This window comes from Thiohalorhabdus sp. (genome assembly GCF_046545655.1).
In the GTDB taxonomy this organism is placed as follows: domain Bacteria; phylum Pseudomonadota; class Gammaproteobacteria; order Thiohalorhabdales; family Thiohalorhabdaceae; genus Thiohalorhabdus.
Genome location: NZ_JBKGZG010000014.1, coordinates 1 through 45078, shown reverse-complemented (window position 1 = coordinate 45078; position 45078 = coordinate 1). Strand labels below are relative to the sequence as shown.

The 45078-nt window shown below is 66.7% G+C and carries 46 protein-coding genes; 30 read left to right on the top strand and 16 right to left on the bottom strand.

All coding sequences use genetic code 11. The features are described from left to right. Positions 1-36 precede the first annotated feature (36 nt). Entirely contained in the window at positions 37-618 is a 582-nt protein-coding gene (locus tag ACLFRB_RS05055) for an NYN domain-containing protein (RefSeq protein WP_411067917.1), read from the bottom strand. Positions 619-762: 144 nt separating this feature from the next. Between ACLFRB_RS05055 and ACLFRB_RS05050 the strand changes: the two genes are divergently transcribed. Then, positions 763-2364, top strand: coding sequence for an endonuclease MutS2 (locus tag ACLFRB_RS05050; RefSeq protein ID WP_411067916.1), 1602 nt, complete (start codon positions 763-765; stop codon positions 2362-2364). A 228-nt stretch (positions 2365-2592) separates the two neighbouring features. Here the strand turns inward: ACLFRB_RS05050 and ACLFRB_RS05045 are convergent, their stop codons facing one another. Genes ACLFRB_RS05045 through ACLFRB_RS05035 form a run of 3 tightly spaced genes read right to left on the bottom strand, consistent with a single transcriptional unit; the run spans position 2593 to position 5389 of the window. After that, entirely contained in the window at positions 2593-3774 is a 1182-nt protein-coding gene (locus tag ACLFRB_RS05045; RefSeq protein ID WP_411067915.1) for an aldo/keto reductase, read from the bottom strand. Positions 3775-3788: 14 nt separating this feature from the next. Continuing rightward, a complete protein-coding gene (locus tag ACLFRB_RS05040) occupies positions 3789-4979 on the bottom strand; it encodes an acetoin utilization protein AcuC (RefSeq protein ID WP_411067914.1) in 1191 nt (396 codons plus the stop codon). Continuing rightward, a complete protein-coding gene (locus ACLFRB_RS05035) occupies positions 4976-5389 on the bottom strand; it encodes a hypothetical protein (protein WP_411067913.1) in 414 nt (137 codons plus the stop codon). Before ACLFRB_RS05035 ends, ACLFRB_RS05040 begins: the two co-directional genes overlap by 4 nt. Positions 5390-5545: 156 nt before the next feature. Between ACLFRB_RS05035 and ACLFRB_RS05030 the strand changes: the two genes are divergently transcribed. The 4 genes from ACLFRB_RS05030 to ACLFRB_RS05015 all read left to right on the top strand — a co-directional run bounded on the left by ACLFRB_RS05030 (position 5546) and on the right by ACLFRB_RS05015 (position 9051). Beyond that, on the top strand, positions 5546-6490 hold the full coding sequence (locus ACLFRB_RS05030; RefSeq protein WP_411067912.1) for a selenium metabolism-associated LysR family transcriptional regulator: 945 nt from the start codon (positions 5546-5548) through the stop codon (positions 6488-6490). A gap of 76 nt (positions 6491-6566) precedes the next feature. Continuing rightward, positions 6567-7316 (top strand): type 1 glutamine amidotransferase, encoded by a 750-nt coding sequence (locus ACLFRB_RS05025; RefSeq protein ID WP_411067911.1) that lies wholly within the window; start codon positions 6567-6569, stop codon positions 7314-7316. 17 nt (positions 7317-7333) lie between these two features. After that, positions 7334-7735 carry a hypothetical protein gene (locus tag ACLFRB_RS05020; protein ID WP_411067910.1) on the top strand — a complete coding sequence of 134 codons (402 nt, stop codon included), beginning with the start codon at positions 7334-7336 and terminating at the stop codon, positions 7733-7735. A 206-nt stretch (positions 7736-7941) separates the two neighbouring features. Continuing rightward, positions 7942-9051 carry an AI-2E family transporter gene (locus tag ACLFRB_RS05015; RefSeq protein WP_411067909.1) on the top strand — a complete coding sequence of 370 codons (1110 nt, stop codon included), beginning with the start codon at positions 7942-7944 and terminating at the stop codon, positions 9049-9051. A 97-nt stretch (positions 9052-9148) separates the two neighbouring features. Here ACLFRB_RS05015 and soxB read toward each other — a convergent pair whose 3' ends face one another. The 12 genes from soxB to ACLFRB_RS04955 all read right to left on the bottom strand — a co-directional run bounded on the left by soxB (position 9149) and on the right by ACLFRB_RS04955 (position 20654). Next, the gene (gene soxB, locus ACLFRB_RS05010; protein WP_411067908.1) at positions 9149-10918 is read right to left on the bottom strand and encodes a thiosulfohydrolase SoxB; all 1770 of its coding nucleotides are present in this window, start codon (positions 10916-10918) and stop codon (positions 9149-9151) included. 73 nt (positions 10919-10991) lie between these two features. Beyond that, positions 10992-11516: a DUF302 domain-containing protein gene (locus tag ACLFRB_RS05005; protein ID WP_411067907.1), complete on the bottom strand. Its 525-nt coding sequence runs from the start codon at positions 11514-11516 to the stop codon at positions 10992-10994. A gap of 131 nt (positions 11517-11647) precedes the next feature. Then, the gene (gene soxA, locus ACLFRB_RS05000; protein ID WP_411067906.1) at positions 11648-12529 is read right to left on the bottom strand and encodes a sulfur oxidation c-type cytochrome SoxA; all 882 of its coding nucleotides are present in this window, start codon (positions 12527-12529) and stop codon (positions 11648-11650) included. 39 nt (positions 12530-12568) lie between these two features. After that, entirely contained in the window at positions 12569-12898 is a 330-nt protein-coding gene (gene soxZ / locus ACLFRB_RS04995; protein ID WP_411067905.1) for a thiosulfate oxidation carrier complex protein SoxZ, read from the bottom strand. A gap of 55 nt (positions 12899-12953) precedes the next feature. Continuing rightward, entirely contained in the window at positions 12954-13457 is a 504-nt protein-coding gene (soxY, locus tag ACLFRB_RS04990; protein WP_411067904.1) for a thiosulfate oxidation carrier protein SoxY, read from the bottom strand. Positions 13458-13506: 49 nt separating this feature from the next. After that, the gene (gene soxX / locus ACLFRB_RS04985; protein WP_411067903.1) at positions 13507-13905 is read right to left on the bottom strand and encodes a sulfur oxidation c-type cytochrome SoxX; all 399 of its coding nucleotides are present in this window, start codon (positions 13903-13905) and stop codon (positions 13507-13509) included. Positions 13906-14398: 493 nt separating this feature from the next. Further along, a complete protein-coding gene (locus ACLFRB_RS04980; RefSeq protein WP_411067902.1) occupies positions 14399-15781 on the bottom strand; it encodes a sigma-54-dependent transcriptional regulator in 1383 nt (460 codons plus the stop codon). A 4-nt stretch (positions 15782-15785) separates the two neighbouring features. Beyond that, entirely contained in the window at positions 15786-17240 is a 1455-nt protein-coding gene (locus ACLFRB_RS04975) for a sensor histidine kinase (protein WP_411067901.1), read from the bottom strand. Positions 17241-17245: 5 nt separating this feature from the next. Then, positions 17246-18178: a phosphate/phosphite/phosphonate ABC transporter substrate-binding protein gene (locus ACLFRB_RS04970; protein WP_411067900.1), complete on the bottom strand. Its 933-nt coding sequence runs from the start codon at positions 18176-18178 to the stop codon at positions 17246-17248. 13 nt (positions 18179-18191) lie between these two features. Beyond that, positions 18192-19598: a M48 family metalloprotease gene (locus ACLFRB_RS04965; protein ID WP_411067899.1), complete on the bottom strand. Its 1407-nt coding sequence runs from the start codon at positions 19596-19598 to the stop codon at positions 18192-18194. Between the two features lie 122 nt (positions 19599-19720). Then, positions 19721-20221: a cyclic pyranopterin monophosphate synthase MoaC gene (gene moaC / locus ACLFRB_RS04960; protein ID WP_411067898.1), complete on the bottom strand. Its 501-nt coding sequence runs from the start codon at positions 20219-20221 to the stop codon at positions 19721-19723. A 127-nt stretch (positions 20222-20348) separates the two neighbouring features. Continuing rightward, complete coding sequence (locus ACLFRB_RS04955) at positions 20349-20654, bottom strand: hypothetical protein (RefSeq protein WP_411067897.1); 306 nt, start codon at positions 20652-20654, stop codon at positions 20349-20351. Between the two features lie 301 nt (positions 20655-20955). On the opposite strand from ACLFRB_RS04955, the gene glp reads away from it, so the two are divergent. The 25 genes from glp (at position 20956) to ACLFRB_RS04830 (ending at position 45039) form a co-directional block, all read left to right on the top strand. Next, the gene (glp, locus tag ACLFRB_RS04950; protein WP_411067896.1) at positions 20956-22188 is read left to right on the top strand and encodes a gephyrin-like molybdotransferase Glp; all 1233 of its coding nucleotides are present in this window, start codon (positions 20956-20958) and stop codon (positions 22186-22188) included. Beyond that, complete coding sequence (locus ACLFRB_RS04945; protein ID WP_411067895.1) at positions 22185-25070, top strand: molybdopterin oxidoreductase family protein; 2886 nt, start codon at positions 22185-22187, stop codon at positions 25068-25070. Before glp ends, ACLFRB_RS04945 begins: the two co-directional genes overlap by 4 nt. Positions 25071-25105: 35 nt before the next feature. Next, entirely contained in the window at positions 25106-25801 is a 696-nt protein-coding gene (locus ACLFRB_RS04940; RefSeq protein ID WP_411067894.1) for a 4Fe-4S dicluster domain-containing protein, read from the top strand. 62 nt (positions 25802-25863) lie between these two features. After that, entirely contained in the window at positions 25864-26802 is a 939-nt protein-coding gene (locus ACLFRB_RS04935; protein WP_411067893.1) for a dimethyl sulfoxide reductase anchor subunit family protein, read from the top strand. A 92-nt stretch (positions 26803-26894) separates the two neighbouring features. Beyond that, complete coding sequence (locus ACLFRB_RS04930) at positions 26895-27218, top strand: rhodanese-like domain-containing protein (RefSeq protein ID WP_411067892.1); 324 nt, start codon at positions 26895-26897, stop codon at positions 27216-27218. A 129-nt stretch (positions 27219-27347) separates the two neighbouring features. Then, positions 27348-27578 (top strand): sulfurtransferase TusA family protein, encoded by a 231-nt coding sequence (locus tag ACLFRB_RS04925; RefSeq protein WP_054965378.1) that lies wholly within the window; start codon positions 27348-27350, stop codon positions 27576-27578. 63 nt (positions 27579-27641) lie between these two features. Then, the gene (gene dsrE2 / locus ACLFRB_RS04920; RefSeq protein WP_054965379.1) at positions 27642-28115 is read left to right on the top strand and encodes a sulfur carrier protein DsrE2; all 474 of its coding nucleotides are present in this window, start codon (positions 27642-27644) and stop codon (positions 28113-28115) included. Between the two features lie 173 nt (positions 28116-28288). Further along, positions 28289-28954 carry a 4Fe-4S dicluster domain-containing protein gene (locus tag ACLFRB_RS04915; protein ID WP_054965527.1) on the top strand — a complete coding sequence of 222 codons (666 nt, stop codon included), beginning with the start codon at positions 28289-28291 and terminating at the stop codon, positions 28952-28954. Between the two features lie 54 nt (positions 28955-29008). Then, positions 29009-30352 carry a heterodisulfide reductase-related iron-sulfur binding cluster gene (locus ACLFRB_RS04910; protein WP_411067891.1) on the top strand — a complete coding sequence of 448 codons (1344 nt, stop codon included), beginning with the start codon at positions 29009-29011 and terminating at the stop codon, positions 30350-30352. Further along, positions 30353-31405: an FAD-dependent oxidoreductase gene (locus tag ACLFRB_RS04905; protein WP_411067890.1), complete on the top strand. Its 1053-nt coding sequence runs from the start codon at positions 30353-30355 to the stop codon at positions 31403-31405. It begins immediately after the preceding gene. Beyond that, entirely contained in the window at positions 31377-32207 is an 831-nt protein-coding gene (locus tag ACLFRB_RS04900) for a hypothetical protein (RefSeq protein WP_411067889.1), read from the top strand. The genes ACLFRB_RS04905 and ACLFRB_RS04900 overlap by 29 nt, the downstream gene beginning before the upstream one ends. A 67-nt stretch (positions 32208-32274) precedes the next feature. Further along, positions 32275-32994, top strand: a complete 720-nt coding sequence (locus ACLFRB_RS04895; RefSeq protein WP_411067888.1) for a 4Fe-4S dicluster domain-containing protein — start codon at positions 32275-32277, stop codon at positions 32992-32994. Further along, positions 32987-33901, top strand: a complete 915-nt coding sequence (locus ACLFRB_RS04890) for a CoB--CoM heterodisulfide reductase iron-sulfur subunit B family protein (protein ID WP_411067887.1) — start codon at positions 32987-32989, stop codon at positions 33899-33901. Before ACLFRB_RS04895 ends, ACLFRB_RS04890 begins: the two co-directional genes overlap by 8 nt. 67 nt (positions 33902-33968) lie before the next feature. After that, the gene (locus tag ACLFRB_RS04885; RefSeq protein ID WP_411067886.1) at positions 33969-34415 is read left to right on the top strand and encodes a glycine cleavage system protein H; all 447 of its coding nucleotides are present in this window, start codon (positions 33969-33971) and stop codon (positions 34413-34415) included. Positions 34416-34449: 34 nt separating this feature from the next. Beyond that, complete coding sequence (locus ACLFRB_RS04880) at positions 34450-34836, top strand: DsrE family protein (RefSeq protein ID WP_054965386.1); 387 nt, start codon at positions 34450-34452, stop codon at positions 34834-34836. Between the two features lie 133 nt (positions 34837-34969). Beyond that, positions 34970-35407, top strand: a complete 438-nt coding sequence (gene gcvH, locus ACLFRB_RS04875; RefSeq protein WP_411067885.1) for a glycine cleavage system protein GcvH — start codon at positions 34970-34972, stop codon at positions 35405-35407. A gap of 164 nt (positions 35408-35571) precedes the next feature. Beyond that, entirely contained in the window at positions 35572-36618 is a 1047-nt protein-coding gene (locus ACLFRB_RS04870) for a radical SAM protein (RefSeq protein ID WP_411067884.1), read from the top strand. A gap of 9 nt (positions 36619-36627) precedes the next feature. Continuing rightward, the gene (locus tag ACLFRB_RS04865; protein WP_411067883.1) at positions 36628-37743 is read left to right on the top strand and encodes a biotin/lipoate A/B protein ligase family protein; all 1116 of its coding nucleotides are present in this window, start codon (positions 36628-36630) and stop codon (positions 37741-37743) included. Then, positions 37740-38843 carry an NAD(P)/FAD-dependent oxidoreductase gene (locus tag ACLFRB_RS04860; RefSeq protein WP_411067882.1) on the top strand — a complete coding sequence of 368 codons (1104 nt, stop codon included), beginning with the start codon at positions 37740-37742 and terminating at the stop codon, positions 38841-38843. Before ACLFRB_RS04865 ends, ACLFRB_RS04860 begins: the two co-directional genes overlap by 4 nt. Positions 38844-39157: 314 nt before the next feature. Continuing rightward, positions 39158-40309, top strand: a complete 1152-nt coding sequence (locus ACLFRB_RS04855) for a radical SAM protein (protein WP_411067881.1) — start codon at positions 39158-39160, stop codon at positions 40307-40309. A 359-nt stretch (positions 40310-40668) separates the two neighbouring features. After that, positions 40669-41988 (top strand): OmpP1/FadL family transporter, encoded by a 1320-nt coding sequence (locus tag ACLFRB_RS04850; protein ID WP_411067880.1) that lies wholly within the window; start codon positions 40669-40671, stop codon positions 41986-41988. 97 nt (positions 41989-42085) lie between these two features. After that, entirely contained in the window at positions 42086-43000 is a 915-nt protein-coding gene (locus ACLFRB_RS04845; RefSeq protein ID WP_411067879.1) for a hypothetical protein, read from the top strand. Positions 43001-43134: 134 nt separating this feature from the next. Continuing rightward, on the top strand, positions 43135-43554 hold the full coding sequence (locus ACLFRB_RS04840) for a hypothetical protein (RefSeq protein ID WP_411067878.1): 420 nt from the start codon (positions 43135-43137) through the stop codon (positions 43552-43554). A gap of 16 nt (positions 43555-43570) precedes the next feature. Beyond that, complete coding sequence (locus ACLFRB_RS04835) at positions 43571-44626, top strand: biotin/lipoate A/B protein ligase family protein (RefSeq protein WP_411067877.1); 1056 nt, start codon at positions 43571-43573, stop codon at positions 44624-44626. A gap of 32 nt (positions 44627-44658) precedes the next feature. Further along, positions 44659-45039: a hypothetical protein gene (locus ACLFRB_RS04830; protein WP_411067876.1), complete on the top strand. Its 381-nt coding sequence runs from the start codon at positions 44659-44661 to the stop codon at positions 45037-45039. Positions 45040-45078 lie beyond the last annotated feature (39 nt).

Here is a 45078-nt window from a genome sequence, read left to right as displayed (position 1 = left end):
GCACCGGCGCGGGCCGGGCCCGCGCCGAAGCGCCTTCTAGGTGCCCTGGGAATCGGTCGCGCCGGCGCGGCCCCGGGCGCCCTCGCCGAAGCGCTCGATGTGGGGCCGGAAGTCCGCCAGCTCCACGAACTGGTCCGCCTGGCGGCGCAGCTCGTCGGCGGTGACGTCCGAGGAGGCCAGGACGGTCACCTTGACGCCCCGCTGCTGTACGGCATCCACCAGCCGCCGGAAATCCCCGTCGCCCGAGAACAAGATGGCATGGTCCAGGTACTGGGCAAGGTTTAACATGTCGATGGCCAGCTCGATGTCCATGTTGCCCTTGACCCGGCGGTTGCCGTTGCCGTTCTTGAACTCCTTGGTGGGCTTGGTAACGACGATGTAGCCGTTGTAGGAGAGCCAGTCCACCAGGGGCTTCAGGGGCGTGTGATCCCCGGAGACATCGAGGGCGGTGTAGTAGAAGGCCCGGGTCAGCTTGGCCCGCTGGCGGAAGAAGTCGAGGAGCGCCTGGTAGTCCACGTCGAAGCCCATGTCCCGGGAGCTGCCGTGGAAGTTGGGCCCATCTATGAACAGACCGAGCCGGTCGTTCGCATCCAGCCAAATCGCGTCCTGGTTCTGCATTGAAGTAACCTCAAATATGCGTTTTTCGTGGGCGCCAGCGAATAGCGATCCCGTTGTGTATGGCCCGGGCCCGCTTCCGGGCGGGCAAACCCGGCACTATAGCAGCTGTATGCCCCGTCGGGCAGCGCGTAAGGGAGCCTCCGCATGCAGAGCGATCTCAATACATTGGAGTTCGAATCCATCCGTCGCACCCTGGACGCCGAGTGCGCCACGCCGTACGGGAAGGAGGCGGCGCGCAATCTGGAGCCGGCCCCCAGCCTGGAGGTGGCGCGGGCCTTCCAACAGGCGGTCACCACCGCCCGCGAGGGCCTGGAGGAGGGCGACGGCCCCAAGCTGGACGAGCTGCCCGACGTGCGGGCGGCCCTCCGCCAGTGCCGCCAAGAGGGCGCCTCGCCCCTGAACGGCCTGGCCCTGCGCAACCTGATCACCCTGCTGCAGGCGGGGGACTACCTGGGCCGGGCCCTGGAGAAGCGGCCCGGCCTGTACGTGGGCGACCCCTCGGACCTGACCGCCGCCAGCCCCCTCATTGACCGGCTGGACGCGCTGGTGGACACCATGGGCAAGGTGCGGGAGTCGGCCTCCGACTCCCTGGGCGCGCTGCACGAGGAGGTGCGGCAGGTCCGAGCCGACCTCAACAAGCAGGTGGACAAGAAGCTCAAGGACAAAAAGCTCGCCCCCAGCCTGGTGGAGCCCAAGACCGAGCACTTCAGCGGCCCGCGCCGGGTGCTCGCCGTCAAGACGGAGGCCGCCGGGGCCATCAAGGGGGTCCGCCGGGAGGCCCTGTCCCGGGGCCGGGGCGTCATGGTGGAGCCCATGGAGTGGATCCCCCTGAACAACCGCCTGGAGCAGCTCGCCCGCGAGATCGACGCCGAGGAGCGGCGGGTGCTCCGCGAGGCCACCGGCACGGCGCGGGAGCACATCGCCCCGCTGCAGCGGCTGCTCGACGCCATCACCTGGATCGATCTGGCGCTGGGCGCAGGCCGCCTGTCCCTAAAGATCGACGGCCATCCCCCGGAGCTCACCGAGGAGCCCCGCCTGGACCTGCGCTCCGCCCGGCATCCGGCCCTGGTGGCCGGGCACAAGAACGGCGGCCCCGCGCCGGTGCCGCTGACCGTGCGCCTGGGCCCGGACCAGCCCATGGTCCTCATCACCGGTCCCAACACGGGCGGCAAGACGGTGGCCATCAAGACCATCGGCCTGCTCGCCACCATGGCCTTCTGCGGCCTGCACATCCCGGCGGCGGAGGGCACCGTAGTGGGGGCCTACCGCCGCATCCTGGTAGACATCGGCGACCACCAGAATATCCTGCACCACGTCTCCACCTTCGCCGGCCACGTGGAGGTGCTCAAGCAGATCCTCGCCGAGGCGGACGAGCACACCCTGGTGCTCATGGACGAGATGGGCACCGGGACCGACCCGGAGGAGGGGGCGGCGCTCGCCATGTCGGTGCTGGAGGAGCTGGCGGAGCGCGGCGTGCAGGGGGTCTTCACCACCCATCTGTCGCCCCTGAAGGGCTTCGCGGCCGAGCACCCCAAGGTGGCCAATGCCAACATGCGCTTCGACTTCGACCGGCTGCAGCCCACCTACCAGCTGGAAGTGGGGGCGCCGGGGGCCTCCCTCGGCCTGGTGGTGGCGGAGCGCAACGGCCTGGAAGGGCCGCTGCTGGAGCGGGCCCGGGGGCACCTGGAAGAGCTGCGCCCGGGGGCGACCACCGAGGCGGCAAGGCAGGAGACGAACGGCGGGTAACCGCCAAGGCCGCCCACCAGGCCAAGAAAAAACAGGATAAAAGGCGGAGAAGCAGGCTCGATTCCCGTAGCAGCGGCCATTGGCCGCGACAGAAAGGAATCCCGCTCCGGCTCGGGGCTGCTAGCCCCCTTACAAGCACTTTCTCTGATTGAGGCGGATCGCCGGTTTGCTTTTTGCTTCGCGGTTCTTGGTGTACGTGGCGGTTCGCCGTCTTTGCCGCTTTTCCCTTTAGCCCTCCGCTTCCTCGGCCTCGTCCTCCGCCTGCTCGAACATCTTCAGGAACGCTTTGCGGGACATGGGCGGGAGGCGGCCCAGCTCCAGCGCCTCGTCCATGTGGTCCTTGCGTGCCATGGAGACCATGGCGGTGCCCACGCCCGGAGTGGAGCGGGCGAACTGCAGGGCGCGCTGGGCGTTGGTGCGCAGGTCGCCCATGGCTTGGCGGAGGATGGGGGGCTGCTCGCCAACGAGCTGGCCGCCCATGAGGGCATGGGTGGCGATGAAATAGAGCCCGAGCTGGTAGGCGGCCTGGACGGTGGAGGCCACGTTGCCCTGGCCGGTGGCCTGGTTGAAGCGGGTGAAGCCCTCCAGCATGTTCACGTTGTAGGGCATGGTCACCAGGCGCAGATGGTGGCCCTGCGGGTCGCCGGCCGCCTTCTCCGCCACGCCCACCTGGCTGGTGAGGGACTGGAACAGGCCGTCGTTGGTGGGCACCCGGCAGGACTTCCAGGTGGCCAGTCCGTAGCTGCGCAGCTTGCCTGCCTGCACCATCATCTCCAGCACCGCATAGACCTTCTGCAGCTTGCCGTTCAGGTCCTCCTTGGTCTGGAGCTCGGGGATGTGCACCTCGGACTGGTCGATGAGGAAGGCGTCCAGGGTCTCCACGCCGAGGGTCTGGCGGGTCTGCTCCACCTGCCAGGCGATGTAGGCGGGGGTGAGCAGATGCACACCCTGGGCCAGCTCGTCGGGGGTGCCCATCCCCTTCTTGAGGATCTCCTCCTTGAACCAGGCGGCCAGGTCGTCGGGCGGGCCGTCGGGAAAGGCCAGGAAGCCGCCCTTGCCCACCACGAACAGGGCCTCGCGGGGCACGCCCGACGCCACCGCCTCCCGGATGGCCGCGCCCGCGGCGCGCGCCGAGCGCCCGTAGCGGTAGCTGAGCCCCGCCTCGATGACGTTCAGGCCGCCCTGCAGGCCGTGGGCCAGGGCCTCGCGGTAGCCCGCGTCCACGTCGTCGGTGGGCTCGCCGTGGTCGGTCCCCAGACCGATGGAGGAGAGCTTGAGGGCTTCCTCGCCGTAGTCGCTGTAGTGGCTCTCGGCCAGGCCGCTGCGATCCGCGTAGGCCTGGGTGGCCTCGTGGGTGGCGTAGCCGGGGATGAGCTCGGGAAGGTCCTTGCGGCGCGATCGTCCTAGCATGGCTGTCTGGCTCGTCAGGAAGTGGGGGTGTTTGCGACGGCGCCGGCGGCGCCCACCGGGGCGCGCCGGAGCAGGGGATGGTGCCGGCGGAGGCGGTCCAGGGCCTCCTCCACCTCGGGCTTGACCGGGCCCCGCTGGGGCGGGTCCAGGCGCGTGCGGAACAGCTCGTCGAACCAGTCCTCGTCCTCGTCGAGGTCCCAGTCCACGGCCTCCAGGTGCTCCCGGCCCGCCGGGGGCAGCTCGGCGGGCAGCTCCCGTCCGGAGAGCTGGGCCCAGAGCCCCGCCCAGCAGCGCGCCAGGGCCAGCGGATGGTAGCCCCCGCCGCCGGTCACCAGCAGGCGGGGGGCGCTGTCCGCCTGGATGCGCGCCGCCATGGCCAGGAAGGTCTGGGTGGAGACGCGGAAGCGGCTCAGCGGGTCGGCGAGCAGGATGTCGGTCCCCGCCTGGAAGACCACCGCGTCCGGCTGGAAGCGGTCCACCACGGGGCCCCAGACCGCATCAAAGGCGGTGCGGTAATCGTCGTCGTGGGCGCCGGCGGGCATGGGCAGGTTGAGGGCGTACCCTTCGCCCGGCCCCTGGCCGTCGTCATCCAGGCCGCCGCCCTGGAACGGATAGGCCCGCTCGGTGCCCATGTGCAGGGAGAGCGTGAACACCTCCGGATCCGTGGCGAAGGCGTCCTCCACGCCGTCCCCGTGGTGGGCGTCCAGGTCGACGTACAGCACCCGCCAGCCCTCCCGCCGCAGGCGCAGGATGCCCAGGACGGGATCGTTGAAGTAGCAGAAGCCCCGGGCCTGGTGGGGGGCGGCGTGGTGCATGCCGCCGGCGGGGTTGAAGCCGATGCGGCCGTCGATCACGGCCTCGGCGGCCTGGATGCTCGCCCCGGTGGCGATGGCGGCGGTGGTGTAGAATCCGGCAAAGGCCGGGTTCTCCAGGTTGCCGAGGTTGTACCGCTTGCGGTCCGCGGCGGATGCCCGCCCGGTGGCCTCGATGCGGCGGGCGGTGCGCAGGTATTCCTGCGTGTGGAACCACGCCAGCTCGTAGTCGGCCGCCTGGCGGGACTCCTGGTACTCCGCCTCGGGCAGGGCCCCGTAGGCGCGCAGCAGGTCCACGGTGAGGGAGACCCGGGGGATGCCCAGGGGGTGGTTGTCGTTGTAGCTGGGGCGTCGGTATCGTGCGGCACCGAAGAAGACCGCCGGGCCGGTCATCGGTTCCCGTCCTCCCCGTCGCCGGTGGTGTTCTCTTCGGTGTAGTGGCCCTTGAAGCCGCGTGGGGCCCCGGGGCGGGCGCCGCTCATCATGGTCTGCAGGCGTAGCTCTTTGTTGATCCGCACCAGCCGGCCCGGGATCAGGAACAGGTCGACGAGGGCGGCCACGGAGGGGACCAGCCACAGCCAGGGGAAGCCGGCGGCCACGTGGACCACCAGCGCCGCCAGGGAGGCGCCCAGGTAGGCGAGGCCGCCCCGCCGGTCGAGCAGGTAGAAGCGATGAACGCCGAGGGGGAACAGGATCCAGCGCAGGTAGGCCCCCGGCTTGGTCCGGGCCACGGATTTGTAGGCCATCTGGACCTGCTGCAGGCCACCCCCCTTGAGGTCCATGGCTTCCCACTGCTTGCTCATTTATTTATCCCCTCATAAAATAAATTGGTTTATTATGGGGTTTTAAGGTTGAGAAAATTTATCAACTTTTCAGGATACCCGGAACGGCCCGCGCCGTTAAGCGGATCCGGGAATTCGGAAGCAGGCCCGGCCAGCCCGGGCGGATGGTAGGGAGCCATGGCCGATCGCAGACTGCACGTCTTCCATACCGTTGCGCGGCTTTCCAGTTTCACCAAGGCGGCCAATCGGCTGCACATGACTCAGCCGGCGGTCACCTTCCAGGTCAAGCAGCTCGAGGAGCAGTTCAACACCCGGCTGTTCGACCGCAACCACAACCGCATCACCCTGACCAACGCCGGCTCCATCGTCTTCGACTACGCGGACAAGATCCTGAGCCTGTATGACGAGATGGAGAGCTCGGTCGGGGAGCTGACCGGGGAGATGCGGGGAGTCCTGCTGGTGGGCGCCAGCACCACCATCGGCGAATACCTGCTGCCGCGGGTGCTCGGGGCCTTCCGCATGGCCTATCCGGCCATGAAGGTGCGGATGAACGTCGCCAATACCCGCGACATCGTTCAGCAGGTGGAAAATAATACCATCGACATCGGCATCGTCGAAGGCGCGGTCCACAACAGCAACCTGGCCATCCGCGAGTGCCAGCCGGATCAGCTGGTGGCCATCTTCCCCCAGGGCCACGCCCTGGCCGCCAAAGAGCGGGTGACGCCCGGCGACCTCCTCGATTGCCAGTTCGTCCTCCGCGAGGAGGGCTCGGGCACCCGCGAGGTGCTGGCGGACTACATCCGCGAGGGGGGCGAGGACCCCAACAAGCTGGACATCGTCATGGAGCTCGGCTCCGGCGAGTCGGTGAAGGGGGCCGTGGAGAGCGGACTGGGGGTTTCCGTGGTCTCCGAGGCCACCGTGCGCAAGGAGGCGCAGCTCGGGACCCTGGAGGTACGGCCCCTGGAGCCCGCCCTCAAGCGCTCCTTCTCCTTTGTCCACCAGAAGCAGAAGTTCCGCTCCCAGGCGGTGGAGCGGTTCTACCAGTTCATCCAAGAGCAATGCGAGAAAGGGGATCCCTGGGGGCAGCGCAGCAGCCCGGCCCACGACCGGGTCGCCCTCTAGGCCGGGCCCGGAACGCCCCCGGCAGGGGGCTCCGGCCACCCCGGGATCCCCGGCATTCACCGGGAGTCGCGGAGCCATGCGGCAGTTCTTCGTTGTTCAGCATAGCCATCACGAATTCCTGGGCACCATCGAGAAGCAGCTGGAGCACCGGGAGATCGGCTTCGTCTACATCCGGCCATTCCTGGGGCAGTCCGTCCCCGGCAGCCCCCAGGACAAGGACGCCCTGTTCCTGCTGCCCGGGCCCATGGACCCCACCGAGAAGGACGACTTCCCCTATCTGGCGGAGGAGGAGTTTCTGGTGGGGCAGTTCCTGCGCAACGACCAGCCCGTGGTGGGGCTGGGGCTGGGGGCCCTGCTGATGGCGGAGCACTTCGGCGGCGAGGCCTCCGAGGACCCGGAGCTCACCGCCCGCTTCGTCACCGCCCGCAAGACCGCGGCGGGGGAAGGGGACGCCCTGGCCGAGGAGCTGGACGGCATGGAGGTCTTTCTGTGGCACGCCGGCTCGGTCTCCCTGCCGGAGGGCATGGAGCCCACCCTGGTGGACGACGCGGGCAACTGGCTGGCCTTCCGGCCCCACCGGCGGGCCTACGGGCTGCTGTTCCGTCCCGAGGTAAAGCCGGGGATGATCGAGGATATGGTGATGGAAGACCGTCCCTGCCCGGACGGGGTGGGCAGCCTCCTGGAGTATTCCCGGGAATCCTGGGGCGCCGGCCGGATGCAGGCGGTCACCGACAAGGTGGTGGTGGCCCTGGTCAAGGAGCTGGAGCTCATGCAGCCCCACGCCCAGGAAGGCCCCGCCTACGAATTCAAGGTGCAGGACGACTGAAGGGAAGCGTCGCGGCCATGACGGAGAACGAGAAGCGCCTCCTGCAGGCATTGGAGCGCCTCCCCGCCGAGCAGCAGCGGCAGCTGGTGGAGTACGCGGAGTTCCTGGTGGGCCGCACCGGGGTCGGGGAAGGTGGCACCGAGGAGCCCGGCGCCGGGGTGGCGGGAGCGGCGGCCCCCGAAGAGCCCGAGTCCCCCCGGCCCGTGGAGAAGGACCCCGAGGAGGGCCCGGTGCAGGCCATCAAGCGGCTGCGCCAGACCTACCCCATGCTCGAGCGCAGCAAGCTGCTCGACGAGACCACCTCGATCATGGCCAAGCGGTACCTGCAGGACAAGCCGGAGAGCGAGGTGATCGAGGAGCTCGAGGAGACCTTCGAGCGCCATTACCGGCGCTACCTGCGGCAGTTCGAGGAGGAATGAGCGGGGTAGGATGGCCCCCGCGGGGCGCGTCCTACGCCGCGAGGGGCGGCTTCCGGTAAGATCCCCGGTAGGAGGGCGCTTTCCGAACGCGGGACAGTCGCGTAGGGCGGCGCAGTCCGGCTTCTTTCCCCCGTCCAGCGATTCCGCTACCCTCCCGGACAAATGGAGGCGCTGTCCTCGATTCCACCCGAACGCCGTCCGGAGGCATGGTGTATACCCCCCTGGAATGGTTCCGCAAGCGTTTTTCCGATCCCCAGATCCTGCTGTTGACCTTCGTCATCCTTGGGGTGCTGGCGGCCCTCTATGTGTTCGGGCAGGCGCTCAAGCCGTTCGTGGCCAGCCTGGTCATCGCCTACCTGCTCGAGGGGTTCATCCGCCCCATGGAGCGGCGGCATGTGCCCCGCTGGATCGCCGTGATCATCGTCTTCACCGTCTTCCTCCTGGTGGCCGTGTTCCTCATCTTCTCCCTGCTTCCCTTATTGACGGAGCAGCTCCAGCGGGTGGTGCGGGACCTTCCCGACATCGTACGCCAGGTCCAGAATCTGATCCGCACCCTCCCGGAGCGTTATCCCGGGTTCATCGAACCTCAATACGCGGACAGCCTCATCTCCGCCATCGGGCAGCGGCTCCAGGAGTGGGGCGGGCAGCTGGTGTCCCTGTCCATCTCTTATATCCCCGGGCTGGCCACCCTGCTAGTCTACATGGTGCTGGTGCCGTTCCTCATCCTGTTCATGCTGAAGGACAAGGAGCTGATCCTAGGGTACATTCGTAGCTTCCTGCCGCCGCACCAGCAGCTCGCCCAGAGCGTTTGGCGGGACGTGGATCGCCAGATCGGCAACTTCATTCGCGGCAAGGTGTGGGAGATCATCATCGTCGGCATGGTGACCTATTTCACCTTCCGCATGATGGGGTTCAATTACGCTGCCCTGCTCGGCGTGCTGACCGGTTTTTCTGTGCTTGTTCCCTACGTGGGGGCAGCGGTGGTGACCATCCCCGTGGCCCTGCTTGGGCTGGTGCAATGGGGGCCGGGCTGGGAGCTGGCGTACCTGCTCCTTGCCTACGCGATCATCCAGGGGCTGGACGGCAACGTCCTGGTGCCGCTGATCTTCTACGAGGCGGTGAAGCTCCACCCAGTGGCCATCATTCTCGCCATCCTCATTTTCGGCTCCATCTGGGGGTTCTGGGGGATCTTCTTCGCCATTCCTCTGGCCACCGTGGTGAAAGCCATCCTGGACGCCGTGCCCCGCCTTCACCATGCGGAGGATCCGGGCCCCGATCGGGCCGGGGAGCATTCGCGGGTCGCGGGGGCCGAATAGGGCCTCCGGCGGGCGGCTCCAGCCCGCATGTGCCGCTACGAAAAAGGCCGGCCCCTCGGGGCCGGCCTTCTTTGCTCGCCGTTGGCGGTGCGGGCTCTCAGGCCAGGCGCACGTCCGTGTCGAGGCCGGGATTGTCCTTGACCCCCTTGAGGCGGGGAAGGTTGGGCTCGCCGACGGAGACGGACTTCTTGTCGCGGAGCCAGTCGGAGACCACGTCGTAGACGGGGGGACGATCCTCCTCCACGGGATCGACGCTCGCCCAGCCGGCCACCTTGTACTTTTTCTTGGGGTCGAGAGGCTCGCCGTTGACCTCGATGTCCTGGAGGCGCTTGCCCTGCTTCTCACTGGGATTGAAGGTGAACTTCAGGCCGCCCACCCGGACCATGTCCCCACCCTGCTGGTAGTAAGGGTCAGGGTTGAACAGGTTCTCCGCCACGTCCTCAAGGGACATCTTTAGCTGCTCCCCGGTCATATCGTTGAGGGTGACCTCGGGGTAGGTGATGGCGGTCTGGCTGTAGACGTCCTCCAGGGTGATGGGCTGGCCCGGCAGGACGGAGGTTCCCCAGCGGAAGCCCGGCGAAAGAGCGACTTCGGCGTCCTGGCTCTCCATGAGCGCCTCGACGATGAGCTGGTCGAAGGTGCCGTTAAAGTTGCCCCGGCGGTAGAGGAGATCCTCGGAAACGGCGAGCTCCTCGCTGAGATCCTTGCCCGCCTTCTCCTGGGCCTTGCTCCGCTCCTCCTCGATGAGCTCCTCCATTTCCGGATCGGGGTCGATCTCATTGGAGAAGATGGGGAGCATGCTGAAGCGGTAGTCCCGCACCTTGCCGTTCTTGACGTCGAAGTCCAGGCGGGAGAGGAACTTGCCGTTAGAGCCGGAGTTCACCACAAGGGTCACCCCGCCGATGCCGCCGCCCTTGTTCTTGATTTCCATGGGCGCGGGCATGGCGTCGTGGGTGTGCCCGCCGAGGATGACGTCCACGCCGCGCAGGCGGGAGGCCATCTTCTTGTCCACGTCCATGCCGTTGTGGGAGAGGATCACCACAACGTCGGCCTTGTCGTTGTCCCGGATCTCGTCCACAACCTTCTGGGCGTGGTCCTCGTCCACGCCGAAGGACCAGTCGGGGATCATGTGGGAAGGGTTGGCGATGGGAGTGAAGGGGAAGGCCTGGCCGATCACCGCGATGCGGACCCCGTTGCGCTCCTTGATGGTGTAGGGCTCGAACAGGTCCACGCGCTCGCCCCAGGTGACGTCGCTGATGTTGTGGGCCACGAAATCCATGTCGAGGTGGCCGTCCTCGATCAGCTCCTGGACCCGGTCGGCGCCGTAGGTGAATTCCCAGTGGCCGGTCATTACGTCGACGCCCAGCTTGTTGGTGGCCTTCACCATGTCCATGCCGTCGGTCCACAGGCTGGTGGCCGACCCTTGCCAGGTGTCTCCGCCGTCAAGCAGCAGGCACTTGCCCTCACGCTCACTCCGGAAGCGGTCCACGAGGGTTTTCATGTGGGCGAAGCCGCCCATCTTGCCGTACTGCTCCGCGCCCTCTACGAAGTCGATGGGCGTGAAGGCGTGGACGCGCTTGGAGCCCTTCTCGATGCCGTAGTGCTCCAGAAAGGCGTCGGTCACTAGGTGCGGCGGCTCGCCCTTCAGCGAGCCCACGCCGAGATTGATGTTGGGCTCGCGGAAATAGACGGGCTTCAACTGCGCGTGGCAGTCGGTGAAATGCATCAGGGTCACGTTGCCGAAGTCCGGGACGGCGTAAGCGTCGTCCTTGAACCATCCCATGGCGCGGGCGCCGCTGGGGCGTAGCATGCCCGCGGCGCCGGCCAGACCAAGCGCGTAAAGGAACTCACGTCGGGACAACTGCATGGCTTGGATCTCTCCCTTCGGGTTGCACGAGTGGGGCAGGGAGGGCCATGCCGGCCCCGGCACGGCCGCCCTGCTAGAACCCGCCCGCTTCGGCGGCGTCCATTACCTCGATGATGTCCTGCTCAATCTTCTCGGCGATGCGCTCCGCCTCAGGGGGCGCATCGGGAAAGTAGCGCAAGGCGTACGATGGCAGGTAGGTGATCAGGGCCAAGTGGTCGTCCTCCTCGAAGACGACGATTTTGCAAGGGATGAAGGCGCCGAAGGCGGGAACTTCCTTGAGCACCTCCGCGCCTAGGCCCAAATTGCACACCTGGTACACCTTGTAGACCTGCTCGAAATCGATTCCGCGGTTTTGCATTCCCTCCGCGACATCCAGGGTGCCCACGTCCGCGAGGTTGAGGCCCTCGGCCTTGGACTGGATGCTCATCTCCACCTCCTCCAAGGTCCGGTCCGGGGGCAGGTCCACGCGGTAGAGCGGGGATTCGGTCTCCTCCTGACCGGCCACCTCCCCTTGGGGGGCCAGCGTGAGGAATGCAAAAACCAAGCCCACAAGCATTACGGCGCGGGCTGTTGCTGGAAAGCTGTTTACATCCCACATGGGACAGCTCCTTTTTCATGGTTGATCCGGATCGCTTCCGGGGGCGCCCGCTTCCGGAGGGGGCGAACCATGAAAAAGGATAGGCCCGAGGCGAGCCCCGGGCCTATTGCGGTGGATCCTACGGGTTTAGCCTAGAGGCTGTGCCCCGGGACCCGCAGCTCCTCGCCGTTGGAGAGGGAGCCGTGGTAGACCTCCAAGGCCCGATAGGCCTCGTGCTGGAAGGGCAGGTCATGGGCCCGAACCTGCCTGTTGCAACCGCGGTATCGCGTATGCGTCAGGCGGGTCTGCTGCTGCTTCATCCGGAAGGTGGGGAACTTGGTGTACTGTCCCCGCACCTCGGAAAGCTCCTGCCCGCGGAGGCGCATGCCGCTGTTCTGCACGTGACAGGTCCCGCAGGAGAAGTTCAGCTGGCCCCGCTTCATCCAGTAGTACTCCTTGCCCTTCTCCCAGTACTCCTTGGCGTCGCCGTCGGTGGCGATGTCAAGGGGCTCACCGTTGGACAGCGACTTCACGAAGATGGTCATGTGCCGCATGTCCTCGCCGTGCTTCTGGGAGAAGCTCCAGGGCTCGGCATCCATGTTCTCCGTCCGGCAAAGGTTGATCTGCATCTCCAGGGTGCGCACGCCCTCGCCCTCGATGGCCTTGTTGGGGTTGAGCTCCTCGCCTTGGGTCTCACCCTTGTTTACCACGTCCGGGCCGGAGCTGTCCCCGACGGGATAGACGTCATCCACTACCTTGGGGAACTTCGTGGCGGCGCCCTCCAGATCCTCGCCCTCGTCCCCGTGGCAGGACGCACAGGACTTGCCGTTGGAGCCTTCCTCCTGGAAGAGGGCCATGCCGGAATCGATGTCGAGCTCGCCGGGGTTGAAGTCTTTGCCGATCTCCTCGGCCCCTTCTTCCGAGGCCGCCCCTTGCTCCTCGTCGGCACCGCCGCCCCCCAGCTGGGCACTGGCGTGGCCCGTCCCGAAAAGCAGGGCGATGGATGCCACGGCTAAGGAAAGACGTACATTCATGGTGGGTCCTCCTGCTGGCGTAGTCGGAGGCTAGCGGAGCTAGCCGACCTCCACCTCGGCTTCGGCGGAGAAGGTTTCGCCCTCGTTGTCTTCCCAGGTGACCTTAAGGGTGCTGCTGGATTCCGGGACGATGTAGAAGGACATATAGGGATTCTTGCTGATCGCCACGCTCCAGTCGGCCTCGAAGACGCGGGTACCGTCGAGATCCGCCTTCACCTTCTGGATGAAGTGCTCGGGAATGGTCTCCCCGGTCTTGTCGTCCTTGCGCTGGCCGGTCTCCATGGGGTGGAGGATCAGGGCGCGCACCTGGGTGGATTCCCCCTTCTTGGCGCTGCCGACGCGGATTCGGGCGCTGCCAGTCTTAGCCATCGTTATCTTCCTCTGCCGTATTCAGTGTAGGACGTCTCGGTTCGATTCTCGTCGGTCAGCCGCCGCAGCCGCCCACCGTGACCCGGACCTCCTCGGAGGTCTTGTAGAAATCGCCGTTCTTGGTTTCGGCCACGGCGATAACATCGGAGGTCTCGCCCATTTTGATGCGGGTGGAGACTTCCGGAGTTCCCGTTTCCAGCATGTGGAACTGGGCGACGTACGGAGCCGGGTTCTCGGCCACAAAAAGGTGAAGCTTGGCAACCTCGTCCGAGTCCAAGTCGCTGCTGATGGTGATGGGCACCACGGCCCCGTTCTCGGCGATGGTGGGGGCCTTCAGATTGACTTTGCCATCCTGGATGTCGGTGGTGCCGAGGGCTTCCTTGAAGGCCTCATCCAGCTTCTCTTTTTCGAAGGCTTCCTTCGGCCAGCCCTCGGGGGCGGCCAAGCCCTTACCGGGTTTCAGAAGGCCAGCCCCCGCGGCGGCCACTACGGCACCAGTGGTGCCCAGGGCCTTCAGAAAGGAGCGTCGGCCGGTGTTCAATTTGCTTGCAACGTGCATCGAATGCTTCCTCCGTGATTCCGTTTGACTCCGCCGGCAAGTACTGAATTTAGTACTTGAGCGTCATAAGAAAGGCGGTGACCTTGTCGATCTCCTCCTCGGTCAAGATCTCATGCTTGCCGAAGGGAGGCATGCTGGTTACCGGGTTGAACTCCTCGGCATCCCGGATCTGCTTTCGGATCCGCTCCTCGTCGAGGCGATCGGCGACGCCCGCGAGGCTCGGACCGAGGTTCCCGGGCTGCTCCCCGCCAGGGATCTCGTGGCAGGCCAGGCAGTTGCCCTTCTGACGATCGAAGGCGACTTCTTTGCCTTCCTTTTCCGCGCTGCTCAGATCCTCCTCGTCGCCCTGGGCAATGGCAACGTTGGCGGCGCTGCCGGCGACGATCATGGCGGCCCCCAGGAGAGGGGCGCCGAGCCGGGAGAGCCGGGATACTCCGTTGGTCCCCATTTGAACTCCTCCTTTGCGGCTTGACGATATGGGCGACGGGCGGAAAGGTGCCCGGGCCCAAGAGTGCGTCCTATATGCCATATCCCGTTGCGCGGCTGCAACCAATTGTTTTCGAAAATCGCCCTGTATTCCCGGTTGCGGGGGGTTTTGGGATTTGTGGCTTCCCTTCGGGCGTCCGAAAAAGCCTGGCACTAGGCGCGCAACGGCCTCAGAATACCACCAGGTCTGGGAAGGTTCCACAGCCTGATGCGTTCAAAACGGCAAAATTTCGGCGGGAAAAGTTCTATAAATGGCCTTTACGGTTTGAATAGTTTTATATTGGCATATTACTATCCGGTAATATAGCCATATTCCCATTACTCCGCCGGTTAGTCGCATCCCCAAGTGCAAAAGTCGTACCGACCATTCCGGCGGGGTAGCAGGGGAGCGGTGGCGCCCGGTGGTGGGTGCCCGCCTCGACAGGAGGAGGGGTGGGGAGCCTGGGGGGGGTTCGTCAATCGGAGGGCAGGGAGCCGGGCCCGCCCTCGGCCTCCTCGTCGCCCTCGCTCCCCAGCAGGCCCAGGTTCTTCATCTTGGTGCGCAGCTGCTTGCGGCTGATGCCGAGGAGGACGGCGGCCCGGCTCTGGTTCCAGTTGGTCTTCTCCATGGCGTCGATCACCACCTGGCGCTCGATGGTGGGCAGGTGGTGGGTGGAGAAATCGGCCTTCCCCGACGCCGGCGGGCTGGACAGGGCCGAGGGCAGGTCGTCGGGACCGATGGTGTCGCCCCGGGTCATGACCACCGTGCGCTCGAGGACGTTCTGCAGTTCGCGGATGTTCCCCGGCCACGGATAGGACTGCAGGACGGCCAGGGCCTCGCTGGTCAGGGCCGGCGGGTTGCGCCCAAGCTCGTGCGCGAACTGCTCCAGGAAGTGGCGGGCCAGCAGGGGAATGTCCTCCACCCGCTCCCGCAGGGGCGGGAGGTGCAGGGGGATGACATTGAGGCGGTAGTAGAGGTCCTCCCGGAACCGGCCCTCCTCCGCGTCCCGGGCGAGATCCCGGTTGGTGGCGGTCACCAGTCGGGCGTTCAGGGGCTGGGGGCGGTGGCTGCCGAGCCGCGTGATCTCCCGCTCCTGCAGGGCGCGCAGGAGCTTCACCTGCATAGCCGGGGGCATCTCGCCCACCTCGTCCAGGAACAGCGTGCCCTTGCCGGCCTCCTCGAACTTCCCCGGCCGGCTCTGATGGGCCCCCGTAAAGGCGCCCTTCTCGTAGCCGAACAGCTCGCTCTCGATCAGCTCCGCGGGCAACGCCGCGCAGTTCACCGCCACGAAGGGCTCGCTGGCGCGCGGCGAGGCGGTGTGCAGGGCGCGAGCCACCAGCTCCTTGCCGGTGCCCGATTCCCCGGTGATCTGCACCGTGGAGGGGGCGGGGGCCACCAGCTCCACGGTGTGCAACAGCTCGCGGATGGCCCGACTTGCGCCCACGATGCCGAAGTTCTGTTGCGGCTGCTGGGTGGGGAGGGCATGGCCTGAGCGGTTGAGCAGGTTGCGGACCAGGGCCACCAGATCCGCCTCCTCCACCGGCTTGGTGAGGTAGTGGTCGGCGCCCGCCTTCATGGCTTCCACGGCGTGCTCCACGTTGCCGTAGGCGGTGACGATGATCACCGGCAGGGCCGGGTGCTCGGCCTTGAGGGCGCGCATGAGGTCAAGGCCGTTGCGGCCGCTGCCCAGTCGGTGGTCGGTGACCACCAGGTCCGCCCCGCTCCGGGTGAACTGCTCGAGGGCGTCCTCGGCGTTCTCCGCCGGCCGGGTGGCGAAGCCCTCTTCCTCCAGCCAGGCCGCCATGACCCGGCGTAGGTTGCGCTCGTCCTCGACGATCAGGATGGTGTGCTCAGCCATAGGGTTATCCGGCCTTGGGAAGAGTCAGAGTGAAGCGGGCGCCCCCGCCTGGTGCGTCGTCCACCTCCACGTTGCCGCCATGCTGCAGGACCACCTTGGAGACCACAGCCAGGCCCAGGCCGCTGCCGTGGGTTTTGGTGGTGACGAACGGCTTGAAGATCCGCTCGCGGTCCTCCGCGGGGATGCCCGGCCCGGTGTCACGGACGATGACCCGCCGCGTGCCGTCCGATCCGGACTCCACGGAGAGGTGGACCCGATCCCCCGGCTCGAGCACGTCCAGGGCGTTGGTGAGCAGATTCACCAGGGCCTGGTGGATAAGCTGGGGGTCCAGCAGGCAGGTGCGGCCCTCGGAGCAGTTGGACTCCAGTGTTACGCCTGCGTTTTCGTAGTCGGTGGCCAGCCGAGCGCAAGTGTCCTGGATCAGGGCGCACAGATCCCGTTCCTCCAGCTGGGGCTCGAAGGGCCGGCTGAAGTCCAGAAACCCCTCGGTCATCTCGTATAGGCGGTGCACCTCCTCCTCGATTATTTCAGAGAATTCGGTCTTTTGCGTGGCCTCGGGGTGGCGCCGCAGGTAGCGGGCCGCGCCCCGCAGGCTGGAAAGGGAGTTGCGCAGCTCGTGGGCCACGTGCGCGGACATCTCGCCGATGGTGGCCAGGCAGTTCAGGGCCTGTTGCTTGCGGTGCAGGCGATCGAGCTCCTCCAGGTAGCGGTCGAGGGTGGAGCGCAGCCGCTCAAAGCCGTACTGCAGGCGAGCCAGCTCGTCGCCATCGGCGGGCCCGCCCTTCTCGTCCGGGGCGCTGGTGGCCAGCTCGCGCTCCATGGCCTCCACCTGCCCGGTAAGCCGCCGGATGGGCCGGGTCACGAACCCGGAGATCAGGAAGGCACCGGCGGTGCCCACTACCCCGGTGAACAGGCCGAGCCACAGGAGCTTGCGGAGGGTGGCGTTGAGGTTCTCGGCCACGATCTGGCGGAGCTCCGCCGGGTCGAAGCGCACATGCACCTTGCCCAGCTCCTCGTCCCGGACCTCGATGGGATGGCTCGCCGTTTTGAGGAGCTCGTCGGAGGCGAGGGGAAGGAGGTTCCAGCCCGAGGTGGAGGGCGGCTCCTGGACCTTTCCGGTGGCCCATTCGGGACTCTTCTGTCCCAAACCGGACATCTCCGTGCTTGCTAGTATCCGCCCTGTGGCGTCGGTAACCACCGCCGCTTCCACCGCCCGATTGCTGCCGGCCTGCTCCACCAGTTTCTGCAGGGCGGTAAGGTCGGTAGTGAGGATCGGGCTGCGAGCGCTGCCGGAGAGATCCCGGACCATGCGCAGGTTCTCGTCCACCAGTTGCTGCTCCAGATCCCGGTGGACCGAGGTGTATACCACCAAGGACACGGTCAGGAAAATGGCGACAATCAGCAGGAGGACGTACAGGGCGCCCTTGGTCTGCAAGGGAAGCCGCTGGAATGGCGCCATGCCTTCTACCTCCCCGGGGATCCGCCCGGCCGCTTTGAGGGGTTTAGCAGGTTCAGCGGAGTCTCCGGGGAGCCGTGGCGGCGTTCCATGGAGCGGAGCGTGTCGTAGTCGTCGTCGCTGGTGGGCGAGAAGCCGTCCACATCGGCGCCGATGGCCCGTAAAGTTGCCGTGGCCTGCGGACGCTTGAGGTCGGTCAGGGCCTGGACCAGTCGTTCCCGGAAGGAATCACTGAGCCGCGCGCTCGCCGCCAGCAGGTACTGGGGGATGGGCCGCGAGTATTCCAAAGGCCGGAGTACCCCCTTTTCCAGAAAGGGGTGCGCGGCGGATTCGTCCACGGCGGTGGCGTCGAACAGGTCCGTGGCCACAGAGTAGAGGGCGTTCTCGTTGGAACCGAGGGTGCGCTCCTCGAAGAAGTCCCGGTGGGGGTGGATGCCCGCCTTGGCGAACATGGTCTTGGGGACCAGCCGGGATGCGGCGCACACCGGGTCGCCGTAGGCGAAGCGGGCCCCCTTGAGCTCCTTCAGCTCCTGGTAGGGGCTTTCCTTTCGGACCACCACCACCGACCGGAAGGTGTCTTTGCCCTGGCGCTCGATGCGAGCGAGGGGGCGTAGAGCTCCCTCGTCCGCCAGCCGGGCGTAGACCAGCGGGCAAAGGTAGACGATCTGCGGCCGGTCCTGGCGGGCCAAGCGCAGCAGCGATTCCAGATCCCCGGCGACACGCGCCTTCACCGGGATGCCGAGGGCCTTCTCCAAATGCCCGGCCAGGGGCTGGAAGCGGGCGTACATCTTGTCCGCGGTGGACAAGGGGGGCAGCAAAAGGCGCAGCCGCTCGGGCTCCTCCGCGGGAAGGGCCGGTGCGCCGAGAAGCAGCAGCAGGCCGGCCAGCGTGGGGAAACCACGTGCAGCGAGGCGTTTGGCTAGGCTCATGGGTGCGGGCATGCGCGTCCCTGGGCTAAAGTCGGAGTTCCTCGATCCGGGCCCGGATCCGCCCCAGTTGGTCGGAGCCCTGCTCCTGGGCTAGGCGCTCGGCCAGGCGAAGCTGCTGAAGGGCCTCGGCCTGCTGCCCGGCGATCCAGCGGGCTTCGGCCTCGGCGCGGTGCGCGCGGATCGGCTCGTCGAGCCGGGAGTAGGCCTCCGCCAGGGCTCGGTGGCCCGAAGCACGGCGGGGATGGTCGCGGGTCACCTCCCTCAGGGTGTCGCGGGCCGCCTTCGCGTCACCCGCGGCCAGCTGTGCCCGACCCAGCTGCTCCCGCAGCTCCGGGGCACTGGGGCGGCGCTCCAGGGCTTCCCCCAGGGAGCGGATTGCCTTCTCCGGGTTGTCATCCTCCATCAGAGCCTCGGCGAGGCTGCTGCGGTAGGCCACTTCCTCGGGGGCCTGCTCGATGAGGTCCCGAAGCAGATCGAGGGCTTCGTCGGTGCGGCCTGTGAGACGAGCGGCCAGCGACAGGCCGTAGCGTGCGGCCGCGTTTTCCGGGTCGTCCTCGACCCGCTTGGTGAAGTCCCGGTAGGCCTGCTCCGGGGATTCCGCAGTTACCGCCTGGACTCGCGCGCGAACGCGCTGGTAGGTGCCTTCGCCCAAGGGGGTGGAATCGGCGGCGGCGCGCATGCGGCTGGCCCGGTTGCGGGCGTCGGAGATGCGCTCCCGGGTCAGGGGGTGAGTGGACATATAGGCGGGGGGCGCCTGGCCCTGGAGGCTGGACCAATCCTGCAGCTCCTCCAGGAAGGCCGGCAGGCCGTCGGGCTCGAAGCCGGAGCGCGCCAGATAGCCCACCCCCAAACGGTCCGCCTCGTGCTCGTGGGTGCGGCTATAGGACAGCATCTCCTGCTGGGAGTAAGCGCTCGCCCCGGCCACCAGTGCCTGGGCCGCCTCCCCCTGCCCCTGCATCCCGGCCATGACGCCCGCCAGCACCAGGAGCAGCGACTGGAGCTGGGTCTCCTGGCTGGCGGCCACCTGGCGGGCCAGGTGGCGTTGGGTGATGTGGGCGATCTCATGAGCCAGCACGCCAGCCAGCTCGGCCGGCGTGTCCGTGGCCTCGATCAATCCCGAATGAACGAAGATATGGCCCCCGGGAACCGCGAATGCGTTCAGGCTGGGATCCTCGACCACGTAGAAGTGGAAGGGGTAGGCGTCGAAATCGGTCTGGGCGGCAATCCGGTGGCCGATGGCGCGGACGTACCCCAGGACCTCGGGGTCCTCCACGAAGTTCAGCTCGCGGCGCGCCTGGGTCAGGAACTCCTGACCGATCTCCTGCTCCTGGGTGGCGGTTAAGGCTCCGCCGCTCTGGCTGCCCAGGGAGGGAAGCTGATCTGCGGCGGCGGGGGCGGTCACGGCGAGGAGCCCCGCGAGCAGCAGCGCCAAGCCGCGCCGCGCGGTGGCCGCGCTTGAGAACGTGAAGGATCGGGGCATGGTCGCCAGAAGTCGATGAAAAACGGTTCGCAATGCGTCTTATTAGGCCCGCGCAAGGGCGCCGAGTTCCGGGCTCAGCCCGGCTGGCGCCGCCAGTGTCCCGAGCGGCCGCCGGACTTCTCCACCAGGCGGACCCCGGTGATCTCCATGGCCCGGTCCATGGCCTTGCACATATCGTACACGGTGAGCAGGGCCAGGTTGACGGCGGTCAGGGCCTCCATCTCCACCCCCGTGCGGTTGGCCGTCTTTACCGTGGCCTCGGCGCGCACCGCAGGGGTGTCGGAGTCCTCGTCCTCCCGCAGGTCCACCTCCACGGCGGAAAGGGGGAGGGGGTGGCAGAGGGGGATCAGCTGCCCGGTCTGCTTGGCCGCCTGGATGCCCGCGATACGGGCCACCCCGAGCACGTCGCCCTTTGCCACCAGCCCGGCGCGGATCCGGTCGAGGGTGGCGGCCGCCATGGTGATCCAGCCTTCGGCCACGGCGGTGCGCTCGGTGACGGCCTTGCCGCCTACGTCCACCATGCGGGCGTTGCCCTGGTCGTCGAAGTGGGAGAGGGGGTCCTCGTTGTCGGCCATGGCACGGCCTCCGGAATCAACCAGCAGGGGGGAAAGCAAAGGGGCCGGGACGCGCGTCCCGGCCCCGCCATCGGGCAGCCGTTCCATACCCGTCTCCCCGGGGACGGCCCGGGACCGGTATCCGGGGTTACTTGCCCCGGCCCGGCGCGCTGGCGTAATGGAACATGGTATCCCGGTCCTTCCATACCCGCTCTTCGAGCATTTCGTCGGGCAGGGTGAAGAGGTGCGAACGGTCGGCCTTCTTGGTCTTGACGAGCTTGACCACCTCTTCATAAGGCATCTTGCGGAACAGGCCGTCGTTGTCCGTGGACCGGACGATCATGAAATCATCGAACAGCTTGTAGACGTAGAAGTTCCCGGGGCGGAGCTTGCCGTTACGGTCCTTGTAGGTAACCGTGATCCGGGTGTTTTCCTGGAATTCGCTGCGGTCCACCGTCGTTCCTCCTGGGGTAACGTGCCCTCGTGATCGTGGGCTGGGGTAGCGCCTGCCTAACGGTTTGGGGTCTCGCCCGGATGCCTTACAATCCACGGGCGGATTTTAAGAGCGTGGCCAAGCTAGCACGGGGGTCGGGGGCCGGCAAATAAAGGGCCTTGATCGCTGAATTAAAATTACTGCCTTGCTAGTGGGCAGGGCAATCGCCAACATTGCCCCCTCTCAAAAATCCCGGTCTGACGGCCCTTTCCCTTGCCGCCGCCGGGAATCTGCGGTTCGATGCCGCACGCGGAGACCGAACATGCTGGCCGTGGAAGAAGCCCGCAACCGGGTCCTGGAGGCCATTCGCCCCGTCGACGAGGTGGAGGTGGTGCCCACCGCCGAGGCGGCGGGCCGGTATCTCGCCGAGTCCCCCCGGGCGCGGGTGGGGAGCCCGGCCTTCGACAATTCGGCCATGGACGGCTACGCCCTGCGCGCGGCGGACCTCGGCGAGGCCGGCGGCGAGCTGCCGGTCGCCTTCACCGTCGCGGCGGGGGACGATCCCCGTGCGCTGCCCGAGGGGACCTGCGCCCGCATCATGACAGGCGCGGCCCTTCCTGCCGGCGCGGATGCGGTGGTCATGCAGGAGAAGGTGGAGGCGGACGAGGGCCGGGCTCGGTTCGCCGAGGGGCCGTCACCGGGGGCCAACATCCGCCTGGCCGGGGAGGATATCGCACCGGGGGCGGGTCTGGCGGGGCCGGGCGAGCGGGTCTCGCCGGCGCTGATCTCCGCCCTGGCCACCGCCGGCATCGGCGCGGTGCGGGTGGCCCGCCGGCCGCGGGTGCTGGTGCTGTCCACGGGCTCCGAGCTGCGCGACCCCGGGGAGCCCGTGGGGCCGGGCGAGATCTACGACTCCAACCGCTTCGCGCTCCTGGCCATGCTCCGTCAGCTCGGGGTGGAGGCGGTGGACGGCGGGCGGGTGCCGGACCAGATGGAGGCGCTGCGCGGTGCCCTGGAGCAGGCCGCGGAGCACGACATGGTCCTCACCAGCGGCGGGGTGTCCGTGGGTGAATTTGACCACGTGAAGGCGGTTCTGGGGGAGAAGGGGGAGATCGGCTTCTGGAAGGTGGCCATCAAGCCCGGCAAGCCCTTCGCCTTCGGCCGCCTGGGCCGGGCCTACTTCTTCGGCATGCCGGGCAATCCCGTCTCCGCCCTCATTACCTATCAGCAGTTCGTGCGACCGGCCCTGATCCACTGGATGGGCGGCAGGCCCGCGCCGGTGCGGATCAATGCCGTGGCCGGAGCGGGATATCAACGGGAGAAAGCCGGCCGGACCGAATTCCTTCGCGCCCGCCTGGAATGGAGCGGCGGGCAACTGGCGGCCATCCCCCTGTCCCGGCAGGGCTCGGGAATGATCTGGGGGATGAGCCGCGCGCACGCATACATCGTTGTGGATGCGGGCAGTCACGGCTTCCGGACCGGAGAGGCGGTGGTGGTGGAGCCCGGCAGCGAATGGTGCAGTTTCGGCGAGCCGCAATCGAGGGGCGAAGAATGACTGCGAGCGGACTGACGTATTACTCGGATCCTGACCATTACGAGGATCACTCCAAGCAGGAGGTGAAGTACACCACCTGCTATATGTGCGCCTGCCGGTGCGGGGTGAAGGTGTATGTAGAGGACAACAAGCTCCGCTACCTGAAGGGCAACCCCGACCATCCCACCAACCAGGGCGTGCTCTGCGGCAAGGGCTCCTCGGGGATCATGAAGCAGTACTCCCCCGCAAAGCTCCAGAAGCCCCTGCTGCGCAAGCCGGGCGCCGAGCGCGGCTCCGGGGAGTTCCAGGAGATCTCCTGGGAGGAGGCCCTGGGCATGCTCTCGGAGCGCCTGGAGAAGATCCGCTCCAGCGACCCTCGCAAGCTCGCCTTCTTCACCGGCCGCGACCAGATGCAGGCCCTCACCGGCCTGTGGGCCACCCAGTTCGGCACGCCGAACTTCGCCGCCCACGGCGGCTTCTGCTCGGTGAACATGGCCGCCGGCGGCATCTACACCACCGGCGCCCCCTTCTGGGAGTTCGGCAGCCCCGACTGGGACCGCACCAAGTACTTCCTGATGTGGGGAGTGGCCGAGGACCACGACTCCAACCCCATCAAGATCGGCCTGGAGAAGATCAAGCGCCGCGGGGCCAAGTTCGTGGCCATCAACCCGGTACGCACCGGCTACGCCGCCATCGCCGACGAGTGGGTGGGCATCCGGCCGGGCACCGACGCCATGCTGGCCCTGTCCATGGTGCACGTCCTGCTGGAGCGCGAGCTGTTCGACTGGGAGTACCTGGTCCGTTACACCAACGCCCCGTACCTGGTGATCGACAACGAGGGCGCCTCGGACCACGGCCTGTTCCTGCGGGACGACAACGGCAATCCGCAGGTCTGGGACCAGAACAGCGGCGGCTTCGCCGACGCCACCGGCACCGACATCGCCCCAGCCTTGTTCGGCGAGTACACCGGGCCCAAGGGCGAGCGGGTGAAGACCGCCATGACCCTCATGGCCGAGCGCTACCTCTCCGACGAGTACAGCCCGGAGCGGGCCGCCGAGATTACCGGCATCGACGCCGAGCGCATCGAGCAGATCGCCCTGGAGATGGCCCACGTGGCCTTCCGGGAGACCATCGAGATCGATTGCGAATGGACCGACTGGGCCGGGCGCAAGCAGGACAAGTTCATCGGCCGGCCGGTGTCCATGCACGCCATGCGCGGCATCTCCGCCCACTCCAACGGCTTCCAGACCTGCCGCTCCATCCACTTCCTGCAGATGCTGCTGGGCACCGTGGACGTCCCCGGCGGGTTCCGCTCCAAGCCGCCGTTCCCCAAGCAGGTGCCGCCGGCCATGAAGCCCATGGGCGGCGACGTGGAGAAGGCCCTCGCGCCGGACACGCCCCTGGCCGGCCCGCCGCTGGGCCAGCCCACCGCGCCGGAGGATCTGCTGTTCGACGGCGACGGCAAGCCCCTGCGCATCGACAAGGCGTACACCTGGGAGGCGCCGCTGGCCGCCCACGGCATGATGCACATGGTCCTCACCAACGCCTACAACGAGGACCCGTATCCCATCGACACCTTCATGACGTTCATGGCGAACATGTCGTGGAACTCGACCATGAACACCCAGGGCGTCATGGAGATGCTCACCGCCAAGAAGGACGACGGCGAGTACCGCATCCCGTTCGTGGTGGTCTCGGACGCCTTCCATTCGGAGATGGTCAACTACTCCGACCTGGTGCTGCCGGATACCACCTATTTCGAGCGCTACGACTGCATCTCCATGCTCGACCGGCCCATCTCGGAGCCGGACGGGCCGGCGGATGCCATTCGCCACCCGGTGATCGAGCCGGACCGGGATGTGCGGGCCTTCCAGGACGTGCTGGTGGACCTGGCTTCCCGGCTGAAGCTGCCGGCGTTCACCAACGAGGATGGTGAGCCAAAGTTCAAGGATTACAAGGACTTCATCGTCAACTTCGAGAAGGCGCCGGGCATCGGCTTCCTGTCGGGCTGGCGGGGCAAGAGCGGCGAGAAGTCCTTGGTGGGCGAGCCGAACCCCAACCAGTGGGAGAAGTACCTGGAGAACCAGTCCTTCTTCGCCTACCACCTGCCCGAGCACATGCGGTTCTACAAGGGCTGGAACAAGGACTACCTGGAGTTCGCCAAGGAGTCCGGCTACCTCGGCTCCAGCGAGCCGGTGGTGATGAACTTCTACTCCGAGCCGCTGCAGCGGTTCCGGCTGGCGGGCGAGGGCGTCTACGAGGGGCCGAAGCCCGAGGACCCGGTGGATCGCGAGCGTCTCAAGAGCTACTTCGACCCGCTGCCCTTCTGGTACAAGCCGCTGGAGCAGCAGCGCGTGGAGGACGACGAGTACCCGTTCTTCGCCCTGACCCAGCGGCCCATGATCATGTACCACTCCTGGGACTCCCAGAACGCGTGGCAACGCCAGATCCTGGCCAAGAACTACCTCTACATGAACCGGGAGCGCGCCGAGCAGCTCGGCATCCCGGACAAGGGGTGGGCCTGGGTGGAGAGCCACCACGGCAAGATCCGCTGCCAGGTGAAGCACATGGAGGGCACCGAGCCCACCACGGTGTGGACCTACAACGCCATCGGCAAGCAGAAGGGCTCCTGGGGGCTGAAGCCGAACGCCGCCGAGTCCAACGAGGGCTTCCTCATGAACCATCTGATCTCGGAGCTGCTGCCGGAGAAGATGGGCGAGCGGCGCATCACCAACTCCGACCCCATTACGGGCCAGGCGGCGTGGTTCGACCTCCGGGTGAAGATCTCCCCGGCCGCCTCCGGGGAAGAAGGCGTGTGGCCCGAATTTCCCGGGATCAAGCCCTTCCCGGGTGAGCCGGAGCGTCCCGAGGTGCTCCGGTACGACACCCGGGGCCGGAAGTAACCAAGCCGCCGCCAGGGCCGAGCAAGGAGCGCGTGATGAAACTCGGATTGGTCATAGATCTGGATACCTGCGTGGGCTGCCACGCCTGCGCCACCGCCTGCAAGGAGTGGAACGCCTCGGGGGTCACCGGCCCCCTGTCGGACTACGATCCGTACGGGGCCGAGCCCTCCGGCGTGTGGTTCAACCGCATCCGCCACTTCGAGGTGGGGGAGTATCCGGAGAACAAGACCGTCAACTTTCCCATGTCCTGCCTGCACTGCGAGAACGCCGAGTGCGTGACGGTGTGCCCCACCGGGGCCTCCATCAAGCGGGAAGAGGACGGCATCGTGCTGGTGGACCAGGACAAATGCATGGGCTGCAACCTGTGCTCCTGGGCCTGCCCCTACGGCGCCCGCGAGCTGGACGAGTCCAGCGGGACCATGAAGAAGTGCACCCTCTGCGTGGACCGCATCTACGACGAGGAGCTCGAGGAGCGCGAGCGGCAGCCGGCCTGCGTCCTGGCCTGCCCCGCCCACGCCCGCATGTTCGGCGACCTCGAGGATCCGGAATCGGAGGTGGGGGAGACCGTGCGGCGCCGCGGCGGCTACTCCCTGATGCCGGAGCTCGGCTACGAGCCCACCAACCAGTACCTGCCGCCGCGCTCCACCCGGCCCATTCCCACCGACGACCTGCCCAAGCCCAAGGCCTCGGACAAGGTCAAGGAATGGACCAACAAGGTGGTCAACCGCTAGCGGAAGGCCCGCGCGGCGCCAGCGCGAACCGACGGACTGCAGTCAAGGAGCCATAGGGAGCCATGAAACCGGCATTCTCGGTGATTCTGTTCACGGTCGCCTCCGGGGCGGGGTTCGGCCTCATCATGCTGGCCATCCTGTTCGACCTGTTCGGCCTCGGCGGGGGGCTCGACCGGGACAGCCTGCTGGCCGCCGGCGGGCTGGCCTTCGTCCTGATCTCGGTGGGGCTGCTGGCCTCAACCGCCCACCTGGCCAACCCCAAGAACGCCTGGCGGTCCTTCAGTCGCTTCCGGACCTCCTGGCTGTCCCGGGAGGGCGTGTTCGCTGTCCTTTTCTACCCCTTCTTCCTGTTGTACTTGCTTGGGGTCTACGTGGGCGGCGGCACCACGCCGGGATGGGCGCTGTTCTTCGGCCTGGTGGCCTTCCTGCTAGGGCTGGTCACGCTGTTCTCCACGGGCATGATCTACGCCAGCCTCAAGACCATCCGCCAGTGGTCCAGCCCGCTGGTGCCGGTGAACTACATAACCAAGGCGCTCATGACCGGCATCCTCCTGCTCTACGCCCTGGGGCTCGCCGAGCTGAGCCCGGTGGGAAGCATGATCGCCCTCGCGGCGGCCCTGATCCTGCTCGCGGCGGTGGTCAAGTCGGTCTACTACTTCTGGATGGCCCAGCCCGCGGGCCCCACCATCAACACCGCCACCGGGTTCACCCGGGCCAAGGTGCAGATCCTGGATCCCGGCCACAGCTACGGGACCTTTCTGACCCACGAGTTCGGCTACCAGGCGTCGCCGGCGCTGACAAAGGCGCTGAAGGTGGGGGTGTACGTCTTCGCCTACATCCTCCCCCTGGTCCTGCTGTGGCCGGCGGCGGAGGCCCCCGGAAGCGCCGCGATGTGGGTGGCCGCGATCTCATCCCTGGCGGGGGCGGCCATGGAGCGGTGGCTCTTCTTCGCCGAGGCCCGCCACGTGGTGAACCTCTACCACGGCGCTCAGGCCACCTGATCAAGGGCCCCGGGAATTCCCGGGGCCCTTGTGCGGTCTCAGCATCAGAATTTGGTAACCTTCCGAATCTCGAATGAAGGGTGGATGCACCTATGGGATCTTTGCGCGAGATCTCCCCGCAGGAGCTCCAGGAGTGGTCCGGGGAGTCACCGCAGCTGGTGGACGTTCGGAATGACGGCGAGGTGCAGCGGGGGGTGATCCCCGGAATGGTCCATATTCCCATGCACCTGATTCCGGTGCGGTCCGGGGAGCTGGACCCGGCCCGCCCGGTAGTGGTGTACTGCGCGAGCGGCGCGCGGTCGGCCCAGGTGGGCTACTACCTCCTGCAGAACGGTTTCCAGGAGGTGTACAACCTGGTGGGCGGGATCCAGGGGTGGGCCCGCCAGTACCCGATTACCACGCCGCAAGAGGCATAAGAAGCGTTATAAGGGGACAAATAAACCCCCCTTATTCTTTTATCAAAAGATTTGCGTTGCCTGTTGGATACACCTGGCCCATTCTCACGGGCATTTAGGGCACAACGCTTTCACCAGGAGGGATGGCGAATGCCGGAAGCGAATCAGGAACTGGACGCCCGCGGTCTGAACTGTCCGCTGCCGATCCTGCGGACCAAGAAGGCCCTGAAGGACATGTCCTCGGGCGAGGTCCTCAAGATCGTGGCCACCGATCCGGGCGCCGTGAAGGACTTCGAAGCCTATGCCTCCCAGTCCGGCGACGAGCTGCTGGAGCATAGCGAGAACAACGGCGAGTACACCTTCTTCCTGAAGAAGGCGTAACGCGAGCGAAGGGGGCGCTATTGGCGCTCTCTTTTTTTGTATTTAGGGGAGGGGAACCCTGCTATGGCCGAAGAAAAGAAGCTCGCCATCATCGCGACCAAGGGTACGCTGGACTGGGCCTATCCGCCCTTCATTCTGGCGTCCACCGCGGCCGCGCTTGGCTACGAGACGCAGATCTTTTTCACCTTCTACGGGCTCAATCTCCTGAAGAAGGACATCAAGGACATCAAGGTCAGCCCGCTGGGCAACCCGGCCATGCCGATGCCCATGCCCATCCCGAACCTGGTGCAGGTTCTGCCGGGCATGGAGTCCATGGCGACCTCCATGATGAAGAAGAAGATGAAGTCAAAGGGGGTGGCCAGCCTGGAGGATCTCCGCGATCTTTGCCAGGAGGCCGAGGTCACCATGATTGCCTGCCAGATGACCGTCGATCTCTTCGATTATAATCCGGGAGATTTTATCGACGGCATCGATTACGGCGGGGCGGCGACCTTCTTCGAGTTCGCGGGCGAGTCCGATATTTCCCTGTTTATCTAGCCGGGGCTGAGGACTACAATTCGTCTGGGAACTCGCCGATTCGTCCGGGAATCGAAGCCAGAAGGCGGAGGTAAGCCCGACCGGAATGGTCGGGCTTCCGTCCCCCGCGCGGGCGGAATCCGGCTGGAGGATCACCACGAACAGGAGTGGAGGCGATGGCAACCTACGCCGAGATGCAGGATATATTCAACGAGATCACCCAGGACTTCCGTTATGACCACGAGCTAAACGGTTGCCTGAACTGCGGCATTTGCACCGCCACTTGCCCCTCCGCGCACTTCTATGACTATTCCCCGCGGGAGATCGTCCAGCTGCTGTGGACGGAGAACGTGGAGCAGGTCTACAACGCCATGCAGGAAAAGATCTGGGCGTGCGCCCAGTGCATGACCTGCGCGGCGCGGTGTCCCTTCCGCAACAGCCCGGGCGGTCTGGTCATGATCATGCGCGAGGTGGCCATCAAGCACGGCTTCGAGTCCGCCAAGCAGGTGCTGCGGCCCTTCGGGCGGGTGATGCTCAAGCTCATCACCACCGGCAACCAGCTCTCCCCCGACATGATTCAGCCGGATGCGTTCCCCGACTGGGGCCCGAACATCCAGAAGGTCGAGGGGGATCTGCAGACCCTCCGCAACGCCATCCCGGTCAAGACCCTGCAGACCGTGGAGACGGCCTGGGAGGTGAGCCTCAAGACCTCCGTCGAGATGTACACCATCTGGGAGATGACGGGCGTGCTTTCCTCCCTGGAGACGATGGATGAGAACCTCTACGACGTGATCGAGGATTTCATCGACGAGAAGCGTGAGGACTACGAGGACTGGCTGGAGGAGCAGGAAGAGGACTGATCCCGGTCAGCCTTCGCTCCGAGCAGCTGCTTCCGAATATATAGGAGAGCAATCATGGCCGATCACAATACTCCCGATCAGGGTGGCATCGCCGGGCACGGATCCTTCTTCCAGCCCACCGACCTGTCCCCGCAAGAGGCGCAGGCGGCCACGGAGTGGGTCCGCAAGGAGGTGGACAAGCGCCGGTACCAGAACGAGGAGCGGGTGGACGACATCCGCGAGCACATGTGGGAGCTCGAGAAGGACGGTGAGATCATTGTCCACCGCATCAAGGACGAGCACGAGCCCATCGACGTGGAGACCCTCTACGGCTGGAACAAGCGGATCCCCACCAAGCAGCTCTGGCACCACAAGTCCTGCGGCCAGTGCGGCAACATCCCGGGATACCCGGCCAGCCTGCTGTGGCTCATGAACAACCTCGGTTTCGAGCCGGGCAAGGACTACCTGGACGAGACCGACCAGACCAGCTGCACCGCCTGGAACTACCACGGCTCCGGCATCGGCAACGTGGAGTCTCTCGCGGCGGTGTTCCTGCGCAACTTCCACCAGGCCTACGTCTCCGGCAAGCAGCACGGTTACGACGACGGCTATTTCTATCCCCTGGTGCATTGCGGCACCTCCTTCGGCAACTACAAGGAGATCCGCAAGTACCTGATCGAGTCCGCCGAGCTGCGCGAGAAGGTCACCAAGATCCTCGACAAGCTGGGCCGGACCGTGGACGGCAAGCTGGTGATCCCGGAAGAGGTGGTCCACTACTCCGAGTGGGTGCACGTGATGCGGAACCGCATCGCCTCGGAGCTGCAGACCATCGACATGAGCAACATCCGGGTGACCATGCACGTCGCCTGCCACTACTACAAGATGATCCACGAGGACGCGGTCTACGACCCCAACGTCCTGGGCGGCAACCGCACCGCGATCGGGACCGCCATGGCTCAGGCCCTCGGGGCCCAGGTGATCGACTACTCCACCTGGTACGACTGCTGCGGCTTCGGCTTCCGCCACATCATCTCCGAGCGCGAGTTCACCCGGTCCTTCACCATCGACCGGAAGATCAAGGTCGCGCAGGAGGAGGCCCAGGCCGACGTGATGCTCGGCAACGATACGGGCTGCATTACCACCATGGACAAGAACCAGTGGATCGGTAAGGCGCACAACCAGCCCTATCAGGTGCCGATCATGGCCGAGGTCCAGCTGGCCGCCCTGGCCTGCGGCGCCGATCCGTTCAAGATCGTGCAGCTGCAGTGGCACGCCTCCCCCGTGGAGGAGCTCGTCGAGAAGATGGGCATCTCCTGGGCGGACGCCAAGGCCAACTTCGAGGCCTACCTCAAGGAAGTGGAGAAGGGCAACATCGAGTATCTCTATAACCCCGAACTGGCGTACGGAGGAACGAACTAAATGTCCGACACCGTTCTTGTCGTAGGTGGCGGTCCGGCTGGCCTGGCGGCGGCGCACGCCGCCTCCACCGCCGGTAAGAAGGTCGCCCTGGTGGAGAAGGAAGACATCCTCGGGGGCGCCCCCATCCTTTCCGGCTACGCGAAGCTGGTCCCCAGCGGGGAGTGGGCCAAGGACGCCATCGGGCGCATGGTCAAGCGGGTGGAGGACGACTCCAACGTGACCGTGTACACCTCCACCATGGTGGAGCAGTTCGACGGCGAGCCCGGCAGTTTCACCGCCAAGCTGTCCAACGGCGATTCCGTGGACGCGGGCGCTGTGGTCCTCGGCACCGGCTTCACCCACTTCGACTCCATCAACAAGCCGGAGTGGGGCTTCGGGATGTATGAGGACGTGGTGACCACCACCCAGGTTGAGCAGATGGTGGGCCGCGGCGAGGTGAAGTGCCCCTCCGACGGGCGCGTGCCCGAGCGGGTGGCCATCCTCCTGTGCGTGGGCTCCCGGGACCGGCAGATCGGGCGCGAGTGGTGCTCCAAGATCTGCTGCACGGTCTCCTGCAACCTGGCCATGGAGATTAAGGAGCTGTCCCCGGAGACGGATGTCTACATCTACTACATGGACATCCGCACCTTCGGCCTGTACGAGGACAAGTTCTACTGGAAGTCCCAGGAAGAGTTTAAGACCAAGTTCGTCAAGGCCCGCATCGCCGAGGTGACCACCTCCGAGGACGGCCGCCTGCTGGTGAAGGGCGAGGACACCCTGGTCAAGCGGCCCATCATTATCCCGTTCGACATGGTGGTGCACGCCATCGGCATGGACCCGCAGGACGACAATCCGGAGATCTCCAAGACCTTCGGCATCGGCCTGGAGCAGCACGGCTACATCGCCCGCGCGGAGATGTACACCAACACGCAGGGTACGACCCGCGAAGGCGTGTTCGTTGCTGGCGCGGCCACCGGCCCCAATGACATCGACAGCAGCGTCGCTGAGGGCCAATCCGCGGCCCTGCGCGCGGTAGCGACCATCAATGGCGTGGCTGAGAAGAAGGCAAGCTAAGGGGTCCGGGGAGAACCTGGAGCCCTCGGAGCTGGGGGTTGAGCTCAGCCCCCAGCGCTGCGAGCAGGCCCTCCAGCAGCTCTTCGACAACCTTGAGGCGGATGGCGGCGTGGAGCGCTATGTCGCCGCCCTCAAGATGAAGAGCGAGCTGTTCGGCAGGCTGCTCGCCCCCGAGGCCCTCTCCCAGCTGGACGAGGAGGCGCGCGACACCGTCCTGGAGCGGGTGTTTTCCGCCCGCCGGCGCCTCGCGCCCCACCTGCGGGAGATGGAGGTCGCTGATTTCCGCTCCCTGGTGGGGGAGCTGCTGCACGGCAAGGGGGACCTGGAGGAACGGATGGAGGCCTTCGTCGAGGCCCTCCCCTGCGAGGGGAAGGCCTGTCGCGCCCGGCGCGACCTGGCCGCCGACCTCCTCCATTTCTACGACCCCGAGCGGTATCCGCTCATGACCCGCTGGGTCTGGGACGTGAACACCGACTCGGGGGCCCTGCGGGAGCTGGTCCCGCACAGCGATCAGATCGAACGGCTGCCGACGGGCGGCGAGCCCGGGGTCTTCCTCACCCTGCGGGACTGGGTGAAGGAGCAGCTGGAGGCCCAGGCCTTCTACCGGGACCTCGATCTGATGGCCGATCTGCTGCTGGCCCAGGTGTACGCGCAGTACATCAAGGCCATGGCGGAGGGCATGCTGCGGACCGACTTCGGCGGGAACAGCGAGGACCCCAGCGAGCACGTGCGCAAGCTGTTGGGAATCGATGAGCAGCGCCTCAAGGGACGGTCGCGCCTGAAGGGCGAGACCGAGGGCTGAAGGGGTTTCCATCCACGGGCGCTTCTTTGGCCTACGCACCGGATGATGGCCTGGCTAGGAGTCAGCAATGGCGATTCATGAAAAGTCTCTGATCGATGCCGAAAACATAATGGAGGAGGAGGACCTCACCGTTGACGGTGTGGACGTCTCCGGCCATTGGAACACCATGATCCGCCCGCGGTACCTCACGGACTACGATGAGAGCTTCCGCAAGGAGATCGCGGCCCAGCCGCAGGCGGAGAACGTGCACCGGTGCTGGCAGTGCGGCTCCTGCACCAACTCCTGCACCGTGTACGCGCTCAACACCGACTTCAATCCCCGGTACTGGATCTACCTGATCAACCTGGGCCTGAAGGACGAGCTTCTCAAGGACAAGGACATCATCTGGCAGTGCGTGTCCTGCAACAAGTGCACCAACATCTGCCCCAAGGACGTGCGTCCCGAGGGCGTGATGAAGGCCACCGCGCACTGGCTGGAGGAGAACGGGTACACCGACACCACGTACTCCACCCTGTTCGACGAGGAGTTCACCGAGCAGATCCTCGAGCGCGGCCGCATCGAGGACGGTGAAGTGCTGCAGAATTTCTACAAGAAGACCAACCAGTCCCTGTTCCAGGAATGGATCGTGGAGATGGGCAAGCGCATGGTGAAGCACCTGCCCTTAACCCACCTCATGCACATGGGCATGGCCTCGGTGTTCAAGCCGAAGACCAAGTCCTGGGGCAAGACCGGTGAGGTTCTGCGCGAGTACATCCGGGAGCAGAAGGAGGCCAGGCAGCATGCCTAATAAAGTCGCTTACTATCCGGGCTGCGCCCTGGAGGGCTCCGGCGGCCCTTACGATAAGTCCACCAAGGCCCTGGTGAAGGCGCTCGGCCTGGAGATGGAGGAGGTCTCCGACTGGAGCTGCTGCGGCGCCATGGAGGCCAAGAACGTCCATCCCATGCTGCAGACCTACATGTCTTCCCGGGTCATGGCCATCGCCGCGGAGCAGCAGGGCTACGACACCGTGATGGCCCCGTGCAACGGCTGCTACCACAACCTCAAGAAGGCCGAGTACGAGACCGCCACCGACGCCGAGACCATGGAGACGGTCCAGGACCTCGCGAAGAAGTCCGATGACCCGGTCTACAACGGCGACGTGCGCACCGTGCACGCCCTCGAGTGGTTCATGGAGGAGCTCGGCCCCGAGGGCATGAAGCAGAAGATCAAGAAATCCCTCAACGGGATCAAGATCGCCAACTACTACGGCTGCATGTACACCCGGCCGCGGCAGATCTTCCCCGAGAAGGACCAGGGTCCGGGCAGCGAGTCCTCCTACCGGCCGCACTTCATGGACGACCTCCTGGAGGCCGCCGGCGCCGTGAACGTGGAGTACCCCCTGAAGACCGCCTGTTGCGGCGGGGCCCACACCCTCTCCGACGCCGACACCTCCACCCAGCTGGTCCTGAACCTGCTGCAGGCCGCCGAGGACGCCGGCGCCGAGGTGATCGCCACCGAGTGCCCCACCTGCCACTCCGGCCTGGAGATGCACCAGATCCGGGCGGAGAAGGAGTTCGGCATCGAGACCAACGTGAAGATCATCTACTTCACCCAGCTGCTCGGTCTCGCCATGGGACTTTCGCCGCGCAAGCTCGGCATCCATGAGAACATCAGCGACTCCATGGATCTCCTGAAGGAAAAAGGCGTCGCGTAAGTCCTGGAAATCCGGAAGGCGGGGAACCTGCACAGGTCCCCGCTTTTCGCGTCTTTAGAGGGCGGCCATGGAGTGCAACGGTTGCGAGATCCGTCCGGAGCTCTACTACGATCCGGACTTCCAGATCTGGGCCCGCCGTGAGGAGGACGGCAACCTCACCGTGGGCATGACCGACTACTCCCAGTCCATCGCCGGCAAGATTCTCCATGCCCGGGTGCGCAAGCCGGGGACCCGGCGGCCGGCCAGCAAGCCGATCGCTACCCTCGAATCCGGGAAATGGGCCGGCCCTGTACCCAACTTCTTCGACTGCGTGATCGTGGAGCCCAACGAGGAGATCATGAAGGATCCGACTCTCCTCAACCTGGAGCCCTACGAGGCTTACATTGCGGTGGTGGAGCCGGTGAACGGGGCCGAATCCGCCCTGGAGGGCATGCTGACTGGAGACGCCGCCTGCGAGGAGTTCTGCCGGCGCGCCAAGGAAGAAGGCTGGGAGTGCGACCGCGACATCCGCTGAGCGGGTGCCGGTCCCGAGGAGAGGTTGTTGGCCAATGGATTTCGATGAGGCCGAGGATCAGCTGGTCATCTTCCTGATGACCAGCGGCCCGAGCACCCCGCAGCGCTGCGCCACGCCGTTCTACCTGGGGTCCCTGCTCGCGGCCATGGACTGTGACGTCAAGATCTTCTTTACCATGGAAGGCGTGCGGCTCCTTCAGAAGGGGGTGCCCGAGAACTTGACCGCCATGGAAGGTGGGAAATACATTCACACCTTCATGCAGGAGGCCAAGCGGGCGGGCGTCGAGCTCATCGGCTGCAAGCCGGCGCTGCCCGGCTACGAGCTGGAGCCCGGAGAGCTTATCGACGAGGTGGACGAGGTCGCCAACGCCGGGCGGCTGGCGGACCTCATCCTGTCCTGCGACAAGCTGATCACCTTCTGACCCGGCCGGACGGACGGAATTTCCGGGGAGGGCGGTCCGCCTCCCCTCGCCGGAAGCAGATAGAGCGTGCAGTAGCTTTCGAGCACACCGGCCAAGGCCGGTCTCACCCCGTACCTGTATAGGAGGATTGTCGATGGGGACCGTTCGCGGATGTAACATTCCGGAAGACCTCTACTACAACGTCGAGAACAACGTCTGGGCGCGCAAAGAGGACGACGGGACCGTCACCATCGGGATGACCGCCTTCGCCGCGGCCCTGGCCGGTGATCTGGTGGCCTACACCCCGAAGAAGGAAGGCAAGTCCATCAAGAAGGACAAGTCCGCCGCTACCGTGGAATCCGGCAAGTGGGTGGGTCCGGTGAAGAGCCCGGTGGCCGGGGACGTCACCGCCACCAACGACCAGGTGGCCAACGACCCCAGCCTCGTGAACCGCGATCCCTACGGCGACGGCTGGCTGGCCAAGCTGAATCCCGCCGACTGGGACGGCGACTCCAGTGACCTGGTGACCGGCCAGGAGGCCCTGGACGCGTTCGAGAAGAAGATGGACGCGGACGGCTTCGACGGCTGCTAGGCCGCGCCGGGGGGAAGCCCACTTCCCCCGCGCCCTCCGCAAGGACGGGCGGCAGGGACCCGGACGGGTCCCGCCAATGGGCTCCGGGCGAGTCCATTGGCGGGGGCCGAGGACGCGCCGGCCGACCGTACACCGATGGTTTGGGACCGAGAGGCGACCCGACGATGCTCGACTGGCAGACCGCCATTGGACAGGTGGAGGCCCTGGAAGACCTGGACCTCGACCACGGGCTCATCCGCGAGATGCAGGAGACCCTCACCCGCATGCCCGCGGGCGACGAGCCCAATATCAATTTCTACGTGCCCTCCTTCAAGCACTTCGAGACCGACGAGATCGCCGGCTGCGGCAAGAACCGCTTTCCCGCCGTCTCCGTGACGGGGCCGAAGTGCAAGCTGCAGTGCGACCACTGCAAGGCCAAGGTCCTGGAGGGGATGCAGCCGGCCGAGACGCCCGAGGAGCTGGAGCGGCTGGTGGAGGAGGAGTTCATCCCTGACGGTGCGCGGGGCATGCTGCTCTCCGGCGGCTCCAACCACCAGAACGTCATCGACTACCCGCGGTTCTTCCCCACCATCCGGAAGCTTAAGGACAAGTACCCCCACTTCCAGATCGCCATGCACACCGCCCTGGTGGACGACGACTACGCCGCCGAGATGGACGCGGCCGGCGTGGACGTGGCCATGCTTGACGTCATCGGTGCTCAAGAGACGGTGCAGAAGGTCTACCACCTCAAGCGCCCGGTGGAGGACTTCGAGAAGTCCGTGGCCGCGCTGGTGAAGACCGACATGAAGGTGGTCCCGCACATCGTCCTGGGCCTGCACTACGGCGAGTTCCTCGGCGAGTACAACGCCCTGGAGATGATCGCCCGGCACAGCCCGGACGCCCTGATCCTGGTGGTCACCGAGCCCTACTTTGCCCCCAGCAACCGGCCCTTCAAGACCCCCGATCCCAACGAGGTGGGGCGGTTCTTCATGGCCGCCCGCCAGCGCATGGGCGGCCAGACCCCGGTGCTGCTGGGCTGCGCCCGGCCCGGCGGGGAGCAGCGCGTGGTCACCGACACCTACGCGGTCATGGCCGGCCTCGACGGCATCGCCTTCCCCTCCGATGGCATGCTGGAGCTCGCCGACACCCTGGGCATCCAGCACAAGACCACCCCCTCCTGCTGCTCCGTGATTGTCGGGGAGGAGATCCTCCCCGTGGCCGAGACGGCGTAGGGGGCTCCGGTGGCTGACCGTCCCACCTGGCGGCTCCTCGACACCGGCCTGCGGGGCGCGGCGGAAAACATGGCCCTCGATCAGGTGCTCCTGGAGAGCCACCAGGAGGGCCACTCGCCCAACACCCTCCGCTTCCTGCGCTTCGAGCCCTGCGTGCTGGTGGGCTACCACCAGAAGGTGGCCCACGAGGTGTGGGAGGACTTCTGCGCCGAGCACGGCATCGCCGTGCAGCGCCGCATCACCGGCGGCGGCACCATCTACTTCGATCCCCTCCATCTGGGCTGGGAGCTCTACTTCGACCGCGCCTTCTTCGGCACCGGGGACATGGGGGAGCTCTCCGCCCGGATCTGCCGGGCGGCCGCCACCGGCCTGCAGCGCGTGGGAGTGGACGCCCACTTCCGCCCCCGCAACGACATCGAGGTGAACGGCCGCAAGATCTCCGGCACCGGCGGGGCCTTCGACGGCAGCTCCGTGGTTTTCCAGGGCACCGTCCTCATCGACGCCGAGCTGGAGAAGATGCTCGGCGCCCTGCGGGTGGCCCCCGAGAAGCTCTCCAAGCGCCAGATCAAGGACATCGGCGAGCGCCTCACCACCGTCAAGGAGGTGCTCGGCGGCCGCGAGATCGGCTGGGACGAGGTGAAGCGCAACCTCGCCGAGGGCTTCGCCGAGGAGCTGGGGATCCACCTGGAGCCCGGCGAGCTGAACGCCATGGAGGAGGACAAGCTCCCCGAGACCCTGAGGGAGATCGAGGACGAGGAGTGGATCCACCTCCATTCCCCGGCGCAGGCCGAGGACGCCACGGTGGTGGAGGCCACCCACCGCTGCGACGGGGGCCTGGTGCGGGCGGCGGTGGCCGTGGAGCCGGACCGCGGCATGATCAAGCACGTCACCTACAGCGGCGACTTCTTCGTCAATCCCAAGCGCATGGTCTTCGACCTGGAGTCCGCCCTGCGCAACCTGCCCATGCCCCGTCTGGAGGAGGCCGTGCACGGCTTCTTCGAGCGCTCCGAGGTGGAGATGCTCCTCCTGCGGCCCGAGGACTTCCTGACCCCGGTCAAGGACGCCCTGGGCCCGCTCGGCGAGGGTGAACCCCGGGGTCCCTCCGGCGAGGAGGCCTCGGGATGAGCGCGCCCGCCGCCTACGACGTCCTCGTCGTGGGCCTCGGCCCCGGCGGGGGCTCCGCGGCCCGGGCCGCGGCCGCCGCGGGCCGCCGGGTGCTGGCCGTGGACCGCCGCAAGGAGGTGGGGCAGCCGGTGCAGTGCGCCGAGTTCCTGCCCAACCCCATGCTGCGGCACGGCAACCTGCCGGGCGTTCTGGTGCAGAAGATCACGGGCATGAAGACCTTCCTGCCCTCCGGACACCGTGAAGAATCCGACTTCCCCGGCCTGATGATCGACCGGGGCAACCTGGACCGGGCGGTGGCCGACGAGGCGGAGGCGGCGGGCGCCGAGCTGCGCCTGGAGACCCGCCTGCTGGCGCTGGATGCCAAGGGGCGGGTGGCCCGGCTCAAGGGGCCGGACGGGGAGTACGAGGTGGGGGCGCGCGTGGTGATCGGCGCCGACGGTCCCCACTCCCCGGTGGCCCAGGCGGCCGGCCTGCCCCCGCAGAAGACCGTGCACACGCGGCAGCACACCCTGCCCCTGCTCGACGCCTACGCCGACACCGACATCTACCTGTCGCCGGACTTCCCCGGCGGCTACGGCTGGTTCTTCCCCAAGGGGGACGTGGCGAACGTGGGCCTGGGCATCGACCGCCGCTACGGCGACGACCTCGGCGGACCCCTGGAAGGCCTGATCGCCCAGCTGGTGGAGCGGGGCCTGGTGGGGGACCGCCTGCTCGGCCGCACCGGCGGCTCCATCCCGGTGGGCGGGCTGCGGCCCATGGTCCACCCGGGCCCGGTCCTGCTGGTGGGCGACGCCGCCGGCCTGACGCACCCCATCACCGGGGCCGGCATCCCCGCGGCGCTGATCTCCGGCGACCGGGCCGGCAAGGCCGCCGCCGAGTACCTGGAGGAAGGGGACGCCGAGGCCCTGGAGGACTTCGAGGAGGACGTGCGCGATCAGTTCGAGACCTCCGTGTCCCGCGGTGTGGAGCGGCGGGAGGAGCTGGAGCGCATCTGGGGGCGCCCGGAGGCGTCCAGCGACGCCCCCCACCGGCGCGGCTGGATCGCCTTCTCCGAGTACTTCAGCGCGTCGGCCGGAGCGGAAGAGGCCGTTTCCCGCTAGGGAGGAGGCCGAGGCGCCCCGGGTCCCTGGGCTGGCCGGGTAAAGAAGGCGGGGCTTGTGGGAGCGGTCCGCGACCGCGACTTGCAGCGAGCCCAAAGGGTCGCGGTCAAGGACCGCTCCCACGGGATCCTTCCGCCCGGTGGCTGGGCCTTTGTGGGAGCGGCCAGTGGCCGCGACAAACAGGAGCTCTCCGCGAGCTCTGTGGTAATGAGTTTGCGTTTCGATTCGCCGATTCAGTTTTTCGTCGTATGAAGACCGCATGCCCCGAAAGGGCCCCCGCCGGGCCTGCCGGATAGATCCACGAGGAGGCACCGATGAGCGAACCGACGGCGACGCCGATTCAGTTCTACAAGCCGGACCTGTTCACCAAGACGCCGGAGATGCGCTCGCCGGAATACGTCCAGATGTCCACCGCCGCGGCCATCTCGCTGGGGCTCATGGACGGGCAGATGTACCGGACGAGCTGCACCCACTGCCTGAACCTGCTGGTCACCTATCCCGAAGGGTGCCGGGCCAACTGCTCCTACTGCGGCCTGGCGCGTCACCGGGAGGAGGACCGGGACTACGCCGACCGCAACTTCATCCGCGTGGACTGGCCCACGGCCAAGATGGATGACGTCATCCAGCGGGTGAAGGAAGGCAAGGACGGCGGCGCCTTCCAGCGCATGTGCATCTCCATGATCACCCACCCCAACTCCGACGAGGACTCCTTCACCATCCTCGACAAGTGGGTGGCCGAGGTGCCGCACGTGCCGGTGTCCATCCTCTCCAACCCCACCACCCTGCGGAAGGAGGACATCCAGCGGTTCAAGGATCACGGCGCCGACATCTTCACCGTGGCCCTGGACGCGGTGACCCCGGAGATCTTCGAGAAGACCCGCGGCAAGACCGTGAAGTCCCCCCACCGCTGGGAGAAGTACTGGCGCGCCATCGAGTGGGCCGCCGAGATCTTCGGCCCCGAGAAGTTCGGCGCACACCTCATCTGCGGCATGGGCGAGACCGAGCAGGAAATCCTGGAGATGGCCCAGCGGATCAAGGATCTGGGCGGGCACAACCACATGTTCGCCTTCTTCCCCGAGCAGGGCAGCCTCATGGAGGACTGGGACCCGGTGCCCCAGGACCAGTGGCGCCGCGTCCAGCTCGGCCGCTTCCTCATCGACTACGGCGGGGGCCACTACGCCGACATGACCTTCGACAAGGCCGGCCGCGTGGTGGACTTCGGCTACCCCGAGGAGGACCTGGAGCGGGTCATCAACTCCGGCAAGCCCTTCCAGACCAGCGGCTGCCCCGGTAAGGACGACGAGGAAGTCTCCGCCTGCAACCGGCCCTACGGGGACTCCCCCCCGACCGACATCCGCTCCTTCCCCTTCGCCCTCGACGACACGGACGTGGAGCTGGTCCGCCGGCAGATGAGCGGCGAGCCCATCCGCAACCGCTTCGAGCTGGAAGAGGAAGACGACGAGTAGAGCGTTCGGTTTTCCTGCCGGAAGCGCGTAACGGCGGCCCGTGGGCCGCCGTTTTATTGTTTTGGGCAAACGGACAGGGAAGGCGCCTAATTCCGGGGAAAGTCGCAAATTGTATGCCCTAATATTGCCGTATTAATACACGGTAATAGACTTAAATTTGACGGGTAGCAAACCAAAATTATTCTATAAAATCAATATTTATAAGTATATTTCGATATAAAGGATTAACTTGCCTTTCAGACAATAAAAATTTGTGATTTTTGGGTCCGCGGACAGTGTAGTATCAAAGTCCCTGGTTGTTGGCACGAGCAACCGGTACGAGCACCAACGGGCAACCCGTTAAAGGGAGGAAGCACCTAATGCGGACCAACCGGATTCTCTCCGCCGCCCTCGGGGCGTGCGGAGCCATTGGCCTCACCACTACCGCCCACGCCACCAACGGCTACCAGCTCATCGGCGTGGGCTCCTACCAGAAGTCCGTGGGCGGAGCGGTGACCGCGGCCCCCAAGAGCGCCATGACCGCCATCACCAACCCCGCCGGCATGGCCGCCATCGGCAAGCGCGCCGACTTCTCCATGGAAGCCTTCATGCCGGAGCGCTCCACCGATTTCTCCGCCATGGGTGGGGACAAGGTGGACAGCGACGCCGAGACCTATGGAGTCCCCTCCATCGGCTGGACCGCCCCGGTCGCGGACGGGTCGGACTGGTACTTCGGCGGCGGCATGTACGGCACCTCCGGGCTGGGGGTGGACTATCCGCAAACCGAAATGACCGCCCAAGACCTCACTGGGGACGGTAACCCGGATCAGATGTACTGGAGCGGATACAGCAACATCCAGTTCTGGCAGATGGCGCCCACCCTGGCCTACCGGGTGGACGATCGCCTGAAGGTGGGCGCGGCCCTCAACATCGATTACCAGTCCGTGGCTTTCAAGCAACATGTAACGGCTGAGGATGCGGACGGGGATGGCAATCAAGAGGAAATTCAGAACTTCGACCTGAGCCGTGGCGCTCAGGCCTTCGGCTTTGGCCTGAGCCTGGGGGCCCTCTACGACGTCAACGAGCAGCTCAGCGTGGGCCTGTCCTACAAGAGCGAGCAGGCCTTCTCCGACCTGGAGTACAACCTGGACCAGGGGGATATTGGGGAGGACCAAGGGAATGGCTTCCAGGGGCAACCGGCCGGCACCTACAAGCTGGGCCTGGACTATCCCCAGCAGGCGTCCCTGGGCATCAAGTACAGCCCCCTCACCACCCTGGACGTCTCCGCGGACATCAAGTGGATCAACTGGTCCGCGACCATGGACGACCTGAAGGTGGAGGCCCCCTCCGGCGGGCAGGACGTGGACATGGATCCGGGCTGGGACGACCAGATGGTCTACGCCCTGGGCGTGAGCTGGGACGCCACGCCGGATCTGAGCCTGCGGGCCGGCTTCAACTACGCCGAGTCCCCCATCGAGGATGAGGACGCCTCGGCCAACCTGATCCTGCCGGGCGTGGTGGAGAGCCACTACACCGTGGGCGCCAACTACAAGTTCAACGGCCACTGGGAGCTGGGCGGCCACTTCATGTACGCCCCCGAGGTGACCCGCACGGCACCGGACGACGATCCCGATATGCCGGGCACCGAGGTCGCCCTGGAGGAGACCTCCGTCGGCATCAACATCGGCTACCGCTTCTAGCCCTTTGCGGCAACGGGCGGGGGGGCGGCTGCGGCCGCCCCTTTATGCTTGAGACGTCCCCCACAACGCTCTCACCGAATGCAGAAGGTGATCCAAGATGCGTAAGATCCTGACCCTGAGCGCCGCCCTCGTGGCCGGCGCGCTGGCTGCCTTCCCCGCCGTGGCAGCCAAGAGCCCCTACACGGCGGCGAGCCACCTGCCCGATGGCGAGGTGAGCGAGGTGGTTTCCGACGTGGAATCCGCCCTTGGCGAGGCGGGCTTCGAGGTGGTGGGGAGCTACCACCCCATGGACAAGGAGGACCGCGCGGTGGTGGTGGCCACTGACGATGCCCTGCTGGAGGCCATCGAGAAGCGGCCCACCACCACCCGGGAGGGCCACACCATTCCTGCGGCGGGGCTGCGGATTGGCGTGTTCGAGTCCGAGAAGGGCTCGCTGGAGATCAGCTACGTGAATCCCACCTACCTGTACAACGCCTACTTCCAGGACGCCTATCCCGAGGTGCAGGACGAGGCCCGCGACGCCGAGGACCGCCTGCAGGACGCCCTGGGCGGCATCGGCCAGGAGGCCGGCGAGGCCTTCGGCGGCGAGGTGGACGAACTGGAGCACTACCATTACATGGCCTTCATGCCGTATTTCGAGGACCACGTCGAGCTGGCCGAGCACGACGACTTCGACGCCGCCGTGGAGGCGGTCCGGGCCAACCTGGACCAGGGGGTGGCGGAGACTGCTCCGGTTTACGAAGTGGTGATGCCCGAGCGGAAGATGGCCGTGTTCGGCGTGGCCATGAACGACGAAAACCAGGGCGTACCGAGCTGGTACCCCAAGCTGATCCAGCGGCACGTGGCGGCGCTGCCCTACGAGCTCTACGTGGTGGGCGGCAAGGCCTTCATGCTCCACGGCCGCTTCCGCATCGCCCTGTCGTGGCCGGAGCTGACCATGGCCACCTTCTCCAACATCATGGACGCCCCCGGCGATACGGAGAAAACCCTGCGGGAGGTGGCCACCGACTAGGCGCGCCGATCCTGGTAGAATCGAGGCCCCGCCCCATGGCGGGGCCTTTTTTTTCGCCGTTTTGACATGGGGGAGCGGCCCCCGGAAAATCGTGTATCCGACCTCGCTAATCAACTAAAAGGCAGGCGATCCCCATGGCCAAGACGATCCCGCTCCAGGACACCGGCTCGCTGAAGAACGAGCTGCGCAAGTACCAGAAGGGGCAGAAGCTCACCATCCAGGAGTTCAACCGGGTGGCGCGCCTGGCCTACTTCGGCTTCGTGGTCCTGACCCCGCTGGACCCCGAGAACGACGAGGTGGACTCCTACCTCATGTACATTCAGCCGCCGGAGGGCCTGCCGGCCACCCAGCTGGACGTCTACGAGGACATGCCCGACTCCATCACCATCCTGGACGGCGAGCAGGGCAACGCCATCGCGGACGTGATCCGGCAGGGCGTGCGCGACCGAGTGGACCAGCTCCAGGCCATCAACCGGCGGGAGTTCTACTTCGAGTATTTCTACGAGCAGGACCAGTCCGGGAGCTCCGGGGGGAACGGCGACGGCTCCTCCTGAGGCGGGCTCCCGCGGGATGCCGGTGGGGGAGGCGCGCTGGCTGGAGGGGGGGCGGCTGGCCCCCTTCGACCTGCACGCCTTCTACCACGGCCTGGCCCACGCCATGGCGCCCGGGGACGCCCCCATCGTGGCCTGGGTCCGCCCCGATCGGCCCCACATCTCCCTGGGCCCCCACCAGGACGCCGCCGAGGAGCTCTCCCTGGACATGACCGGGCGCGCGGCCGGCCTGGAGGTGGTGCGGCGGGAGACGGGCGGGGGCGCCGTCTACGTGGATCCGGACCAGTGGGTCTACGCCTTCATCGTGCCCCGCGACTGGGTGCGTGGCCGGCCCACGGACCTGTACGGGCGGGTGCTGCCCGCGGTGGAGGCCACCTTCGCCCGGTTCGGGCTGGCGGTGGAGAGCCGGGCCCGCAACGACCTGTGGTGCGGCGGCCGGAAGATCGGCGGAACCGGCATGGCCACCCTGGGCAACGCACTTGTCCTGGTGGGCAGCTTTATGCTCCGTTTCCCCGCCGCCCGCTTCGCCGCGGCGGTGAACTGCCCCTCGCCGGCCTACCGGCGCTTTCTGGCCGCCGGTCTGGCCGAGGGGATAGGGGCGTGGGCCGATGTGGCCACCCCGCCCGCCCCCAACGTCCTGAAAAATGCCTTTCGCCACGCCGTGGCCGGGACCCTGGGATGGGTGGTGGCCCCGGACGCCTGCTCCGCCGCGGAGACCCGGGCCATGGGCGAGGCCGACGCGGAGCTGCGGGACCCGGACTGGCTCTGGGAGCCCCAGGGCCGCCGGGCGGTGCGGGAGGGCATCAAGCTCAAGGGCGACGCCTTCCTCACCGAGCGGCGCGTTCCGGGCCTGGGCCGGGTCACGGTGCAGACGGAGGACGGCCGCATCCGCCGCCTCGACCTCGAAGGAGTGGATCCCGCGCGCAGCGCCGCCTGCGCCGGGCTGCCCCCGTACCCGGCCCTGCTCGCCGCCCGGCTGGGGGGCGAGCGGGCGATGGAGTGGGCCGAGGCGGTGGCGGCCACCGCCGTGCGGGACGAGCACGAGGCCGCCCGGCCGGCCCTGGATAGTGCCTAGCGCCGGTCGGGCCCAAACGAGGACGCACAGCCATGAGTCAACCGACCATCAGCCGGCGCCTGCAGCCCGGCTTCATCATCGTCACCACCGACGACGCCATCGCCCGCGAGCTCAAGGAGGCGGCCGGGGAGGACTGGCAGGTGGAGGTGGTCCCCGCCATCGAAGACGCCGGGGAGTGGAACGAGATCCTGCTCTACCGCTTCATCCTCCTCGACCTGGAGCAGGGCGCCGGCGACCCCGTGGAGCAGCTGCAGCGAATCCGCCGGGAGTACATGATCAACACGCCCGTCCTGGCCTTCGGCGGCGACAAGGCCACCTGGGACCGGGTCCGGCCGGAGGGCGCTGACCGCCTGTTCGAGCGGAGCGAGATCACCGCCAAGCTGCCGGAGTTCATGGAGGCGCTGGGGTGGTGAGGTAGGCGCGGGCCCCGCCGCCGAACCAAGGTGTAGGAG

Coding starts and splice junctions, on each gene's coding strand:
- ACLFRB_RS05055 (WP_411067917.1), bottom strand. CDS start 618: ATGCAGAACCAGGACGCGATTTGGCTGGATGCGAACGACCGGCTCGGT.
- ACLFRB_RS05050 (WP_411067916.1), top strand. CDS start 763: ATGCAGAGCGATCTCAATACATTGGAGTTCGAATCCATCCGTCGCACC.
- ACLFRB_RS05045 (WP_411067915.1), bottom strand. CDS start 3,774: ATGCTAGGACGATCGCGCCGCAAGGACCTTCCCGAGCTCATCCCCGGC.
- ACLFRB_RS05040 (WP_411067914.1), bottom strand. CDS start 4,979: ATGACCGGCCCGGCGGTCTTCTTCGGTGCCGCACGATACCGACGCCCC.
- ACLFRB_RS05035 (WP_411067913.1), bottom strand. CDS start 5,389: ATGAGCAAGCAGTGGGAAGCCATGGACCTCAAGGGGGGTGGCCTGCAG.
- ACLFRB_RS05030 (WP_411067912.1), top strand. CDS start 5,546: ATGGCCGATCGCAGACTGCACGTCTTCCATACCGTTGCGCGGCTTTCC.
- ACLFRB_RS05025 (WP_411067911.1), top strand. CDS start 6,567: ATGCGGCAGTTCTTCGTTGTTCAGCATAGCCATCACGAATTCCTGGGC.
- ACLFRB_RS05020 (WP_411067910.1), top strand. CDS start 7,334: ATGACGGAGAACGAGAAGCGCCTCCTGCAGGCATTGGAGCGCCTCCCC.
- ACLFRB_RS05015 (WP_411067909.1), top strand. CDS start 7,942: ATGGTGTATACCCCCCTGGAATGGTTCCGCAAGCGTTTTTCCGATCCC.
- soxB (WP_411067908.1), bottom strand. CDS start 10,918: ATGCAGTTGTCCCGACGTGAGTTCCTTTACGCGCTTGGTCTGGCCGGC.
- ACLFRB_RS05005 (WP_411067907.1), bottom strand. CDS start 11,516: ATGTGGGATGTAAACAGCTTTCCAGCAACAGCCCGCGCCGTAATGCTT.
- soxA (WP_411067906.1), bottom strand. CDS start 12,529: ATGAATGTACGTCTTTCCTTAGCCGTGGCATCCATCGCCCTGCTTTTC.
- soxZ (WP_411067905.1), bottom strand. CDS start 12,898: ATGGCTAAGACTGGCAGCGCCCGAATCCGCGTCGGCAGCGCCAAGAAG.
- soxY (WP_411067904.1), bottom strand. CDS start 13,457: ATGCACGTTGCAAGCAAATTGAACACCGGCCGACGCTCCTTTCTGAAG.
- soxX (WP_411067903.1), bottom strand. CDS start 13,905: ATGGGGACCAACGGAGTATCCCGGCTCTCCCGGCTCGGCGCCCCTCTC.
- ACLFRB_RS04980 (WP_411067902.1), bottom strand. CDS start 15,781: ATGGCTGAGCACACCATCCTGATCGTCGAGGACGAGCGCAACCTACGC.
- ACLFRB_RS04975 (WP_411067901.1), bottom strand. CDS start 17,240: ATGGCGCCATTCCAGCGGCTTCCCTTGCAGACCAAGGGCGCCCTGTAC.
- ACLFRB_RS04970 (WP_411067900.1), bottom strand. CDS start 18,178: ATGCCCGCACCCATGAGCCTAGCCAAACGCCTCGCTGCACGTGGTTTC.
- moaC (WP_411067898.1), bottom strand. CDS start 20,221: ATGGCCGACAACGAGGACCCCCTCTCCCACTTCGACGACCAGGGCAAC.
- glp (WP_411067896.1), top strand. CDS start 20,956: ATGCTGGCCGTGGAAGAAGCCCGCAACCGGGTCCTGGAGGCCATTCGC.
- ACLFRB_RS04945 (WP_411067895.1), top strand. CDS start 22,185: ATGACTGCGAGCGGACTGACGTATTACTCGGATCCTGACCATTACGAG.
- ACLFRB_RS04940 (WP_411067894.1), top strand. CDS start 25,106: ATGAAACTCGGATTGGTCATAGATCTGGATACCTGCGTGGGCTGCCAC.
- ACLFRB_RS04935 (WP_411067893.1), top strand. CDS start 25,864: ATGAAACCGGCATTCTCGGTGATTCTGTTCACGGTCGCCTCCGGGGCG.
- ACLFRB_RS04930 (WP_411067892.1), top strand. CDS start 26,895: ATGGGATCTTTGCGCGAGATCTCCCCGCAGGAGCTCCAGGAGTGGTCC.
- ACLFRB_RS04925 (WP_054965378.1), top strand. CDS start 27,348: ATGCCGGAAGCGAATCAGGAACTGGACGCCCGCGGTCTGAACTGTCCG.
- dsrE2 (WP_054965379.1), top strand. CDS start 27,642: ATGGCCGAAGAAAAGAAGCTCGCCATCATCGCGACCAAGGGTACGCTG.
- ACLFRB_RS04915 (WP_054965527.1), top strand. CDS start 28,289: ATGCAGGATATATTCAACGAGATCACCCAGGACTTCCGTTATGACCAC.
- ACLFRB_RS04910 (WP_411067891.1), top strand. CDS start 29,009: ATGGCCGATCACAATACTCCCGATCAGGGTGGCATCGCCGGGCACGGA.
- ACLFRB_RS04905 (WP_411067890.1), top strand. CDS start 30,353: ATGTCCGACACCGTTCTTGTCGTAGGTGGCGGTCCGGCTGGCCTGGCG.
- ACLFRB_RS04900 (WP_411067889.1), top strand. CDS start 31,377: ATGGCGTGGCTGAGAAGAAGGCAAGCTAAGGGGTCCGGGGAGAACCTG.
- ACLFRB_RS04895 (WP_411067888.1), top strand. CDS start 32,275: ATGGCGATTCATGAAAAGTCTCTGATCGATGCCGAAAACATAATGGAG.
- ACLFRB_RS04890 (WP_411067887.1), top strand. CDS start 32,987: ATGCCTAATAAAGTCGCTTACTATCCGGGCTGCGCCCTGGAGGGCTCC.
- ACLFRB_RS04885 (WP_411067886.1), top strand. CDS start 33,969: ATGGAGTGCAACGGTTGCGAGATCCGTCCGGAGCTCTACTACGATCCG.
- ACLFRB_RS04880 (WP_054965386.1), top strand. CDS start 34,450: ATGGATTTCGATGAGGCCGAGGATCAGCTGGTCATCTTCCTGATGACC.
- gcvH (WP_411067885.1), top strand. CDS start 34,970: ATGGGGACCGTTCGCGGATGTAACATTCCGGAAGACCTCTACTACAAC.
- ACLFRB_RS04870 (WP_411067884.1), top strand. CDS start 35,572: ATGCTCGACTGGCAGACCGCCATTGGACAGGTGGAGGCCCTGGAAGAC.
- ACLFRB_RS04860 (WP_411067882.1), top strand. CDS start 37,740: ATGAGCGCGCCCGCCGCCTACGACGTCCTCGTCGTGGGCCTCGGCCCC.
- ACLFRB_RS04855 (WP_411067881.1), top strand. CDS start 39,158: ATGAGCGAACCGACGGCGACGCCGATTCAGTTCTACAAGCCGGACCTG.
- ACLFRB_RS04850 (WP_411067880.1), top strand. CDS start 40,669: ATGCGGACCAACCGGATTCTCTCCGCCGCCCTCGGGGCGTGCGGAGCC.
- ACLFRB_RS04845 (WP_411067879.1), top strand. CDS start 42,086: ATGCGTAAGATCCTGACCCTGAGCGCCGCCCTCGTGGCCGGCGCGCTG.
- ACLFRB_RS04840 (WP_411067878.1), top strand. CDS start 43,135: ATGGCCAAGACGATCCCGCTCCAGGACACCGGCTCGCTGAAGAACGAG.
- ACLFRB_RS04835 (WP_411067877.1), top strand. CDS start 43,571: ATGCCGGTGGGGGAGGCGCGCTGGCTGGAGGGGGGGCGGCTGGCCCCC.
- ACLFRB_RS04830 (WP_411067876.1), top strand. CDS start 44,659: ATGAGTCAACCGACCATCAGCCGGCGCCTGCAGCCCGGCTTCATCATC.